The organism is Pseudomonas sp., from assembly GCF_040514055.1.
Lineage (GTDB): Bacteria > Pseudomonadota > Gammaproteobacteria > Pseudomonadales > Pseudomonadaceae > Aquipseudomonas.
Map to the genome: position 1 here is coordinate 1 of NZ_JBEVDL010000070.1, position 56721 is coordinate 56721.

Annotated in this window: 48 protein-coding genes and 1 pseudogene (1 of these 49 only partly in view); 21 read left to right on the forward strand and 28 right to left on the reverse strand. The window is 64.0% G+C overall.

Translation table 11 applies throughout. From position 1 onward, the window contains the following. A pseudogene (locus ABWY06_RS18205) lies at positions 1-87 on the reverse strand (polysaccharide lyase family 7 protein); the annotation flags it as partial. A gap of 587 nt (positions 88-674) precedes the next feature. On the opposite strand from ABWY06_RS18205, the gene ABWY06_RS18210 reads away from it, so the two are divergent. From ABWY06_RS18210 to ABWY06_RS18220, 3 genes are all read left to right on the forward strand, one after another. After that, positions 675-1184 (forward strand): M48 metallopeptidase family protein, encoded by a 510-nt coding sequence (locus tag ABWY06_RS18210; RefSeq protein ID WP_353926992.1) that lies wholly within the window; start codon positions 675-677, stop codon positions 1182-1184. A gap of 177 nt (positions 1185-1361) precedes the next feature. After that, entirely contained in the window at positions 1362-1655 is a 294-nt protein-coding gene (locus tag ABWY06_RS18215; protein ID WP_353926993.1) for a DUF3509 domain-containing protein, read from the forward strand. A 50-nt stretch (positions 1656-1705) separates the two neighbouring features. Next, entirely contained in the window at positions 1706-2185 is a 480-nt protein-coding gene (locus ABWY06_RS18220; protein WP_353926994.1) for a hemerythrin domain-containing protein, read from the forward strand. 282 nt (positions 2186-2467) lie between these two features. Here the strand turns inward: ABWY06_RS18220 and ABWY06_RS18225 are convergent, their stop codons facing one another. Further along, positions 2468-4090: a M28 family metallopeptidase gene (locus ABWY06_RS18225; protein ID WP_353926995.1), complete on the reverse strand. Its 1623-nt coding sequence runs from the start codon at positions 4088-4090 to the stop codon at positions 2468-2470. Between the two features lie 339 nt (positions 4091-4429). Here ABWY06_RS18225 and ABWY06_RS18230 point away from each other — a divergent pair, with 339 nt between their 5' ends. Next, entirely contained in the window at positions 4430-5197 is a 768-nt protein-coding gene (locus ABWY06_RS18230) for a substrate-binding periplasmic protein (protein ID WP_353926996.1), read from the forward strand. Positions 5198-5224: 27 nt separating this feature from the next. Here ABWY06_RS18230 and ABWY06_RS18235 read toward each other — a convergent pair whose 3' ends face one another. After that, entirely contained in the window at positions 5225-5716 is a 492-nt protein-coding gene (locus ABWY06_RS18235; RefSeq protein ID WP_353926997.1) for a GreA/GreB family elongation factor, read from the reverse strand. A gap of 175 nt (positions 5717-5891) precedes the next feature. Between ABWY06_RS18235 and ABWY06_RS18240 the strand changes: the two genes are divergently transcribed. Together ABWY06_RS18240 and ABWY06_RS18245 are read left to right on the forward strand one after the other, a co-directional pair. Next, complete coding sequence (locus tag ABWY06_RS18240; protein ID WP_353926998.1) at positions 5892-6488, forward strand: LemA family protein; 597 nt, start codon at positions 5892-5894, stop codon at positions 6486-6488. A 21-nt stretch (positions 6489-6509) separates the two neighbouring features. Then, entirely contained in the window at positions 6510-8519 is a 2010-nt protein-coding gene (locus ABWY06_RS18245; RefSeq protein WP_353926999.1) for a M48 family metallopeptidase, read from the forward strand. 47 nt (positions 8520-8566) lie between these two features. Here ABWY06_RS18245 and ABWY06_RS18250 read toward each other — a convergent pair whose 3' ends face one another. The 3 genes from ABWY06_RS18250 to ABWY06_RS18260 all read right to left on the reverse strand — a co-directional run bounded on the left by ABWY06_RS18250 (position 8567) and on the right by ABWY06_RS18260 (position 11487). Further along, a complete protein-coding gene (locus ABWY06_RS18250) occupies positions 8567-10003 on the reverse strand; it encodes a LasA N-terminal domain-containing protein (RefSeq protein ID WP_353927000.1) in 1437 nt (478 codons plus the stop codon). A gap of 234 nt (positions 10004-10237) precedes the next feature. Beyond that, positions 10238-10876, reverse strand: coding sequence for a hypothetical protein (locus tag ABWY06_RS18255; protein ID WP_353927001.1), 639 nt, complete (start codon positions 10874-10876; stop codon positions 10238-10240). 302 nt (positions 10877-11178) lie between these two features. Further along, entirely contained in the window at positions 11179-11487 is a 309-nt protein-coding gene (locus ABWY06_RS18260; RefSeq protein WP_353927002.1) for a LasR-specific antiactivator QslA, read from the reverse strand. Positions 11488-11736: 249 nt separating this feature from the next. Between ABWY06_RS18260 and ABWY06_RS18265 the strand changes: the two genes are divergently transcribed. The 4 genes from ABWY06_RS18265 (at position 11737) to ABWY06_RS18280 (ending at position 16117) form a co-directional block, all read left to right on the forward strand. Continuing rightward, the gene (locus ABWY06_RS18265; protein WP_353927003.1) at positions 11737-12057 is read left to right on the forward strand and encodes a helix-turn-helix domain-containing protein; all 321 of its coding nucleotides are present in this window, start codon (positions 11737-11739) and stop codon (positions 12055-12057) included. 328 nt (positions 12058-12385) lie between these two features. Then, a complete protein-coding gene (locus tag ABWY06_RS18270) occupies positions 12386-13123 on the forward strand; it encodes a substrate-binding periplasmic protein (protein ID WP_353927004.1) in 738 nt (245 codons plus the stop codon). 447 nt (positions 13124-13570) lie between these two features. Next, on the forward strand, positions 13571-14965 hold the full coding sequence (locus ABWY06_RS18275; RefSeq protein WP_353927005.1) for a mannan-binding lectin: 1395 nt from the start codon (positions 13571-13573) through the stop codon (positions 14963-14965). Positions 14966-15139: 174 nt separating this feature from the next. Beyond that, complete coding sequence (locus tag ABWY06_RS18280) at positions 15140-16117, forward strand: lipin/Ned1/Smp2 family protein (RefSeq protein ID WP_353927006.1); 978 nt, start codon at positions 15140-15142, stop codon at positions 16115-16117. A 7-nt stretch (positions 16118-16124) separates the two neighbouring features. On the opposite strand, the gene yccS is transcribed toward ABWY06_RS18280, so the two are convergent. Both yccS and ABWY06_RS18290 read right to left on the reverse strand, forming a co-directional pair. Further along, positions 16125-18305, reverse strand: a complete 2181-nt coding sequence (yccS, locus tag ABWY06_RS18285; protein WP_353927007.1) for a YccS family putative transporter — start codon at positions 18303-18305, stop codon at positions 16125-16127. A 77-nt stretch (positions 18306-18382) separates the two neighbouring features. Further along, entirely contained in the window at positions 18383-18751 is a 369-nt protein-coding gene (locus tag ABWY06_RS18290) for a MerR family transcriptional regulator (protein ID WP_353927008.1), read from the reverse strand. 98 nt (positions 18752-18849) lie between these two features. Here ABWY06_RS18290 and ABWY06_RS18295 point away from each other — a divergent pair, with 98 nt between their 5' ends. Further along, the gene (locus tag ABWY06_RS18295; protein WP_353927009.1) at positions 18850-19923 is read left to right on the forward strand and encodes a hypothetical protein; all 1074 of its coding nucleotides are present in this window, start codon (positions 18850-18852) and stop codon (positions 19921-19923) included. 127 nt (positions 19924-20050) lie between these two features. After that, entirely contained in the window at positions 20051-20809 is a 759-nt protein-coding gene (locus tag ABWY06_RS18300; protein ID WP_353927039.1) for a substrate-binding periplasmic protein, read from the forward strand. 31 nt (positions 20810-20840) lie between these two features. Here ABWY06_RS18300 and ABWY06_RS18305 read toward each other — a convergent pair whose 3' ends face one another. Continuing rightward, the gene (locus ABWY06_RS18305; protein ID WP_353927010.1) at positions 20841-22025 is read right to left on the reverse strand and encodes a BaiN/RdsA family NAD(P)/FAD-dependent oxidoreductase; all 1185 of its coding nucleotides are present in this window, start codon (positions 22023-22025) and stop codon (positions 20841-20843) included. Between the two features lie 168 nt (positions 22026-22193). On the opposite strand from ABWY06_RS18305, the gene ABWY06_RS18310 reads away from it, so the two are divergent. Next, the gene (locus ABWY06_RS18310) at positions 22194-22922 is read left to right on the forward strand and encodes a substrate-binding periplasmic protein (RefSeq protein ID WP_353927011.1); all 729 of its coding nucleotides are present in this window, start codon (positions 22194-22196) and stop codon (positions 22920-22922) included. A 29-nt stretch (positions 22923-22951) separates the two neighbouring features. On the opposite strand, the gene ABWY06_RS18315 is transcribed toward ABWY06_RS18310, so the two are convergent. The 5 genes from ABWY06_RS18315 to ABWY06_RS18335 all read right to left on the reverse strand — a co-directional run bounded on the left by ABWY06_RS18315 (position 22952) and on the right by ABWY06_RS18335 (position 29405). After that, on the reverse strand, positions 22952-24205 hold the full coding sequence (locus ABWY06_RS18315) for a diguanylate cyclase (protein WP_353927012.1): 1254 nt from the start codon (positions 24203-24205) through the stop codon (positions 22952-22954). Between the two features lie 138 nt (positions 24206-24343). Beyond that, on the reverse strand, positions 24344-25723 hold the full coding sequence (gene dbpA, locus ABWY06_RS18320) for an ATP-dependent RNA helicase DbpA (RefSeq protein ID WP_353927013.1): 1380 nt from the start codon (positions 25721-25723) through the stop codon (positions 24344-24346). Positions 25724-25813: 90 nt separating this feature from the next. Continuing rightward, on the reverse strand, positions 25814-26554 hold the full coding sequence (locus ABWY06_RS18325) for a hypothetical protein (RefSeq protein ID WP_353927014.1): 741 nt from the start codon (positions 26552-26554) through the stop codon (positions 25814-25816). 68 nt (positions 26555-26622) lie between these two features. Next, positions 26623-27963 (reverse strand): TldD/PmbA family protein, encoded by a 1341-nt coding sequence (locus ABWY06_RS18330; protein ID WP_353927015.1) that lies wholly within the window; start codon positions 27961-27963, stop codon positions 26623-26625. Next, the gene (locus tag ABWY06_RS18335) at positions 27963-29405 is read right to left on the reverse strand and encodes a TldD/PmbA family protein (RefSeq protein ID WP_353927016.1); all 1443 of its coding nucleotides are present in this window, start codon (positions 29403-29405) and stop codon (positions 27963-27965) included. Before ABWY06_RS18335 ends, ABWY06_RS18330 begins: the two co-directional genes overlap by 1 nt. 265 nt (positions 29406-29670) lie before the next feature. Between ABWY06_RS18335 and ABWY06_RS18340 the strand changes: the two genes are divergently transcribed. Beyond that, positions 29671-31830, forward strand: a complete 2160-nt coding sequence (locus ABWY06_RS18340; RefSeq protein WP_353927017.1) for an AAA family ATPase — start codon at positions 29671-29673, stop codon at positions 31828-31830. 162 nt (positions 31831-31992) lie between these two features. Here ABWY06_RS18340 and betA read toward each other — a convergent pair whose 3' ends face one another. The 8 genes from betA to choX (ABWY06_RS18380) all read right to left on the reverse strand — a co-directional run bounded on the left by betA (position 31993) and on the right by choX (ABWY06_RS18380) (position 41722). Continuing rightward, a complete protein-coding gene (betA, locus tag ABWY06_RS18345; RefSeq protein ID WP_353927018.1) occupies positions 31993-33669 on the reverse strand; it encodes a choline dehydrogenase in 1677 nt (558 codons plus the stop codon). Between the two features lie 108 nt (positions 33670-33777). Beyond that, on the reverse strand, positions 33778-35250 hold the full coding sequence (gene betB / locus ABWY06_RS18350) for a betaine-aldehyde dehydrogenase (protein WP_353927019.1): 1473 nt from the start codon (positions 35248-35250) through the stop codon (positions 33778-33780). Between the two features lie 47 nt (positions 35251-35297). Continuing rightward, on the reverse strand, positions 35298-35891 hold the full coding sequence (gene betI, locus ABWY06_RS18355; RefSeq protein ID WP_353927020.1) for a transcriptional regulator BetI: 594 nt from the start codon (positions 35889-35891) through the stop codon (positions 35298-35300). A 138-nt stretch (positions 35892-36029) separates the two neighbouring features. Next, complete coding sequence (gene choV, locus ABWY06_RS18360) at positions 36030-37256, reverse strand: choline ABC transporter ATP-binding protein (protein WP_353927021.1); 1227 nt, start codon at positions 37254-37256, stop codon at positions 36030-36032. Beyond that, a complete protein-coding gene (gene choW / locus ABWY06_RS18365) occupies positions 37253-38104 on the reverse strand; it encodes a choline ABC transporter permease subunit (RefSeq protein WP_353927022.1) in 852 nt (283 codons plus the stop codon). The genes choV and choW overlap by 4 nt, the downstream gene beginning before the upstream one ends. A gap of 89 nt (positions 38105-38193) precedes the next feature. After that, complete coding sequence (locus ABWY06_RS18370) at positions 38194-39132, reverse strand: choline ABC transporter substrate-binding protein (RefSeq protein ID WP_353927023.1); 939 nt, start codon at positions 39130-39132, stop codon at positions 38194-38196. Between the two features lie 611 nt (positions 39133-39743). After that, a complete protein-coding gene (choX, locus tag ABWY06_RS18375) occupies positions 39744-40682 on the reverse strand; it encodes a choline ABC transporter substrate-binding protein (protein WP_353927024.1) in 939 nt (312 codons plus the stop codon). Positions 40683-40792: 110 nt separating this feature from the next. After that, positions 40793-41722, reverse strand: a complete 930-nt coding sequence (choX, locus tag ABWY06_RS18380) for a choline ABC transporter substrate-binding protein (protein ID WP_353927025.1) — start codon at positions 41720-41722, stop codon at positions 40793-40795. A 339-nt stretch (positions 41723-42061) separates the two neighbouring features. Here choX (ABWY06_RS18380) and ABWY06_RS18385 point away from each other — a divergent pair, with 339 nt between their 5' ends. After that, entirely contained in the window at positions 42062-43438 is a 1377-nt protein-coding gene (locus ABWY06_RS18385) for an L-serine ammonia-lyase (protein WP_353927026.1), read from the forward strand. Positions 43439-43853: 415 nt separating this feature from the next. Further along, the gene (gene gbdR / locus ABWY06_RS18390; RefSeq protein WP_353927027.1) at positions 43854-44951 is read left to right on the forward strand and encodes a choline metabolism transcriptional regulator GbdR; all 1098 of its coding nucleotides are present in this window, start codon (positions 43854-43856) and stop codon (positions 44949-44951) included. A gap of 572 nt (positions 44952-45523) precedes the next feature. On the opposite strand, the gene gbca is transcribed toward gbdR, so the two are convergent. Next, positions 45524-46816 carry a glycine betaine monooxygenase oxygenase subunit gene (gene gbca, locus ABWY06_RS18395; RefSeq protein ID WP_353927028.1) on the reverse strand — a complete coding sequence of 431 codons (1293 nt, stop codon included), beginning with the start codon at positions 46814-46816 and terminating at the stop codon, positions 45524-45526. A 338-nt stretch (positions 46817-47154) separates the two neighbouring features. On the opposite strand from gbca, the gene gbcB reads away from it, so the two are divergent. Then, entirely contained in the window at positions 47155-48255 is a 1101-nt protein-coding gene (gene gbcB / locus ABWY06_RS18400; protein ID WP_353927029.1) for a glycine betaine monooxygenase reductase subunit, read from the forward strand. A 100-nt stretch (positions 48256-48355) separates the two neighbouring features. On the opposite strand, the gene ABWY06_RS18405 is transcribed toward gbcB, so the two are convergent. Next, positions 48356-49081: a substrate-binding periplasmic protein gene (locus ABWY06_RS18405; RefSeq protein WP_353927030.1), complete on the reverse strand. Its 726-nt coding sequence runs from the start codon at positions 49079-49081 to the stop codon at positions 48356-48358. Positions 49082-49413: 332 nt separating this feature from the next. Here ABWY06_RS18405 and ABWY06_RS18410 point away from each other — a divergent pair, with 332 nt between their 5' ends. Continuing rightward, a complete protein-coding gene (locus ABWY06_RS18410; protein WP_353927031.1) occupies positions 49414-50406 on the forward strand; it encodes an MBL fold metallo-hydrolase in 993 nt (330 codons plus the stop codon). 18 nt (positions 50407-50424) lie between these two features. Here ABWY06_RS18410 and ABWY06_RS18415 read toward each other — a convergent pair whose 3' ends face one another. Continuing rightward, positions 50425-52425, reverse strand: coding sequence for a neutral/alkaline ceramidase (locus ABWY06_RS18415; protein ID WP_353927032.1), 2001 nt, complete (start codon positions 52423-52425; stop codon positions 50425-50427). A 484-nt stretch (positions 52426-52909) separates the two neighbouring features. Between ABWY06_RS18415 and ABWY06_RS18420 the strand changes: the two genes are divergently transcribed. Next, positions 52910-54397: a M4 family metallopeptidase gene (locus ABWY06_RS18420; protein WP_353927033.1), complete on the forward strand. Its 1488-nt coding sequence runs from the start codon at positions 52910-52912 to the stop codon at positions 54395-54397. Between the two features lie 123 nt (positions 54398-54520). Here the strand turns inward: ABWY06_RS18420 and ABWY06_RS18425 are convergent, their stop codons facing one another. Both ABWY06_RS18425 and ABWY06_RS18430 read right to left on the reverse strand, forming a co-directional pair. Continuing rightward, positions 54521-55297 (reverse strand): substrate-binding periplasmic protein, encoded by a 777-nt coding sequence (locus tag ABWY06_RS18425; RefSeq protein ID WP_353927034.1) that lies wholly within the window; start codon positions 55295-55297, stop codon positions 54521-54523. Between the two features lie 122 nt (positions 55298-55419). Further along, complete coding sequence (locus ABWY06_RS18430) at positions 55420-55773, reverse strand: MmcQ/YjbR family DNA-binding protein (RefSeq protein WP_353927035.1); 354 nt, start codon at positions 55771-55773, stop codon at positions 55420-55422. Positions 55774-55956: 183 nt separating this feature from the next. Here ABWY06_RS18430 and ABWY06_RS18435 point away from each other — a divergent pair, with 183 nt between their 5' ends. Further along, positions 55957-56187: a hypothetical protein gene (locus ABWY06_RS18435; protein WP_353927036.1), complete on the forward strand. Its 231-nt coding sequence runs from the start codon at positions 55957-55959 to the stop codon at positions 56185-56187. Beyond that, positions 56184-56480 carry a cell division protein ZapA gene (locus ABWY06_RS18440; protein WP_353927037.1) on the forward strand — a complete coding sequence of 99 codons (297 nt, stop codon included), beginning with the start codon at positions 56184-56186 and terminating at the stop codon, positions 56478-56480. Before ABWY06_RS18435 ends, ABWY06_RS18440 begins: the two co-directional genes overlap by 4 nt. 18 nt (positions 56481-56498) lie before the next feature. On the opposite strand, the gene ABWY06_RS18445 is transcribed toward ABWY06_RS18440, so the two are convergent. After that, positions 56499-56721: the 3' end of a threonine aldolase family protein gene (locus tag ABWY06_RS18445; protein ID WP_353927038.1), read on the reverse strand. 821 nt of this gene lie beyond the right edge of the window; 223 of the gene's 1044 nt are visible here — the last part of the coding sequence; its start codon lies beyond the right edge, outside the window; the stop codon is at positions 56499-56501.

The window sequence follows — 56721 nt, forward strand, 5'->3', positions numbered from 1 at the left end:
AAATCCACCCACCAGGACCGGGGTTTCGATGGTAGTGGCGGGGATGCCGACAGGGATGTTCAGGTTCCAGGTAGCAAGATCGATCATGAGTGACTCCACGACAAACGAGGGGTGCTTCAGTCGGCTCACATCTCATCCGGGAGTCAGTAGCGATTTACTCGGCATTCCAGCCAGTGACAGGCAACTCAAAGCAAGCGGGTTAAAAGCTCCGGGGTCCGCTGCATAGCGGCTCTGGGCGCTTTTATAGCGAAAGGCTTACAAAGATGTAAGCGTTTTTCGACGACTTGCTGGCGTCAAAAACCCGTTTATTTGAGCAAATTAAGGCCAGTTGCTAGTATTTGATGTTTTTTTGCTAGTACGCTTTCGAAGAAAAAAACCAACAGCAAAGCGGGTAAGACGATTTATTGGCGTCATTTAATTATCTTTTTTCTGAATTTGGATGCATCGATACGCGGTTGATGCTGGCCAGGGTTCCGACCAATGGTTGTCTATATCGGTGTTTAGGTGTGGGGTGAGCGGTCGGAGCTGCCTCTCGAGGTAGGAATAAAACAACATATTGCCGTGAGTTTCTGCCAAGCCTGGCTCCAGGGGCTGCCGCATAGGTCGTCCTGCGGCCTGCTGATTCGGTACACTGGGGTTCTGCGTTTCTCCTTCTGCAAGGACCCTGTTGCGGCATGACTCCCCTTAAATACCTGCAGGCGTACCCCTCCGCCCTTCAGGAGCAGGTGCGCCAACTGATCGCGCAGCAGCGGTTGGGCGACTACCTGCAGCAGCGTTATCCGCACCGTCATGGGGTGCAAAGCGACAAGGCCCTGTATGCCTACACCCTGGCGCTCAAGCAGGCGCACCTGAAAAACGCGCCCGCCATCGACAAGGTGCTGTACGACAATCGCCTGGACCTCACCCATCGCGCATTGGGGCTGCATACCGCCATCTCGCGTGTACAGGGTGGCAAGCTCAAGGCGAAAAAGGAGATTCGTGTGGCCGCGTTGTTCAAGGACGCGGCGCCCGAGTTCCTCAAGATGATCGTGGTTCACGAGCTGGCGCACCTGAAGGAGCAGGACCACAACAAAGCCTTCTATCAACTGTGCGAGTACATGCTGCCGGGCTACGGCCAGTTGGAGTTCGACCTGCGGGTGTACCTGACTTGGCGCGATCTGCCGGTTTTGCCGACGCCCGTTTAACGCACTGCCCGGCAAAGGGCAAAATGCATGACGACACTGGGGCGGGTCATGCAATGTGCATGGGGTGCTTGGCTGGACTTTGCATTAAGTCATTGTAAATTAAAGATTATTTAAGTTTATTGGCTTGGCATAAGGACTGCATCCAAGGGATCAATACCGATCACTCTGGAGCCGTACATGAACCTCGTCCTTGAAGCCAACCTGGCCTTTTCTGCCGCCTTCCCCGATTTCGACATCGCCACCCAGATCCGTCCGGATGGCGGGCTGCTGCTGACCCTGCACGCGGGTGATCGCATTATTGCCAAGCGCTCCTTGCCGTTCGGTCAGTTCAACAGCCCGCTGCAGCTGGAGTGGCAGATCAGTGCGATTCGCCGGGATCTGGCGCTGGACGCCGCGATGGCCCCCGCTGTAGTGGCCTTACAAAGCCATTCGCGCGGGACCGTCCGTTATGCCGCCGCAGGCGCCCAGTAAGTCGTACGCCTGCGGGGGCTGGTTGCCAGTCGCCGTTGCCGAGGGTTGAAATGGATGTGATCGACTTGTTGGAACGGGACCATGTGCGTATCCGCAGCCTGCTCGCCCGCTTGCGAGGCGCGGGTGCGCGCGCACTGAAAACCCGTGTTGAGCTGCTGGATCGGCTGGCCCTGGAGCTGGCTATCCACAGCTGCCTGGAGGAGGAGCTGCTGTACCCGCTACTGTGCGTCCAGGGCGGTGACGAGGAGGTCGCGGGTTACCTCGACGATCGGGAAGAGCATCGCGCCTTGAACAGCTTGCTGCTGCCGGACCTGCAAGCCACGGATCCGTCGAGCAGTCGCTTCGCCGGGCGCCTGAAAGTGCTGCAGGCCATGATCGAGCAGTTGATCGAGCGTGAGCAAAGCGAATTGCTTCCCCGTGCGCAAAAGCACCTCGGCAAGGTTCGTTTGCAACTGCTGGGGCGGCAGATGGAGCATCTGCGCAGTTCACTGAAGTGCGGGTTGCTGGACATGGCCAACCAAGCGGCATAACGGGTCCCTGGCTTAGCCTTTCGCGGGCCACGGCCACTCAATTTTCGCACCTTTCCTGTGGCCAGCCCTGGCGCGGTTGCGGGTGCTGCGGTGCTGCGGTGCGCGGGCTGCGCCATCTGAGGCTTGGACACCCGGCGATGCCGGCGAAAGGGCGAAATGCAGGCGGCGCGCCCCGCGCTTGGGTTCGTCAGCACGGGCGGAGTTTATGAACTGCAAAAAAAACCGGGGTCAGGCGATAAGCCTGACCCCGGTCGTGACACACGACTTTTACTGGGTTGGGTATTACTTGATCCAGTGTTTACCCCAGTGGGTGATGTCGTAGGCCTGTGCGGCCCGAGCGGATTTCTGCCCGGAGCCTGCTTCAGCCTTGCCTGCAGCGATCTCGTCATCGATCACTTTGGTCGACAGGGACAGCCAGCTGGTGACATAGGCCATGGCATCACCGTTGATTTCCAGGGCTTTCTGGTCGATGTTGCTCAGGTTGTCGCAGCTCTGGTGGTAGCACGGGTCGAAAGCGATCCCTGCCTTGCCGCCATACTTGGTCGCCTGCTCTTCGGACATCAGCACTTCAGCGCCGGTGAACAGGCCGCCGAAAGCGATGCCGTCGGTGAAGAACTGTGCGTAGTCGGAGCGGAAGGTGATCTCGTCGCCTTCGGACGGTAGCGCCCGTTTGCCGTAGTACTTCTCGAACAGCTTCTCGGTCGCGGCCGAGCCGGGTGGCCCTTTCAAGCCGAACTGCGAACCGTCACCGTCATAGACGAACAGGGCGAAGTTGGGTGAGGCGATCATGTCGAAGTTCAGGTAGACCTTGATCTTGGCCTTCTCTTCGGGCGTCAGGCTCTTCACGTAGTGGGTCGAACCAACCAGGCCGGATTCCTCGGCGCCCCACCAGGCAAAACGGACCTTGTTATGGGGCAGTGCCTTGCTCATTTGCAGGGCCAGTTCCAGGTTGGCGGCACTGCCCGAACCGTTGTCGTTGATGCCGGCGCCTTCGAACACCGAGTCCAGGTGGGAGCCGACCATGACCACGTTGTTCGGGTTGCCGCGGCGAGTCTCGGCGATCACGTTGTAGGTCTGGGTTTTCTTGCGCTCAACGTCCGTCACCACGCGCAGTTGCAAACCTTCGGTGGTGGCCCAGGCGGCACCGTTGTCGTAGGTGGCGAATACGGCCGGAATGCCGCCTTCGTAACCATCGCCCAAGGTGGCGTTGAGCAGCCCCTTGCGGTCCTCGGTATTGCCCTGGTTGAACACCACTACGCCGACGGCGCCAGCGGCGGCGGCGTTTTCGACCTTCTGCTCGAAACCGCAAGTGCCGCGCTGGATCAGCGCAATGGCGCCGGCCGGGAAGGCGGCGAAGTCTTCGGCTTCGCAGCCGCTGTCCGAGACATTGTCCGGGCCCAGGTGCACGTCGACTGCCACCACCGGTGCGGTCACGTCACCGGCTTCGGTCTGCGACAGGTAGGTGAAGTCCTTTTCCCATTCGTAGCTGACAGGGGCCGGCAGGGTCGCCTGCAGGGTGCCTGGGCCTTTGGGGTAGTAGGCGGTAAACGGGAACGCCTGCAGGCTCACGGTGTAGCCCGCCCGCTCCAGAGTTGCCTTGATGTAGTCAACCGAGGCTTGATAGCCCGGCATGCCTGCCGCGCGGGTGCCGCTGTTGGCAATCGCGATCTCGTTCAGTTTCTTCAGGTGTTTCATCACCTTGCCGGATTGCATGCAGCGCGGCAGTCCGAGCGGGGTGCTGTTCAGAACGCCCAACTGGCATTCGAACGGCAGGGGTTTGGCGTAACTCCAAAACTCGTTGAGCAGATCGCTTTCCGGAGAGGCAAGAGTCGCGGTGGACAATGCCAGGGCGACCGCACTCACAGCGAGCTGCAGTTTTCTTGGTTTTCTGAGGGGATAAGGCATGCTCTCTCCAATCCTTAATGGAGGTTACGGTTGGCGACGAGGTTTGTGACCACGGCGCCACTAGTCCTTTACTGCATCGATCGGACACGGGACGAGCCTAGTCAATAATTCTGCTGAGCTTGCACGAGTGTTCCATTTTGCGATGTTGCGCAAACTTTGCGGTTTTTTATCGGTCTTTTTAAATTAATTGACGCGACCCATGGATCGAATGGCACCAGGGGTTGTCTGATCGGCCCTTGTTATCTACGCAAGGCAGAAAGGCGTCGTAAAGGCGTAAAGGCGGCAGTTGTCGGGTTTTAGGCAGATAATCAGTGTGCTTATCCCTATAAGGCGCTGCTGATGCCCTTCCTCTGTTTGCGTCCGTGGTTGTTCTGCCTCGGCTATGGCCTGTTCAGCCTGTTCAGCCTGTCAGCGGGGGCGGCTGACTGGCGGGTGGTCGGCAGCCAGTTTCCCGGCATTTTCGAACGTGATGCGCGCGGCGACTTCCAAGGACTGGCGCCGCTGGTGCTGCGCACGGTGGCGCATGAGTTGGGCCACCAAGTGCATTTCGAACTGTATCCCTGGGCCCGGGCGCAGCGCATGGTCGAGTGGGGATTGGCCGATATCCTGATCGGGCCCTATCGCAACCCGGTCCGTGAAGCGCAATTCGTGTTTTCCGAACAGCCCTTTTATGAGGACCGCATTGTGCTGTACGCCCGGGTGGGCCATGCCGCGCGCTGGGCCGGACGGTACGAGCAGTTGCGTGGCCAGCGCGTGGCGGTGGTGCGTGGTTGGGCATACGGTGCGCGATTCGAGCAAGAGCGCCCGTTGCTGCAATTGATCACGGTGGAGACCGTCGAGAACGGCCTGAAGATGCTGCATCTGGGGCGTGTCGACATGCTTTTGAGCAACGAACGCAACACCCGGCCGGTGCTCGAGGCGCTCGAGCTGAGCACGGCGCTGGAGCAGCTGCAGCCGGTGCTGGATCGTCAGCAGGGGTATTTTGCCTTCGCCAAGGGTGCCAAAACCGAACAGCTGCGCAGTGAATTCAACCGGGTATTCAATCGAATGGTGGTCGATGGCAGCCTGGCGCGCCTGGCAAAACCCCTCGCGGTAACACTGCCCTGAGACGTGCTCGTGCGTCGGCGCGTGAGCTCAGCAGACCTGCACTATCTCGAACCTCTGTTGCAGTCGATTGATCGTCAGCTCGAGCTCATCGCCCAGTTGCTTGCCGAGCAATCGTTGTCCCAGGGGCGAGCGCGGGGTGATGACGGTCACCTGCTGGGGAGGCTGGCCAACCCGCACGCCGGCGCCATCAGGGCCGAGGAACAACCATTGGCGAATGCCCTGGGTATCGCTGAGCGACACCAGGGCGCCAAGCTGGATTCCGCGCTTGGCTTCGAAGGGGCGCAGGACCAGCTGCTGAAAGGCACGGTGCGCCTGGCGCAGCTCCTCGACGCGACGGGCCTGGCCGGTCGCCAGGTAGGAGGCTTCCAGGCCCAGGGTGTCGTACTTGTTCTCGGCGATGTTTTCCTCATGGGTGGCGGCCTCGTAGGCGGTCTGCGCGGCGCGTTGCAGCAGCTGCAGGTCGGCGTCCAGTTGCGCGAGGATGGCCTGGCGTAGCTGATTTTTATCGGGGAAAGTCATGCCGGGACCAGGCTCCGTGAGAAAGGCAGGGGCCACCTGCCGTGCTCGGCTGCAGGGGCGCAACCGCTGCGCGGCGGGAGAATAAGGTACTCGAGCAGCCGTGCGTGAAAAGTCCGGCGATTATGGCGTTTCTTGTTTAAGATCGCGCTTTTATCCGCGAAGCGAGGGCTGGGCCATGGCAGTATCGACGATAGTCACTCTGGTGGTGCTGGCGGCCATGGTGTTTTACATCATCAGCCTCTACAACCGTCTGGTTGCATTGCGCAATCGTTTCCAGAATGCCTTTGCGCAGATCGAAGTTCAGCTCAAACGCCGGTATGACCTGATCCCCAACCTGGTGGAAACCGCCAAGGGGTACCTGAAACACGAGCGCGAAACCCTGGAGGCCGTCATCACCGCACGCAATACCGCCCTGGCGGGACTGCAAGCGGCGGCGGCCGCCCCCGGAAGCGCAGCGGCAATGCAACAACTGGCCGGCGCGGAAGGCGCATTGAGTGGCGCCATGGGGCGCCTCAGCGTGGTGATGGAGGCTTACCCGGACCTCAAGGCGTCGGCCAATATGCTGCAGGTGGGCGAAGAGCTGACCAGTACCGAGAACAAATTGGCCTTTGCCCGCCAGGCGTTCAATGACGCGGTCATGGATTACAACAGCTTCAAGCAGAGTTTCCCGGCGGTGGTGCTGGCGGGTAGCTTCGGCCATGCCAAGGACGCCACACTGCTGGAGTTCGCCGACAGCCCGGTGATGCAGGACGCGCCCAAGGTTGCGTTTTAACTGCAAGGCGGATGGGGCACGATGAATTTTTTCGAGCAACAGGACCGCGCCAAACGCAGCAGTAGCTATTTGCTGTTGTTGTTTCTGCTAGCGGTCTGCAGTCTGATCGCGCTCACCACGTTGGCCGTGACCTTGGCGCTACCGTTTATCAGTGGCGGCGCGGACGCCCCGTTGCGCGCAGATGTGCCCTTGGTCGGCGCGATCGCCTTGGTGGTCACGGCGGTGGTGCTGCTGGGCAGCCTGTACAAGAGCCGGCAACTGCGTACTGGTGGCCGGGTCGTGGCCGAGTTGCTCGGCGGGCGCTTGCTCAACCTGGGCCCGCAGGACGCCGACGAGAAAAAGATCGTCAATGTGGTGGAGGAGATGGCCATTGCCTCCGGCACGCCGGTGCCGCCGGTGTACCTGCTCGAGGATGAGGCGATCAATGCCTTTGCCGCCGGGCTCACCCCCCAGGATGCGGTGATCGGCATCACGCGCGGCTGCATCCGGCAGCTGTCACGGGACGAACTGCAGGGCGTGGTGGCCCACGAGTTCAGTCATATCTTCCACGGCGACATGCGCTTGAACACCCGTTTGGTCGCCTTGCTGCACGGTATCCTGGTGATAGGTCTGATCGGCGAGATGGTTCTGCGCGGCGCCAGCCAGCGCAGCTCTGGCTCCAGCTCGAGTTCGTCGAAAAAGGACAATTCCGCGCTGGTGTTCCTGGCGTTAGGCGCGGGGCTGATGCTGATCGGTTATGCGGGTACCTTTTTCGGCAACTGGATCAAGGCCGCGGTCAGCCGTCAGCGCGAATTTCTCGCCGATGCCTCGGCGGTGCGCTTTACCCGTAACCCGGACGGTATAGCCGGTGCGTTAAAAAAGATCGGCGCCCATGCCGCCGGCAGCGAGCTGCAGGCGGTGCAGGCCGCGCAATTTAGCCATATGTTCTTTGGCCAGGGCATAGCGGTCACGTTTGGCTCCATGGCGGCCACCCACCCACCGTTGGAGGAACGGATTCGTCGCGTCGACCCCGGTTGGGATGGGCAGTTCGTGCCGGATGGGCGGACGGTCGCTCCGCCAGCCCGCGTGGCACCGGCCGGGCCCGCACAGGCCCTGGACGAAACCCTGGGTGGCCTGATCGGGGCAGGGCTGGCTGCGCTGACCCACACACCTTATCAGACGGCCGAGCGGCCCCCCGCCAGTACGCGCCAAGGGGCACTGGACGCCATAGAGGCCATTGGCACTCCTGGCCACGCGCATCTGCAGCACGCGCGGCAGGTCCTCGATGGGCTGGACGAGGTGCTCAGTGACGCCGCCCGTTCGCCGTTCAGCGCCCGGGCGCTGGCCTACGGTCTGTTGCTGAGCCGTGACCCGGATGTGCGCGATCGGCAGCTGGCGTTGTTGCGCGAACAGGCGGCGGATGCTTTCGTCGCCTTGGATGGACTGCTGGAGCGGCTGCTGCGCTTGCTCGCCACGCAACGCCTGCCACTGATCGATCTGGTCTTGCCCGCGCTCAAGCAACTGTCCGTGGCCCAGCATGATCAATTTATCGCCGGGCTGGTGGCACTGATCCGCGCCGATCGGGAAATCAGCCTGATGGAGTGGGCGCTGTACCGTATCCTGCTGCACAACCTGCGGGATCCACAGCCGACCACGGCGCGTTTCGAGCTGCAGCAGCTACCGGGCGAGACCGCCTTGCTGGTGTCGGCCTTGGCCTACGCCGGACATGCCAGCGACGAACAGGCCGATGCGGCGTTCCTGGTCGCCGCGTCGCAATTGCCGTTCGCGGCCCTGCAGTTGGTGGCCGTGACCACCCTGAGCATTGCAGCGCTGGATAAAGCCCTGGACAAACTCAGCCAACTCAAGCCGCTGCACAAGCCGCGCCTGTTGAAGGCACTGGCACGCTGCATCGAGCACGACCAGCAGATCAGGGTCGATGAGGCGGAGTTGTTCCGTGCCATTGCCGACAGCCTGGACTGCCCGATGCCCCCGCTGTTGCTGAGCCCGCAGCATCCGTCGACCCACTATCAGCCCGTCACCGTCCCTTCCTGAGTGCCAGCCCGTGCGGGGCGATGCTGTCACGCACCGCCCCGGGTCGGTCACTGTCCGCTGCTGTCAAACGTCAGGTCCTGGGTGCGGCGGGCGGTGCGGTAACCCGCCTGCAGCCTGATGCCCTGGTAATTGCCGAAGGCATGCAACAACACATACCAGGTCCCCGCGACCGGTGCGGCATAGCGGCAGGACTCGTCCTGGCTGGTGCTGTAAGGGCGGCAGTCATAACGGCTGAGGTTCGGTTGCTCGCCGCGCAGTACGTGCATATCGGCATCACCGCTGCCGCCGGCGATACTGAAATACAGCTCGGTGGCGTCGGCCGGTACCTGCAGCCGGTAATAGGTGAACGTGCCCTGACTGGCGGCGAGGTTGGACAGGGCCTGGCCGTTGTTCAACAGCAATGGCTCGGGCAGGCCGGTGCCGGGGTTGGGCAGGCGATTGCCGACGCAGAATTTCTGCCCCGCACGCAGCAGCCAGAAGTAGCTGCAATCGCTGTCGTAGCTGTCGCGCCCGGTGTGCACCTTGTAGCCGGACAGCAGGACGTCGTTCAGGTGATGGAAGCTGCCCTCGCGCTTGAGGCTGAAGTGTTGGTGCGGGCCCGTCGAGTGACCGCCGTTGCACAGGGCCTGGTTGCGATTGCCGGCATAGTTGGCCAGGCGCTGATTTTTCACCACCTGCTGGTTGGTTTGGATCTGTACATTGTCCAGGTGGTAATAGGTGGTGGACCAGCCGCCGGGGTGGATTACCTCCACCGAGCAGGACGAGTGACGCACCGCCCGGCCTTCTGCGGCGGCGACCACCCATTTGTTGCGGGTGTCCGACCCCCAGCCGCCGCCATTGTTCAGGTCCAGAGACGCCTGCGGGAATGTCCCGCTGCCAGTATTGGTGTGGCTGCCGCCGAAGTACCAGGCCTCACCCGCGGGGAACGGCAACTGCAACAGGTCGGCCGGCGGCAGTGCCGCGGCGGTTAGCCGGGTCGCCCGCGGTAAGGTGTCCTGGGGGAACAGGCGTCGGTAGGTGGCGGTGAAGTTCGTCGCGCTGATGGTGTTCGGCAGCAGCTCGAGCAGCGCCCGCGAGTCGGGCGCCTGCCGTTTCAGCTCCCGGTCCCGGTAGTAGGTGCTGGCCAGGCGGGTCGCCACCTCCTGGACCTGCTCGGCGAAGGGCGCCGGCGCCGACAGCGGACCAAAAGGTTGTTGCTGGGCGTAACGCGAGGCGTTGCTGACGCCGCTGCTCTGCAGTTCGATCAGGGCGAGCAGCACTTTGGGACTGATGCTGCTGTAGCCAGCCCAATGGCTGAGCACCTCGCTCTGGTCTTCCAAGTGCGGTGCGTGGTCGTGCAGGTACTGCTTGAGGTCGAAGTGCAGCATCTCGTCGTAGGAATAGATCAGCGCCGGTTCGACGCCTGTTTCGGGTTCTGTTGCCCATACTGCCGGGCCCAGCAGTACCGCGGTGATTGCCACCATTACTCTGCCTGTGCTGCTCATCTCGACTCCTTACTAAGATGGACACGCCAGCGCGCCGCGCGCGGCATAAAAACCGGCGTTGGGGGGGGCGCTCAGGGAATTCAGCAGGAGGAGGTCGGTGCGGAGTGCTTCGCCTCGCGAGAGGCACATCGAGCTGTCTTCCTTGACCGTCTTGCGAGTCTAGTGCCCCTTGGATCTGTTATGGCGGCGGCTGACGAGAGGTGTGTGAGCGATAGGGGGCTGAGGAGGTCGCGCTCAGCGTGCACGCAGGGGGGCCAGGGACTCGATAAACGGCGGTGGCTCGGAAGCATTCCTATCCTCCTCGTCGCCGGTGAGCGACATCAGCGTCCCGTGACCCCCGTCGACTATCGTGAAGGGGACGCCGACAGTGCAGCAGTAGTGGCCGGAGTCAAACGACAACCCGAAATCTCCCTCGCCTGTCAGTGCGCGGTAACCGTGCAGGTCGCTTATCGCGAGTTTTTCCGTTCCCCCATTGGACCAAGTCTTGCCGTCGCGCGTCAGCGTCAGCCCATAGAGGTCGTTCAGGCCCATCAGGAAGGACAAGTCATGTTGGTCCCGATCGATTTGGCCAGGCTGAAACGCCAGTAATACGCGGCGGGCGGGATGGCTGGTGAGTGTCTCGTCGTTCCATGCCTCCACCGAAACAGCCCATTGAGGGAGCGGGCCGTCGCTGTAGCGCAGCACTCTCTGGCTGTTGCAGTTGCCGTCGAAAGCGGACTCTTCGATGCGCCACTTGCCCGTGTCATTGAAGGAAAAGCCGCACATTTCCTGCGGCACCGGATGGAGAGTGACCTGCTTAAGACGCGTTTCTGCTGCCGTGGGCGGGCCAGCAATTACACAGAAGGCGAACCCAATGACCAGGCGGCGTTTCATGAATGTTCCATCGACTTCGGGATTATCACCAAAGCCGGCAGTATATAGCTGTCTCTGCTGCAGGTGCGTCGCCCTTGCCGTCCAGTCAGCGCACAGGCCAATGGTCCATCCCGTGTACGGCGAGGCCGGGTAGCTCGGGGCACCACCGTCAACTGGGAAACATGAAAACCGCCCCTTTTTGCGCGAGCGAATGTTCGGCACGAGCCGTTCGTGTCACGGCGGTGATCCGGACCGGAAAATAGGCTCAGGCCTGCTGTGTGGGAAAAAAACCGGCCGCGGCGGCAGCCGGAAAGCGGGAAGGATCAGGGCCGGTTGGCCGCCTCGGGCAGGTGTTGGCTTAGCAGGGTCGAGGTCCGGGGCACGTTGCTCAGGCGCTGTTGCAGGCGGGTCAGAAAGCCCACTTCGAAGGCCATCTGCTCAGTGTGGCTGAGCTGTTTTTCTCGCCCCAGGATCAACGTCATCCACAAGTAGGTTGAACGATCGCTGGCCAGCCAGCGGTCGGCGCAGGCAACGGCATAATCGATGCTCGGCTGACAGTTTTCCTGCCACATCAGTTCGAGACCGGGATGATCATCGGCGGCAGGGATGGTGATGCGATAGCCCCTACGCATGGTGCACCCGCGGGGAGGCCGTCAGGGGGAGGGCAAGGCAGTCCTTTGACATAAATAATGCTCCTGGTACCGCGTCGACTCCGGACACGAAAACCCACAGCGCTGGCTGCCATGACCGCTCTATGTCCGTCGACTCGTGGTGCTGCGCCTGAGCGCGGCACTCCAAACGTAGCCAGCTACGAACATCGTAGTATCTGTCCTGCAATTGCACAACGATTCTCGTAGGTCTTTCAGGCTCAGGGACATGTCATGGCGAGTAATCAGGTTTGGGCGCGCCGATTGAGAGCGGCGCGCGAAGCCAAAGGCCTCTCGCAGAAGCAGCTTGGCATTGAAGCCGGGCTCGACCCATCGGTCGCCAGCACCCGCATCAATCGCTACGAAATGGGCGTACACCGTGCAGACCAGCCGATTACCCAGAAGGTCGCCGAGGTGCTCAACATACCGGTGGCGTACCTTTACGCCGATTACGATGGGCTGGCCGAGCTGATCCTCACGTTCGAGCGGGCCACGGCCGAACAGAAGGCCTATTTGCTGGAAGTGGCCGCGCGAATACGGGCCGGCAGCCAATAGCGGCAATGCGTCTGTGCCGCTGGCATGCTGGCAGCTCCGCCCGGTGCGTGATGCAGCATCCGGGCGATGGCTGCGGGCTCCGTCAGTGCTCAGTGTCACGGGGGCGTCCTATGGGTTTATGGGGTTAAGGCCTGTGCGTCAGGTCGGTGGAAAGGCATAAATGTGGCCGATGATCGCTGTGACGCCTTGCGTCACTATCGTCGCGCCGGGTTTTCGTCTAAAACTAGAGTCAGTTTGCTAAGAACACTTTGCTATTAAAGTAAATTGCAAGCGAATCGACGCTACGGTAGCGGGACCTTGTCGGCCCGCGCGCATCTGGATTCTGTGCATGGGCTGTGTAGCGCGCGTCTGGCTGTTGGGGCTGCTACTGTTTTTGGCCAATGGCGCCTGGGCGGAGCGCCTGCGCCTGGTCGCGGACCTCTGGCCGCCCTTCAGTGATCAGGCCCTGCTCAACGGTGGTCTGGCCACGGACCTGGTCCGCACGGCGCTGGCCCGCGCCGGCTACACCACGGAATACGCCCAGGTGCCTTGGGCCCGCGCGTTGCACGGCGTGGAAATCGGCAGCTACGACGTGCTGATCAATGCCTGGTTCAGCGAAGAGCGAACCCGTATCGGGCAATTTTCCTCGCCCTACCTGACCAATCGGATTCGCCTGCTCAAGCGCAAGAACACTTTGATCGACTTCAACAGCCTGGCCGATCTGCGGCCTTTCGAAATCGCCGTGGTGCGCAATTACGCCTACGACCCCGGCTTCGACAACGACACTCAGTTGCGCAAGGTGCCGGTGGCCAGCTTCGGCAGTGCCGCGCGCATGCTGCACGCCGGGCGGGTGAGCCTGACCCTGGAGGATGAGTACGTCGCGCGTTACTACCTCAGTCGCGAGACGCCACAGGTACGTGAGGACCTGGAGTTCCTGCCCAAGGCGCTGAGCGAAAACGGCCTGCATATCCTGGTCAGCCATGTGCACCCCGGCCATCGTAAGATCGTCGAAGGTTTCAACAGGGCGTTGCAGGAGATGAAAGCCGATGGCAGCTATGCCGCCATGCTGAAAACCCACGGATTTTGACCCGGGGTCGCTGACAGGCGCTGTATGGCTCGGCTTGCCAAGCGTTCGATCCTCTTCTAGCGTGAAGCCAGCAGTGGCGTCGCCGGGTCCCGACCCGCACGAGGCCCTCCCAGCGCCGCTCCCCGGCGTTCCCTCGAGTTGCAGCGTGTCGCTCCGGTGCCCGGGTCGACGCCCGTCGCGTAGGACGTTCGTGGCCATGGATCAGCCTTCCCTTCGCGCTACCCACTTTTCTGTTTCTCGTCGCAGGCCTTGCGGTGCGGCTTGCGCGTGGGAGTGGCCGGCGCTGACGCCGGGCCATGCGGGTCCATGTCCCAACGCACGGGAGAAGTTGTGATGCCGCCTCAGTTAGCGCCTTAAAGCCATAGATGTTGAATACGGGATGCTGTCGCTATTGCCCCCTGCGCGCCTGCCCGCGGCAAGCGTGTATGGCCTCATGGAGAAATCGAGATGGTTAGACTACGTAAGTCCGCCCAGTCCCTTCTGCTGTTGTCCCTGTCCTTGCTGGCGTTGTTCGCGCCCCCCGCGCTGGCCGGTGTGCCGGCGACCTGCAATGCTGACGCGAGCTGGGTCAGCGCGCCCAACCCACCCGGCGAGGTGCCTGACGGCGCCAATGCCAATTTTTGCAGCTTTTACCAATTTTCCTGGCAGTGGTTTCTCGACCTGGTCAGTCCCTCGTCAAGCGATGCCAGCCTGCGTAATTTCCAGGTCGCGGCCAATTACCCGATCCTGCAAGCCACCGGCAGCGATTCCTGCGCGGCGAATGCGCCGACCGAAGTGATGTTCGTGCGCACGGAAAAAACCAAGGACGCCAGCACCCCCTTCACCGTGCCGGAGCGCACCGGCCAGGCGGGCGGCGGCGACACCATTTTCGACCAGAGCAAGAACGTGGTGTTCTACGACATCCGGTTCAGCCGCAACCTGTGCAACGTCGGGGCCATTCAATCCGCGCCGAATTTCCCGGGTGGCACCACGGAGCTGAAGTCGGCCTGGCGCATCATCAGCGAGGCGCAGAAACCCAGTTATTTCTGGATCGAGGCCAATATCGATGGTGTGCCCGGCGATGAGCTGCTGGGCATGATCGGCTTCCATGTGGTGATCGCCACGCCGTTGCATCCCGAATTCATCTGGGCGACCTTCGAGCACCGCAGCAATGTGCCGGACTGCAGCGCGCCGCAGGCGGCCCCGGCCAGCGGCTGGTCCTTCACCAGCGCCAGCTGCGCCGGGCAATTGCCCACCCAGGCGCCAAGTTGCAACTTCAACGTGGCGGCGCCGAGCTCCTCGCTGACCGGCACGCCCAGCGAGATCTGCCGGATCAACCATGACGGCAGCAATCCAAGCGATCACAAGGGCGTCGAAAATATCGCCATCATCGACAACCTCAACACCCAGGTGCAGGGTTTCCTGGCCGCGCTTCCCGCCGACAACCCCATGTCCGTGTGGCAGAACTATATGAACGTCGGCGCCATCTGGGAGAACGACATCACCCAACCTTCCTCCAATATCAGCAACCAGCGCGGCTCCATGCGCCTGGCCAACTCGGTGATGGAAACCACTTTCCAGAACATCAACCTGCAGTCCTCCTTCGTCTCCAACTGCTTCGGCTGCCACAACTACGAAGTGACCCAGAGCAACACCCTGCCCAGTGCCGGCCTCAGCCATATCTTCGACGATGTGATGCAGGGCCAGTGCAAGGCCACCGATGTGCAGGCCGGGCCGATCTGGAACAATACCGACGCACAACAGAAGTGCGTGCAGACCTGTAAAGGCAAGGGCGGTTGGAACGGTAACTGGACCACCACCGTGCCTGGCCAGATGTCGGTCTGTGGCTGTTGCGGCGGCTGAACCACGACGCCTGCCGTACAAGCCAAGCCCCGGTGTGCGGCAGTGCACACCGGGGCCTGCTCCCACCTTTCGATCGGTCACACAGCCGTAATGCCTGTTCAGGATACTCCCGGGCTGCGCCTGATGCCCTGAAGCCACGGCGCTAAAAACAACCATAAAAATACGGAGCCTTCCATGACCCCGAGTAAATTCCTGCTCGCCTTGGGCCTGGGCCTGAGCTGCACCGCCCAGGCGGCCATCTGTCCCGACTACCAGACGCCACAGCAGGCGCCCAGTGCGCCGCTGCCGGCGAAAAAAGCCTTTAAACACTTTGGCAGCACGGTATTGGCCGGTCTCTACCAGCCCTGGCACATGGTGCATGACGCCCTGGTTGCCGAAGGGCAGTTCATCTATCTGGTGGGCAAGTTCGACTATGACGCGCTGTTGCACAAGGACCTGGAGGACGAGAGGGTGCATGTCTACCTCTTTGGTACCGGCATGCAGAGCTGGGAATACCTGGGCAGCCGCGTGACCGACAGCGATGGCAAGATCGCGCTGACCTTGCCGCCGCGTCCGGCCGGCGATTACCGCGTGCGCATGGTGGTCGAAGGCGATCGTTCCACGGTGGACGGTTGGGTGACGGTGGCCGAACGCGGGCGCGAAACCGTCCTGTTCGATGTCGATGGCACCCTGACGATCAACGATTTCGAGGCCTATGCCGACTATATCGGGGTCAAGACCGCGGCCGCCTATTACTACGCGCCACAGACGGTGCGGGCCTACCAGGACAAGGGTTACCAGATCGTCTACCTGACCGCGCGGCCCTATTGGGTCACCCGTGACGGCCGGGAGTGGTTCGGCAAGCAGAACCTGCCCGCCTGGCACTACCGCAGCAACCCGTACGGCGACGGGCCTATTCCGCCCAACACCGTCGAGCACAAGAGCAACTATGTGCGTTACCTGCGCGATACCGTTGGCCTGAATATCGTGCGCGCCTATGGCAACGCCACCACCGATATCGAGGCCTATGCCAACGGCGGGATCGCCAAGGCCAACACCTGGATCATTGGCGAACACGCGGGCAAGGAGGGCACTCAGGCGCTCAGTGGCGACTACGCACGGCACTACAGCACGGTGGTGCAAAACACCCCGTTGGCGGCGTGCAAGCGCTAGCGGCGGATCAGCGGCTGGCGGCCTTCAGCACATGGGCGGCCAGCGTGCGCAGTGGGCCGAGCTGGCGACAGATCAGTGCCAGTTCGGTGCGTACCAGGCGCTGGCGGTCGTCCATCTCCTCCGTGTGCTGCTCCAGTTGTGCCGCCAGCTGCTCTTCAGCATCGCTGTGGATCGCCAGTGGCCGTTGTGCGGCCAGGCTCGCTGCCACCTGCTCGAGGCTGTCGGCCAGTTGCGCCGCCGCCTGGCTCAGTGGCTGCGCGTCGGCCGCGGCCGGCAAGGGCTCGCCGCGGTGCGCGCCGAGCGCCGACAGGTAACTGAGCAGGGTGTGCGACAACACCAGGAAACGAAAGCCGATATCCGCGTCCTTGCGAAAGTGCCCCGGTTCCATAAGCATATTGGCCAGGGTGCTGGACAAGGCCGCATCGGCGTTGTGGGCATTGCGCCGGGCCAATCGATAGGCCAGGTCATCGCGTTTGCCGCTGCGATATTGCTCCAGGATCTGGCGCAGGTACTGGCTGTTGCAGCTCAGCGTATTGGCCAGCTCCACGTGCAGGCGCCGGCCCTGCCAATCCGGCAGGATCAGAAACACCGCCAGACCGGCGATCAGACTGCCCACCAGGGTGTCGAACAGGCGTGGCCAGATTAACCCGTAGCCATCACCGACCTGGTTGAAGCAGAACAGCACCATCAGGGTAATCGCCGCGCTGGCCAGGGTGTAGCGACTGGCGCGGGTGGCGAAGAATCCGACGCCCGCCGCGACGGCGATCAGGGCTTGCAGGCGGGGGTCGGGGAACAGGTCGAACAGCGCCCAGCCGGCCAGTAGCCCGAGCAGCGTGCCGCCGATGCGCTGCAGCAGCTTGCGCCGCGTGGCACCGTAGTTGGGTTGGCAGACGAATACCGTGGTCAGCAAAATCCAGTAACCCTGGGTCGGGTGGATCCAGTGCAGCACCCCGTAGCCGGCGGCCAGCGCCACGGCCAGGCGCAAGGCATGGCGAAACAGCAACGAGCGCGGCGTCAGTTGCAGGCGCAGGCGCCCCAGCATGTCGGCCAGCGAGCGCGGTGTGCGATCCAGCAGGCTGCTGTCCTGGGCCTCGGCCAGGGCGTCGGGGTTGCTGGCGGCGGCCAGCAGGCGATCCAGCGCCCCCAGGTTGCTGGCCAGCGCGTTGAGGGCCCGCAACAAGCCGCGCCAGGCCGGATTGCCCTGGATGCGCAGGTGCTCGAGGGCGGCGTGCAGGTCCTCCAGGGCCTCGCCGCACAGGGCACGGTAGGCGAACGGCTGGCGCAGTTCGACGGCCTCGGCGAGGCGCTGGCAGGCTTCGCCCTGCAGGCACAGCAGACGCTGGCAGCGAAACAGCACGTCGCTGTGAAAAAAAGCGTCCGCCAGCTCGTTGTAGGGCGAATGGGAGGAGCTGGCGCGCTCGTGAATGTCCTGGGCCAGGAAATACAGTTTCAGGTAGCGACTGACCTGAGGTCCTGGGCGTCCGCTACCGACCCGGTGCAGGATGATTTCCTTGGTGGCATTCAGGGCGGCGACCAAGCGGCCATTTTGTTGCGCCAGGGCCAGGCGCCGGCCCTCGACATCCAGCTCGCGCACAGGCTCGAACAAGGCGGCCTTGAGGCTCAGGTAGTGCGCCAGTTCGCGGAACAGCCGCGCCAGGCCGTGTTGCACCGGCTGGTTGGCGAACAACGCGTGCCAGAGTACCGACAGCGCCCCATACCAGGCCGCACCGAGGATCAGCAGCAGCGCCTCGCGGCCCAGGTACAGGCTGTCACCGCCGCGCTGGTCGACGCCAATCATGCTGTAGATCGAGAGGATCAGGGTGGCCGCGCCGATGGTCGCGTAACGCTCGCCGAGGGCACCCAGCATGGTCAGGGCAAAACTGGCGAGCGCCAGGCAGACGACAAACAGCCAGGGGTAGGGGAACAACAGTTCCACGCTGGCGGCCGCCACGCTGAAGCAGCCGAGGGTCACCAGCAAGGCGACCAGGCGGCCTTGCCAGCTGTCGTCGGTTTCGGCCAGGGCGCTGGCGATGATGCCGAGGAACAACGGAATCAGCAGTTGCATGCTGCCCTGCCACCAGCACAGCAGCAGGCTGCCGCTCATGGCGATCAGCACGCGCAGGCTGTAGCTGAACTTGTCCAGCGCCCATAAACGACGCAGGGATTGATTGAAGCGGCTGCTGGACATCGGGACCTTAGGGGCGGGACGGTAAGGGGCGATCATAGGCCGCGTCGCTGAAAGTTAGCGCGTTGGAGCCGCGTTCGTCACTCCGGGCTGGGCTGGCATTGGGTGCTCAGGGTTTCCTCGCCGAGCTGCGCCAGCACCTCGGCGCGCAGTTGCTGCAAGGCCTCCAGGCGGGCATCGATGACCCAGAGCTTTTCCAGCAGCAGCGTGGCGATCGCCGGACTCGGGCCGCTGCAGCTGCGCAAGGCGGGCAGGTGCCGGTGGATTTCCGCAAGGCTGAAACCCAGCTGCTGGGCGGTGCGGATGTAACCGAGCAGCTCGACGGTCGCCGCCGCGTACTGGCGGTAGCCGTTGTCGCTGCGAGTAGAGTCGATCAGCCCGCGTTGTTCGTAGAACCTCAGGGTGTCGCGGCTCAGCCCTGTGGCTGTCGCCAATGCGCCAATCCGCATGCTGTCGCCTCGTAAAGACTTGACCTTGGAGCTTACTCCAGGCTTTAGGCTGCTGTCTTCCCAAAGGGCAGCCGGTCACGGCGTAGAAGAGGACATCGATGAAGCAATCTGAGCCGTTGTTGATCGCCGGCGCCACCGGCATGGTCGGGCACCAACTGGTGCGCCTGTTGCGCCAGGCGCACCCGGATTTGCCGTTGCTACTGGCCAGCCGTACGCTGGCCAAGGCCGAACAGCTGGCCCTGGAGGTGGGGCATGCCCAGGCCGTGCGCATGGACGTCGCCCAGGACCGACCCTTGGCAGGCATCCGGCCACGCGCCGTGGTAGCCCTGGTCAACGATCCCGGCGATCGGCTGTTGCGTGATGCCTTGCAGGCCGGCAGTGCCTACCTGGACATCACCCGCTGGACGGCCCTGTTACCCTCCGCGCTCGAGCTGGTCCGTGTAGCAGCTCCCCGCCCGGTGCTGCTGGCCTCGGGGTGGATGGCCGGGCTGGTCAGTACCCTGGCGCTGCTGGCGACGCAGTCGCTGAGCCAGGTGGAGCGCATTGACCTGAGTGTGCTCTACGGCCTCAACGATCGCTCGGGGCCGGATTCGGTGGAGTACATGGCGCGCCTGACGACGCCTTTCGAGGTTCGGGAGGACGGTCAGTCGCTGCGGTGCAAGCCATACAGCGACCCGCGCTCGGTACGTTTTCCCGGTGGCAGGCAGGCGCGTGCCTATCGCTTCGACAGCCCGGATACGCTGATCCTGCCGGCCGCGACCGGTGCGCGCAGTGTATCGGCGCGCATCGCCTTCGATGACCGCCTGAGCATGCCGCTGCTGATCGCGCTGAGCCGCTCGGGCCTGTGGGACCTGTTCAGCGCTCCACGCTTTCGTCGGCTGCGTCACGCCATACTGCACAACCCTGGTACGGGCGCCGCCCATGAGTTCGTGTTGCAGCTGCAGGGACTCGATCGCCACGGCAAGCCTCTGAGCCAGTCAATCGAGGTGCAGGACCCGTTGGGCCAGACTCACTTGACCGCAGTGGGGGCCTTGCTGCAAGTGGAACGCCTGCTCGGCTTGGACGGTGCCGCCCCGCCGGTGGCGGGAGAGCATTACCCGAGCAGCGCCCGGACGCTGCCGAGCCTGCTGCAGCGTTTACGCGAACAGGGCGTGGTGGTCAGCCATCGCTGAGCGGGGCAGGGGACCGTTTCTTTCGGCAACCTGGCCGTGCGCCATTATCGGGGACTGGCTACGCTTGGTGGGAGGCGGTGCTCCGCCTGCGAACGAGGGCATCGCGGTGCTACGCAGTCGGTTGTGGATGGGGGTCTTGGCAAGCCTGTGCTGCTGGTTGGCCGCGCAGGCCGGGCCCTTGCGGTTGTACACCGAAGAATATCCCCCCCTCAATTTCAGCCGTGACGGTCAGGCGGACGGTTTCTCCACCGAAGTGGTACGCGAGATTTTGCGGGGCACCGGACAACAGGCGCAAATCCTGGTGGTGCCTTGGGCGAGGGGGTACCGGCAGGCGCAAACACAGCCCGACACCGGCCTGTTCGTCACCATGCGCACCCGCGAGCGTGAACGGCTGTTCCAATGGGTCGGGCCCTTGACGGTCAATACCACCAGTTTCTACGCACTCAAGGGGTCCGCGTTGCGCCTGGCACACCTGGACGATGCTCGTGATGCCGGTGATATCGCGGTACCGCGGGATTGGTACAGCCATCAACTGCTCGAAGCCGAGGCCTTTACCAACCTCTACCCGGTGGCCGACCCCGAGCAGATGGTGCGCATGCTCAAACTGGGGCGGGTCCGGCTGATCGCGGTGGATGACCTGAGCCTGCCGGCGCTGCTGGCGTCCGGTGGGCTGCGGCCGGAGGATGTGCAACTGCTGTTGACCTTCGTGCGCACCCACTCTTATATCGCCTTCTCCCCGCAGACGGACGGGCGCCTGATCGAGCGCTGGCAAGCCGAGCTGGACCGGATGAAGGCCGATGGTCGTTTCGCGGTCATTTACCAGCGCTGGCTGCCTGGGCATGAGTTGCCGGGAGCCGGCGGCATCGGCGAGCAATTGCGGCGCTAAGCGCGTGGGCCGGATCGTTCAGTGCAGCGGCTCAGACGTACTGCGCGGCGGCGTAACCCGAGGCCCAGGCCCACTGGAAGTTGAAGCCGCCCAGGTGGCCGGTGACGTCCAGCACTTCGCCGATAAAATACAGGCCGGGTGACTTCAGCGACTCCAGGGTCTTGGACGACACCTCGCCGGTATCGACCCCGCCCAGGGTCACTTCCGCGGTACGGTAGCCCTCGGTCCCGGCCGGGACCAGTCGCCAGCACGCCAGTCGTTCGGCGATGCTCCTGAGTTCACCCGGGCTGTACTGCTTCATCGGTTTACTGTCGAACCATTGATCGGCCAGCAGGCCGGCCATCTTCTTGGTGAACAGTTCGGCCAGCAGGGTACGCAATTCGCTGTTCGGGCGTTCGGCCTGCTGTTGGAGGAACCAGGCGGGCAGGTCCAGGTGGGGCAGCAGGTTGATTTCGATTTCGTCGCCCGGTTGCCAGAACGAGGAAATCTGCAGGATCGCCGGTCCACTCAACCCGCGGTGGGTGAACAGGATGTTTTCGCGAAAGCTTTGCCCGTTGCAGCTGACCAGGCAATCCTCCACCGAGGTTCCCGACAGCTCGCCGCACAGCGCCTTGAGGGCCGGGTCGGTGAGGGTGAAGGGCACCAGTCCGGCGCGGGTCGGCAGTACCTGATGACCGAACTGTCGGGCGATCTGGTAGCCAAAGCCGCTGGCGCCCAAGGTCGGAATCGACAGCCCGCCGGTGGCGATCACCAGCGAGGCGCAGCTGACCGGCCCGGCGCTGCTGTGCAGGCGATAGCCGCTGTCGGTCTTGTCCACCTGACTGACGGTGGTGTCGAGCCGCAGGCTGACCCCCGCCGCGTCACACTCGGCCAGGAGCAGGCCGAGGATATCGCTGGACTTGTTATCGCAGAACAGTTGGCCGAGTTTCTTCTCGTGATAGGGCACCCCGTGTTTGCCCACCAGGGCGATGAAGTCCCACTGGCTGTAACGGGCCAAGGCCGACTTGCAGAAGTGCGGGTTGTTCGAGAGGAAATTGGCTGGTTCGGTATAGAGGTTGGTGAAATTGCAACGCCCACCGCCGGACATCAGGATCTTCTTGCCGGCCTTGTTGGCATGGTCCAGCAGCAGCACCTGGCGGCCGCGTGCGGCGGCGCTGAGGGCACACATCAGCCCGGCGGCGCCGGCCCCTATGATCACGACATCGGTAACGGTCACGCACTGCTCCTCTGGGCCATTCGGCGGCTGGGCGAAGGTTCGGCCGGCGCGTATCTTACCCGAAAGGATGTCGGCGCCGCGTATGGCCGGGCGCGTTATGGCCAAGGTCGCTCTGCCTGGCCGATTGCCGGCTAAACTGCGGGGATTCCACTGGGAGGCGGGGCTGCCATGTACCTCGGGTTTATCGTGCTGCTGTGGTTCGCGTTGTGCGGCGGCATCGCCGCCCAGCCGCTACGGCTGGTGGCCGACAGCTGGCCGCCCTTCACCGACCAACGTCTGCTGAACAACGGATTCGCGACCGACCTGGTGAGCACGGCCCTGCGCCGCGCCGGCTATACCGTCGAGTACGCCCAGGTACCCTGGGCACGCGCGACGCGCGGCTTGCAGACGGCCGACTACGACATCGTGATCGCGGCCTGGTACAGCCCGGAGCGCGCGCGTTATGGCCAGTTCTCCAACCCTTATCTGATCAACCGGGTACGGTTTATTCAGCGCCGTGGCGGCGTCCTGAGCTTCAACGAGCTCGCCGACCTGCACGGTTATCGGATTGCCGCGGTACGCGGCTATGAATACTCGCCCGAATTCGATCGCGACACTTTATTGCAGAAAGTGGAGGTGCCGGGTTTCGTGGTGGGCGCGCGCATGGTGCATGCCCGCCGGCTGGATCTGGCCGTGGAGGACGAGTATGTGGCGCGTTATCACCTGGCCCGCGAACTGCTGGATATCCGTGACGAGCTGGTATTCCTGCCGCTGCCGTTGAGTGAAAACCCCCTGCATATCCTGGTGCGCCGTAGCCACCCCCAGCACGCCGAAATTATCGCGGCCTTCAACCGGGCGGTCGACCAGATGAACGCCGATGGCACCTACGCGGCGCTGTTCAAACGCCACGGTCTCTAGCGCCTGGGGCCCTTTACGCAACAACGCGATCAACAGGCCCTGGTGGCGTCGTAGGCGACGGTGCACCCGCGGCCCTGGTGTTTGGCCTGGTACAGGCGGGTATCGGCTTGGTGCAGCAGGCTCTCCAGGTCCTCGGGCGGGCCATGGTAGAGACCGGCGCTGAAACTCAGCGGCGGCGCGCCGACCGCGTATTTGAGCTGTGCGCAGGCGGCGCGCAAGCGCTCCAGGATCTCCACCAGCGCGCCGCTGTCCAGGCTGCTGACCAGGGCGAATTCCTCGCCACCCAGGCGCCCGAGCAGCGCATCCGGCAACGCCGCCTGAAAAGCCCGGGCGAATCCGGCCAGGGCGAGGTCGCCGCTGGCGTGCCCGTACTGGTCGTTAATCGACTTGAACAGGTCCAGGTCGAGCATCGCCACGCTGAGCGGCTGCGCGTTGCGCAGGGCCAGGCGGAATTGCGCAATACCCTGTTCATAGAACGCGCGTCGGTTGTACAGGCCGGTCAGGGAATCGAATTGCGCGGCCTGTTTCAAGGCGCGTACCAGGTCGCGGCGTTCCAGGGTGGACATCACCCGGCAATTCAGTTCCTCGGGGCAGAACGGCTTGCGCAGGAAATCGTCGGCGCCGTGTTTGATAAACATCGCGCTCAGCGAGCCCTTGGTGTCGGCGGACAGGCCGAGGATGATCAGGTCGTGGCGTTTCATTTGCTGGCGCAGCACCTTGACCAGTTCGAAGCCGCTCAGCCCGGGCATGCTGTGATCCACCAGCAGCAGGTCGATGTCCGGTTGTTCCTGCAGCAGCCGTAGCGCCTCGTTGCCGTCGCGGGCTTCGAGCACCTGGTACAGGTGCGGGGTCAGGACCCGGTGAATAAAGTGCCGGGTGGCGTCCGAGTCCTCGGCCACCAGGATCTTCACCTGGCAGTTGCTTTCCAGCCGATGGATCAGGCGGAAGGCGTATTCGTAGGAGTGCTGGCTTTCCTTGAGCACATAGTCCACCACCCCCTTGAGCAGCAGTTCGTCACGCCGCTGTTCGTTGTAGGAGCCGCTCAAGACGATGCACGGGACGCGGTAGCGCAGCACCAGGTCGACGACCTCGCCATTGGGCGCGTCGGGCAGGTTGAGGTCGACCAGAGCGGCGAAAAACAAGCCGGCCGAGGTGTCCAGCATCAGTTCGGCTTCCGCCAGCGACGCGCAAAACACCGGTTGCAACTCCGGCTCCTGGCGAAACAGGTGCTCGAGTATCTTCAACACCAGTGGACTGTCTTCCACCACCAGAATATTGCGCACGGTCTACTCCGCGTAAAGCCTGCCGGCGCCGGTCAGGCGATTGCCGCTTGTTCCTGCAAGGCTAGGCGCGGGGCGCGACTTCCAGGAATACCCAGTGCTGAGCTTAACAGGTGCCCAGCCACTGTTCAGCTCTCCAGCTCAGAGCAGGCGAACACGCAGACTGCGGCCCTTGATTTTGCCCTCGTTGAGTCGCTTGAGGGCCAGGCTGGCGACGCTGCGCTCGACCGCCACATAGGCCTGGAAATCGAAAATGGCGATCTTGCCCACCTGGGTGCCGGGGATGCCGGCATCGCCGGTGAGGGCGCCGAGGATATCGCCAGGCCGCACCTTGTCCTTGCGGCCGCCGGCGATGCACAGGGTCACCATCGGCGGCTGCAGGGCGGCGCCCGTCTGGGCCTTGAGGCTGTTCAGCGGGTGCCAGTTCAGCGGGCCTTTTTGCAACACCTCGATGGCTTGGGCACGATGGGCTTCAGGGGGCGCCACCAGACTCATGGCCATGCCTTTTTCGCCGGCACGGCCGGTACGGCCGACCCGGTGGATGTGGATTTCGGAGTCACGCGCCAGCTCGACGTTGATCACCATGTCCAGGGCGTCGATATCCAGGCCGCGGGCGGCCACGTCGGTGGCCACCAGCACCGACAGGCTGCGGTTGGCGAACATCGCCAGCACCTGATCACGGTCGCGCTGCTCCAGATCGCCATTGAGGGCCATGGCCGAGATGCCGTTGGCCCCCAGGTGCTCCACCAGCTCCTGGCACTGCTGCTTGGTAAAGCAGAAGGCCACGCAGGATTCCGGGCGGAAACAGGCCAGCAGGCGTACCACCGCGTCCATCCGCTCTTCCGGGGCGATCTCGTAGAACCGCTGCTCGATCTGGCTGTTGCCATGCATCGACTCGGCGCGCACCTGTTGCGGGTCGCGCATAAAGGCGGCGCTGAGTTGTTTGATCCCGGCCGGGTAGGTGGCCGAGAACAACAGCGTCTGGCGCTTGCTGGGGGTCTGGCCGATGATCTCGGCGATCGAGTCGTAAAAGCCCATGTCGAGCATGCGGTCGGCCTCGTCGAGCACCAGGGTATTCAACCCATCGAGCTTCAGGGTGCCCTTGCTCAGGTGCTGCTGGATGCGGCCCGGTGTTCCGACGATGATCTGCGCGCCGTGTTCGAGGGAACCGATCTGTGGGCCAAAGGGCACGCCGCCGCACAGGGTCAGCACCTTGATATTGTCGGCGCCGCGGGCCAGTCGACGGATTTCCTTGGCCACCTGGTCGGCCAACTCGCGGGTCGGACAGAGCACCAGGGCCTGGCAGCCGAAGTAACGGGGGTTCAGCGGGTTAAGCAGGCCGATGCCAAATGCCGCAGTCTTGCCACTGCCGGTCTTGGCCTGGGCGATCAGGTCCATGCCCTTGAGGATGACCGGCAGGCTTTGCGCCTGAACCGCGGTCATTTCCGTGTAACCGAGGGACTCCAGGTTCGCCAGCATGGCGGCGGACAGGGGCAGTGAATTAAAAGCGGTATGGGTCACGGGGACGGGCCTGCAAAAAAACCAAAATGTCGCGCAGTGTATCAGGCATGACGCCCCGGGCGGGCGGCGGCTGCCGGCCGGTGTCAGGCTTCAGGCTTCAGGCTGCTGATTTCCGTTGCCTGGCCGTCCTTTCCACAGCAGGTAGGCACCCCACAGCAGGCTGGCGAACATGACCAGGCGGCCCAGGTACAGGCAGGCGCGGGCCAGGCCCTGGTCGTAGGCCAGTAAACCGGTTTCGCCCAGCAGGTACTCCCAGTCATGAAAGCCATAGGGCGACGAGTGGCCGAAGTTGCCGCCCAACAGGGGCAGCTGGCCGGCCCGGGCATCGGCCATGTAAGGCGCGATGTCCAGCAGGTTCTGCCCGGTCCACCACAGGCACAGGCTGGCGGCGAAGGTGTCGCGGTTGTGCCGCAGCAGCGCGACCGCGCACACGACAGGCATCAGCAGCTGACCCAGGGTACCGCCCAGGGAACCGATGAATTTCCCGAAAAAGCCGAACAGCACATGGCCGGCTTCATGGAACACCAGGTCAACGTTGTGCAGAAACCCCGGCGAGTTGGCCAGGCTGTCGATATCGCGCAGCAGATAACTGCCACCCCACAGCACGAATAACGCCCAGAGCAGCGCGCGGCCATGCCAGAAGCCGGCACGCGCGGGTGGTGGGGTCAGCAGGCAACGCCACATGCGACGCCAGCGGCTGTCCTCCGCATGCTCCACGCCGCTGCTCGCCTGGCGTTCCATAAACAGCCGGTACTTGGCGAAGATGATGCCGCAGTGGGGGCATTCCAGGCTGTGCGGCGGGCAGGCCTGCTGGCATTTGGGGCATTGCATCGGTACCGTCCTCGACCTTTCGCGGCCTGGGGCGGCGCCAGGCCGCTGTGGCCGCTTCGAGCCCATGCTTACAACGTCAGGATCAGGCCGCTGAGCAAGGCCCCGGGCAACCGGCTCGAGCTCAATTGGCGCTCATGGTAGGTGCTGGTGGACAGGCTCAGTTCGGTTTCGCGGGTCAGCCCTTCGAGCTCGCTGCCGAGCATGCGGTAGAGGCTGTCATCGAAACGCATGCTGTTGACCGGCCCCTGGATCTGCCCGTTTTCCACCCAAAAGGTGGCGAAGCGGGTCATGCCGGTCATGCGCGCGGCCGGCTGATCGGAGTAGTTGAGGTACCAGAGGTTGCCGATATACAGCCCTGTTCCTAGGCGCCGCAAGATGGCGTCTTGCTCCAGTGTACCGCCGGCCATGACCAGGGCCAGGGGCGTCTCCCAGGGGCTGGCACCATTGGCGGCTAGCCCGTATTCGGCGGCGCTGCGTGAGCTGGCCAGCGTCGCCCCGGGTCGCCCTGCGTCGATCAGGCACAGCTCATGGCGTGGATAACCCTCGCTGGAAAAGCCAGGGCTCATGGCACCGTCGACCCGTTCGTGCAGGCTCAGCAGGGGGCTGAGTTGCGCATCGCCGCTATGCAGGCGCTGCAACGGAGAGTGTTTGTCGGCCAGGGCCTGAGCGGAAAAGCCGCCCCAGGCCAGCAACTCGAGGATTTCCTGCAGGGCCGCTGGCGCCAGATAGGCACGGTAGGTGCCAGGCGCCCGGGTCCGCGGCGGCAGCCCGAGCAGGTTCAGTTGCTCGCGCGCCAGGGCAAAGCGCCGGGCGAACACCTCAGGCTGCCAGGTCTGGCCCGCGTATTGGGCTTTGACTGCCTGTCCCTCGGCGCGGAACAGGCTCCAGTCAAAATTGAAGCTGCTCGCCAGGTGCCAGCCGAACGCCCCGGTCGAGCTGGCGAAGCCGCGGCTGATCGGGCCTGCGGCATAAAAACCGACCAGGTCCAGGCCGCTGGCGGCCTGTTCGATCTGCTGCACCACCGCGGCGCTGTCGGGCAGTGACGCCCGTTGTTCGACGCAGCTCTGCCAGGACTGTTGATTGAGCAGCAGGTAGGGGTCTGGCGTCAGCAGCGGCAGGCTTTGGCGCAGTTGCAGCAAGGCCTCTTCGAGGCGCTGCAGGTCCAGCTGCGGCTCGCCGCTCAGGGTAATCTGCAGGTCGGCATGGCGCCCGTGCTCGATCAGCTTGAGGCTGAGGCTGGCTTGCTGCACCTGTCCGGCCTGGCGCACGCGGCCCTGGTTGAAGCGGATGAATTCGGAGGTTTCGCCGCTGTAACCGAGGGTAAAACCTTCGTCGCCTTGCAGTTGACGACGCAAGTGTTCGATCAAGCATTCGAAGTGCTGCTGTTCGGATCGCGAAGCGAGGGTCATCAGGCGGCGCCTCCGAAGACGTCGATGGCAGTGAACACGCAGGCCGGTGAAGCGTGGCCGACCCGCGCCGCCTGGTTCGGTTCGCCCTTGCCGCAATTGGGCGTGCCCATCACCTGGCGGGTGCTGCTGTCGCCCACCGCGCTGAGGTTGCGCCAGAAGTGCGCGGAAACGCCGCGGTAATTCGGGTTTTTCACCACCCCGCGCAGCTCGCCCTGTTCAATCAATTGGCCCCATTCGCAGCCGAACTGGAATTTGTTGCGGGCATCGTCGATGGACCAGGAGCGGTTGCTGGCCATCAGGATACCGCTTTCAATACCCTCGATCAGCTCTGTCAGCGTGCGGTTGCCCGGCTCGACATTGAGGTTGGCCATGCGGTCGATGGGGGCGCGGTTCCAGTTGCACGCGCGGCTGGCCGCCACACCGTCCAGGCCACTGCGGAACTGCGACAGCGCACCGCCCAGGGGCCGCAGCAACAAGCCGTCGCGGATCAGAAATTCGCGCTGGGCCGGGCTGCCATCGTCGTCGTGGCTGTAGCTGGCCAACTCCTCGGGCACCAGCGGGTCGAAGGTCACGTTGAGCAGCGTCGAGCCGTACTGCAGGGTACCGAAGTCGTGCGCGGTGACGAAGCTGGTCCCGGCGTAGTTGCGCTCGTCGCCCAGGATGCGGTCCAGTTCCAGGGGGTGACCGATGGATTCGTGGATCTGCAGGATCATCTGGTCGGGCATCAGCAGCAGGTCCCTTTGGCCGCTGGGGGTGTTCGGTGCCAGCAGCAGCTGCAGGGCCTGGTCGGCCACTTGCGGTGCCGCGCCGATCAGGCCCAGACGCTCGAGTAGCTGGCCGTCGCCTTGCTGGCACAGGTGCGCGCCACCGAGGTTGCGGGTCTGGCTGTCCTGGCCGTCATAGGCGGTGACGCCCAGGTGGGGGTAGACAAAGCGTTGGCCATGCAGCTGTTCGGCGCCGGCGCTGTTCAGGTACAGCTGTTCGAGGACCGTCACCTCGAGTCCGGCGTGCCAGTTGACCAGGCGCGGGTCCGTCGGCACTGCCGCCGATTCGGCGCCGAGCAAGGCATAACAGTCAGCCAGCGAGGGAAACGCCTGTTCGAAACCGGGCGACAGGTAGTGCCCGCGGCCCGTGGCGACGGGCAGGTCAGCCAGGTCCAGCAAGGCCCAGGGCGCCAGTTGCCGTGCCTGGGTCTCGGCGCGCGACAGGGCAGCTTGCAGGCCGGCCAGGGACAGGTCGCTGGTGGCGGCATAGGCCTCGACGCCGGCGACCCGCACACAGAGCATGGCCCCTTCATCGCGGCTGAATCGCGGCGGCTCGGCGATGTGCTTGCGGACCGCCAGGCGCTGGTGGTCCTGGCGCACATAACGCAGCGACCAGTGTTCAGCGGTGCAGTGCAGTGCAGAAAAATGCCGTTTTACAGCGGCGAACGCATCGAACATAAGCGGTCCCAGTGGCGCGGGGCGTGATCCCCATAGACGGGCATGATTGCCGAACCGCGCGACCACCACAAGCGCTCCGCGTGGCGCGAGGCTACTCGTCTCGTTGGGTGCTGGTGTTCACCGGTCGCTGTGCTAGACCTAGTGAATCGTTCGTGTCGTAGGCCCGTTTCCGCGTCCCGCACTGCCCTCGGTCGCCCGTTCCTTTTTGCTCGTGCCGCCAGCCGTCGAACACCCTGTTGGTGTACCCGATCTGGGAGGTAAGGCCATGGACCTGTGTGCGATCTGTCACCAGCGCCCGGCGGTAACACGGGTCGAACTGGTGCAGAACGGCCAGCGGCGGCACATGGCCTTGTGCGAGCTGCATTATCGACGCGTGCTGCACCTGCACAACCAGCCTCCCCCGGTCGGGTTCGAGCCGCCCGCGCGGCGCGGCGGAGCCGCCTGCGGCACGCCCTGGCTGGATCAATTCAGCCGTGACCTCAGCCTGCTGGCCCGGCAGGGACAGCTCGATCCGCTGGTCGGCCGCGAGGCGGAATTGCAGGTCATGCTGGAGGTGCTCGCCCGACGGCGCAAACCCAATCCCCTGCTGATCGGCGAACCCGGGGTCGGCAAGACAGCCTTGGTCGAGGGGCTGGCCCAGCGGTTATTGCGGGCTGACGTACCGCCGCTGTTGAGTGGCAAGCGGCTGGTGGAGTTGAACCTGACCAGCCTGCTGGCGGGTGCGCATTTTCGCGGCGAGTTCGAGCGGCGTTTGCAGCGGTTGCTGCTTGAGGTCTCGGCGCAGCGCGATCAACTGATCCTGTTTATCGACGAGGTGCATATTATCGTCGGTGCCGGGGGCAGCGGCGCCGGTGGGCTCGACCTGGGCAATGGCTTGAAGCCGGTGCTGGCCCGCGGCGAGCTGAGCCTGATCGGCGCCACCACGCTGGATGACTACCGTAGGTACCTGGAGAAGGACCTGGCCCTGGCCCGACGCTTCCAGCCGGTTCAGGTGCCCGAACCCACGCCGAAGCAGACCCTCGGCATCCTGCGAGGGCTGCGTGCGGGGCTCGAACGCCATCATCGGGTAGCGATCAGCGACCCGGCGTTGAGCGCGGCGATCACGCTGGCGGTCCGTTACATCGGCCAGCGCTTCCTGCCGGACAAGGCCATCGACCTGCTCGACCAGGCCGCCGCGCGGGTCAGCATCGCTTGCGGCAAGGGCATCCCCCCGCCGCCGACCGACGCCGGGCAGCAGATCGAGCTGGGCCTGAGCGCCGCTTCACCCCGTGAAGCGGCCCTGGTGGTGCGCGAGTGCCCGGCCGGCTATGCAGTGCAGGTGCCGCCTGCCAGCGCGCGCGTGGGCCGCGAGGATATCGCCGGCGTGGTCAGCCGATTGACCGGAATCCCCTTGGCCGAGCTGGGCCGTCCCGAACGCGAGCGCTTGCTGCACTTGGAGCGCCGCCTGCACCGGCGGGTAATCGGCCAGGAAGCGGCGGTCAGGCGTGTCTGTGATGCCATTCGGCTGGCGCGCACCGGGTTGCACACCGGCAGCCAGCCGATCGCCAGCCTGTTGTTCGTGGGCCCCTCCGGGGTTGGCAAGACCGAGCTGGCCAAGGCACTGGCTGAGCTGTTGTTCGGCAGCGAGGAGGCGTTGATCCGCCTGGATATGAGTGAATACCAGGAGCCGCATACGGTCTCGCGCCTGATCGGGGCCCCTCCAGGCTATGTCGGCCATGACGAAGCCGGACAACTGACCGAACGGGTGCGCCGCCAGCCCTACTGCCTGATCCTGCTGGATGAGCTGGACAAGGCCCATGGCGATGTCAGCCAGCTGCTATTGCCGGTATTGGATGCCGGTCGACTGACCGACGCCCAGGGCCGACGGGTGGACTTCAGCCAGACGCTGATCATCGCCACCAGCAACCTCGGCGGCACGGCCCTTCCAGGGGCGAGCGGTCCGGAGGACCTGATGCATCAGCTGCGACAGCACTTTCGCCCGGAGTTTATCAATCGCCTGGACCAGGTGGTGGTGTTCGAGCCGCTGACGCTGCGTCAGCTGCAGGCCATCACCCGCCTGCAGCTGCAGCGCCTGAAAAACCGGGTGCTCAAGCAGGGGGTCGAGCTGCTGGTGGACAATCAGCTGATTCGTCATCTGGCTGCACAGGCGCAGGGACCGCTGGCCGGTGCCCGCGAGTTGAAACGGCAGATTCGCCAGGCGCTGGAGATACCCTTGGCGCAATGGTTGCTCCAGGAGGACGCGGATCGTCCACGGCGGCTGCGTTTTTCCTATGACGCACGGCAGGACCTGGTGCAGTGTGTGGAGATGGGCGCCGGCAGCGGACCGGCCTTGCCCAGCCCGCTGCCGCGACTGCCCGCGGGCATCCGGTCTCCGGGCAGTCGCCGGCTGCTGCCGAATGACACCTGGCCGGCCCCGGACACCTGAGCCCGGCCCCCAGGCCCAGTGGACACTATCCGCACAGCCGCGCCGAACCTGGTTTTGAAACCAGACTCGGCATGAAACGGGCCATCGGGAGCGTCAGACCGGACCACGAATAATCCCTTCTTCGCGGCAACGCGCCTCGCGAGGGTTAATGTCCACAGGCGCTTAGCGCAGTGGCGCACCGCGCACCGGGGCACCGCCGGCCACGTAGTAATCGGCCTGACTGCGCGGCAAGGGTGCCCGCCCGCGGATACGGTCGGCAATCTTCTCGGCGATCATGATGGTCGGCGCATTGAGGTTGCCGGTGGTGATCAACGGCATGATCGAGGCGTCCACCACCCGCAACCCCTGCAGGCCATGCACCCGTCCCTGACCATCGACCACGGCCAAGGCGTCCTCGCCCATCTTGCAGGAGCAGGAGGGGTGGTAGGCCGTTTCGGCATGTTCGCGAACAAAGGCGTCCAGCTCGGCATCGCTGTTCACTCCGGCGCCGGGGCTCAGTTCCTTGCCGCGGTAGGGGTCCAGCGCCGGTTGCGCCATGATCTCGCGGGTGATGCGGATGCCATCGCGGAACTCCTGCCAGTCCTGTTCGGTGGCCATGTAGTTGAACAGGATACTCGGGTCCTGGCGCGGATCCCTGGAGCGCAGTTCGATGCGGCCGCGGCTGGGCGAGCGCATGGAGCCGACGTGGGCCTGGAAGCTGTGGCCGTTGTAGGCGTTGCTGCCGTTGTAGCTGACCGCGACGGGCAGGAAGTGGTACTGGATGTTCGGCCATTCGAATTCCGGCCGGGAGCGGATAAAACCGCCGGCCTCGAACTGGTTGCTGGCACCGACGCCGCTGCCGAGAAACAGCCACTGGGCGCCAATCGGCGGTTGATTCCACCATTTGAGCGCGGGGTACAACGACACCGGTTTGACGCACTCGAACTGCAGGTACATTTCCAGATGGTCCTGCAGGTTCTGGCCGACCCCGGGCAGGTCGTGCACCAGCGGAATCTGCAGCCGCTCCAGCAATGCCGCCGGGCCGACGCCCGAGCGCTGCAGGATCTGCGGCGAGGCAATCGCGCCGCCACAGAGCAGCACCTCGCGGCGTGCCTTTACCGTGAGCGGCTGCGTGGCCTTGCCCGGCAGGTAGGCCACGCCCGTGGCGCGTTTGCCTTCGAACAGAATCCGGTCGGTCAGGGCATGGGTGATGATATGCAGGTTCGGCCGGCTACGGGCCTGGTCCAGGTAGCCGCGGGCGGTGCTGGAGCGCCGGCCCTGGGGCGTCACGGTACGGTCCATGGGGCCGAAGCCTTCCTGCTGGTAGCCGTTGAGGTCTTCGGTGCGCGGGTAACCGGCCTGCACCCCGGCCTCGACCATGGCGTGGAACAGCGGGTTATTGCCGGCCTTGGGGGTGGTCACGCAGACCGGGCCATCGCCACCGTGGTAATCGTTGGCGCCGCTGTCGCGGCTTTCCGCCTTGCGAAAATACGGCAGGCAGTCCAGGTAGCTCCAGTCCTCGAGGCCCGGCAGTTTGGCCCAGCCGTCATAATCCAGGGCATTGCCACGGATGTAGCACATGCCGTTGATCAGGGACGAGCCGCCCAGGCCCTTGCCGCGTCCGCACTCCATCCGGCGGTTGTCCATGTGCGGTTCCGGATCGGTCAGGTAGGCCCAGTTGTAACGCCGTCCCTGCAGCGGGAACGCCAGTGCCGCCGGCATCTGGGTGCGGAAATCCAGGCGATAGTCCGGCCCGCCGGCTTCCAGCAGCAGCACGCTGACCTCGGCATCCTCGCTCAGGCGCGCGGCCAGGGTGTTCCCGGCCGAACCGGCGCCGATGATGATGTAGTCGAATTCCATGGGGCATCCTTAAGAGGAAAGCGGTAAGCAACAAGCGGCAAGCTAAAGCCAAAACCGCTCTGCTGTTGCAGCTTGCAGCTGCTTTTCTTGCTGCTTGCGGCTGCGTCTCTAAAACACCGAGTTGTAGTCGCCCAACTCGACCTGCACCGATTTGATCCGGGTGTACTGGGTCAGGGTCACCAGGCCGTTTTCGCGGCCGACCCCGGACTGCTTGTAACCCCCCACCGGCATTTCCGCCGGCGACTCGCCCCAGGTATTGATCCAGCAGATACCGGCTTCCAACTGGTGGATCACCCGATGCGCGCGATTGAGGTCCTGGGTCACGACCCCGGCCGCCAGGCCGAACTCGCTGTCGTTGGCGCGGCGGATGACTTCGGCCTCGTCGTCGTAGACCAGGATGCTCATGACCGGGCCGAAGATTTCCTCGCGCACTATGGTCATGTCGTCCCGGCAGTCGCTGAACACGGTGGGCGCCACGTAGGCGCCCTGGGCGAACGCGCCGTCGATGACCCGCTCGCCGCCACAGAGCAGGCGGGCACCCTCGGCCTTGCCCTGGGCGATGTACTTCAACACGCTGTCCATATGGGCGAAGCTGACCAGCGGGCCGAAGTTGGTCTGCGCGTCGGTCGGGTCGCCCAGGCGGATGCGCTGGACGCGCTCGAGTACCTTGGCTTCGAAGCGCGCCTGCAAGGCGCGCGGTATAAAGACCCGGGTGCCATTGGTGCAGACCTGGCCGGAGCTGTAGAAGTTGGCCATGACCGCGATATCCGCGGCGCGGTTGAGGTTAGCGTCCTCGAAAATGATCAACGGCGATTTGCCGCCCAGCTCCATGGTGACGTCCTTCAGCGAGGAGCTGGAGGCGCTGGCCATGACTTTCTTGCCGGTGTCGGTGCCGCCGGTAAAGGAGATTTTCTCGATACGCGGGTGTTCGGTCAGCCAGGTGCCAACCTCGCGGCCGCTGCCGGTGACCACGTTGAACACGCCATCGGGCAGGCCGGCGGCGCTGTAGATCTCGGCCAGCTTCAAGGTGGTCAACGAGGTGACTTCGCTGGGTTTGAAGATCATGGCGTTGCCGGCGGCCAGGGCCGGGGCGGATTTCCACAGGGCGATCTGGATCGGGTAGTTCCAGGCACCGATACCGGCCACCACCCCCAGCGGCTCGCGGCGGGTATAGACAAAGGCCGTCTCGCGCAGCGGGATTTGCTCGCCCTCGATGGCCGGCACCAGGCCGGCGTAGTACTCCAGTACATCGGCGCCGGTGACGATGTCGACATAGCGGGTTTCCGACAGCGGCTTGCCGGTGTCCAGGGTTTCCAGCTCGGCCAGCTCGTCGTTGCGCTCGCGCAGGATGTCCACCGCCTTGCGCAGGATGCGCGAGCGCTGCATGGCGGTCATCGCTGCCCAGACTTTCTGCCCCTGCTCGGCGCTGACCACGGCCCGCTCGACATCGGCCTGGGAGGCGCGCTGCACCCGGGCGAGGACTTCCCCGGTGGCCGGATTGATCGACTCGAAGTGCTCGCCGCTGGTGGCATCCACGTAGGCGCCATGGATGTAGAGTTTTTGCAGTTCGAAGCGAGGCATATGGTCTCCAGAGTCTAGGGGGGGCGCGGTCTTGACGGGGCGCGGGGTCAGCCGGTCGGTTTGGCCAGCTGCAGGTCCAGGTAGTTGTAGGCGATGTCCAGTGCTTGCTGGGTGTCGAAGGCCGGGCCGGACAGCGCGCCGCGCAGCCACAGGCCATCGATCAGGGCGGCCAGGCCACGTGCGGCGTTACGTGCCGCGGCCTGGGGCAGCAGGCGCTGCAGTTCGCAGCACAGGTTGGAATACAGGCGGTGGTCGTTGATCCGTTGCAGGCGGCGCAGGGCCGGTTGATGCATGCTGACAGCCCAGAACGCCAGCCAGGTCTTCACCGCCGGGCCATTGACCTGGGTGTCATCGAAGTTGCCGGCGATGATGGCGCGCAAGTGCGCGCGCGGGCTGTCCTCGGTCAGTGCGGCGCGGCGTTCGCGGACCGCCAGGTTGAGGGCGCTCATCAGGTGGCGCATGGTCGCCTCGAGCAGGCCGTTCTTGTCCCGGAAATAGTGGCTGATGATGCCGTTGGACACCCCGGCCAGGCGGGCGATCAGGGCGATGCTGGCATCGCCCATACCGACCTGGTCGACTGCCTGCAGCGTGGCGTTGATCAGCTGCGAGCGGCGGATGGGTTGCATACCGACTTTGGGCATCAGGCTCTCCGGAGCGCGTGAGACGTCGATAAAGTCTAGGTGTTTTTTATTGAACGAACAATCAATAAAAACGACCGGGCATAGCTGAAAGCGACGTGGGCCGTGGCTTGCGGCCCCCGTCGCCGATTTTCGAACGGTCTAGACCACCTGCGACAGCGGCGCGGCGGCGGGTACCGCGGGTTCGCTTTTTTCCAGGTTCTTGCCGAGCAGGGCGTGGTACAGCTCGCTGTCGCCGAGAATGCCGACCAGTTTGCCCTGGTCCTGCAGCATCAGCTTGTGTCCGGTCTGGTAACGGATCTGCAAGGCATCGCGCATGGCGATACGCGCATCGACCAGGGTCGGCTGGTCCTGTAGCGTCCCTAGCGACTGGCCAGGGGCCCAGGCCTGCACCGACAGTTTTTGCTTGCCCTGGCGCAGTTGGGTGACCGCGCCTTCGGCGTTCAGGCCCATCCAGCAATCGCGGCCCTGGTCGAGGCAGACCTCGCCAGCCGCGGTCTGGCACTGCGCCAGCGGACGCATCAGGCTGGAGCCGCGCAGGACGTTGAGCGGGTTGGTGTGGGCGACGAAAAGGCGCACGTATTCATCGGCGGGGTTGAGCACGATGTCTTCCGGTTTGCCGTGCTGAATGATCCGCCCGTCTTTCATGATGGCGATGCGCGTGCCGATTTTCAGCGCCTCGTCCAGGTCATGGCTGACGAACACGATGGTCTTGTTCAGCCGGCTTTGCAGCTCCAGCAGCTCGTCCTGCAGGCCTTGGCGAATCAGCGGGTCGAGGGCGGAGAAGGGCTCGTCCATCAACAGGATATCGGCGTCCATGGCCAGCGCGCGGGCCAGGCCGACCCGCTGTTGCATGCCGCCGGACAGTGCGTCCGGGCGCTTGTGGCGCCACTGGGTAAGGCCAACCAGCTCAAGCTTGTCGTCGGTGAGCTTTTTCCGCTCGGCGCTGGGGCGGCCCTGCATCTCCAGGCCGAAACTGATGTTCTCCTCCACCGTCAGCCAGGGCATCAGGGCGAACTTCTGGAACACCATGGCGATGCGTTTGGTGCGCATGGCCTTGAGCGTGGCGGCCGAGCAGCTGGCGATGTCGACATTGGCGCCTTCATGCTCGATCAGCAAGCGGCCGCGGCTGACGGTGTTGAGCCCATTGATGCAGCGCAGCAGGCTGGACTTGCCGGAGCCGGAGAGCCCCATCAGCACGCAGATTTCGCCGCGCTCGATCTCCAGGTTGGCCTTTTCAACGCCCACGATCAGGCCGGTCTTCTTGATGATCTGATCCCGCGTGAGGCCTTGATCCAGCAGCGCGAGGGCCTCACGCGGGTACTTGGAGAAGACGACGTCTACGTTCTCGAAACGAATCATGCTCATGCGGCAGTCCTCTGTTTGGCTTCGGGCTGCTTGCAGACCCGGTCGAGAATAATGGCCAGCAGCACGATCGCCAGGCCGGCTTCGAAACCCAGGGCGATATCCGCGGTGTTCAACGCGTTGACCACTGGCTTGCCCAGGCCGTCGGCGCCGACCAGGGCGGCGATCACCACCATCGACAGCGACAGCATGATGCATTGGGTGATGCCCGCCGCGATGCTCGGCATGGCATGGGGCAGCTCGATGCGTGTCAGCAACTGGCGGCGCGAGCAGCCAAAGGCCTTGCCGGCGTCCAGCAGCTCGTGGGGCACGTCGCGGATCCCCAGGTAAGTCAGGCGGATCGGCGCGGCGACGGCGAAGACCACGGTGGAAATCAGTCCGGGCACCACGCCCAAGCCGAACAGGGTCAGGGTCGGGATCAGGTAGACGAAGGTCGGAACCGTCTGCATCAGGTCGAGGACCGGCTGCATCACGGTGTAGAAGGTGGGCTTGTGCGCCGCATAGATCCCCAGCGGTACGCCTATCAGCACGCAGACCAGGGTGGCGAACAGCACCTGGGCCAGGGTTTCCATGGTTTCCTGCCAGTACCCCAGGTTGAGGATCAGCAGGAAGGACAGGACGCAAAACAGGGTCAGGCCCCATTTGCGCTGGATCAATTGGGTCAGCAGGCCGAACAGGCCGATCAGCGCCAGCGGGTTGAACCAGGTCAGGCCGAAGGTTACGCCATGGATCATCAGCTCCAGGCCATCGGCAAAGGCGTCGAAATAATCGGCACCGTGCTGGGTCAGCCATTCGACGAAGTCGGCGATGACCTGCCCGAGGGGTATTTTGTGATCAGTCAGTATGCTCATGGACATCCACACGCAGGAGGGAAACGGTAAGGCACGGCGGTGCCGGGCCATCCCCGAGCGCCCTGGGCGGCGCTCGGGGGCGGGCGGTTCTACTGCGCCAACTTGGCTTTAGCGACTTCCAGGGCTGGTTTGCCATCGCGGCTGGTCACGCCGGCCAGCCAGGCATCGAGCGCCTGGGGATTGGCCTTGATCCAGGCCGCGGCCGCTTCAGCCGGCTTCTTGTTGCCGTTGAGCACCGCGTCCATCAGCGAGTTTTCCATGTCCAGGGTGAACACCAGGTTGGTCAGCAGCTTGCCGACGTTGGCGCATTCCTGCACGTAGCCCTTGCGGACGTTGGTGTAGATGGTGGCGCCGCCCAGGTTGGGGCCGAAGACGTCATCCCCGCCTTCCAGGTAGTGCATCTTGAAACGGCTGTTCATCGGGTGCGGTTCCCAGCCGAGGAACACCACCCACTGGTCGCGCCGTTCGGCCCGTTGCACCTGGGACAGCATGCCCGCCTCGCTGGACTCGACCACCTTGAACTTGCCCAGGTCGAACAGGTTCTTGTCGATCATGCCCTGGATCAGGCGGTTGCCGTCGTTGCCCGGCTCGATGCCGTAGATCTTGCCGTCCAGCTTGTCGGCGAACTTGGCGATGTCGGCGAAGGTTTTCAGGCCCGCCTGGTAGGCCGCGTCCGATACGGCCAGGGTGTATTTGGCCCCTTCCAGGTTGGCCCGTACGGTTTCCACGCTGCCCTTGTCGCGGTACGCCTTGATGTCGTTTTCCATGGTCGGCATCCAGTTGCCGAGGAAGACGTCGATGTCCTTGTTCTCCAGCGACTTGTAGGTCACCGGCACGGAAATCAGGTTGGTTTTGGCGGTGTAACCCAGGGACTCGAGCACCGCGCTGGTGACCGCGGTGGTGACGGTGATGTCCGTCCAGCCGACGTCGGCGAAACGGACCGTGCTACAGGACTCCGGCTCCGCCGCCTGCGCCAGCAGGGGCAAGCTCAGGGACGCGGCCAAGAGCAATGATGTGCAACCTTTCATGGGCGGACTCCTCTTCGGTTTTTATCGGCAGGGCTCGATGGAGCGCAGGTGCCGTTTTTTCTAATGTGCGGGCATGCGGGTCATCGACTGCGCACTTCACCATCACCCAGCCTAGCGGTCGAGTCGAGCCCGATCATGGAACAGGCCAAAACAAACGCCTACAGGGGGGGTCGTATCCAGTGCAGCCGGCGTCGTATCCAGCATGGGTGGTGTCGCAGATGACGATTTCGCACGCGCTTGGAGGGTCCGCGAGGCCCGCATGCCCATCCAAAGATGGGCCACGGGACGAGCACCGGACGATGCGCCTTGGGCCTGTTGACACTGGCCACGCGCGCCGCGTTGCCGAGAAGAATGGCCCCAGGCCAGGGGCGGGACATCGGCACCCCTCCAGCGTGGCGGTGCACCCTGTGGGACGCGCTCTTGCGCCGGAGGGGGCGGATTACAGGGATCGGCCTACCCCGGCTTCGGCCAGAGGGCGGGCCTCCTACCAGAGGGGGGAGGGCATGATCATCCCTAGGCACGTCGCGCAGTAGCGTCTGGGCCCCTTTGGCGTGCAACCCCTGTGCATCGTATCAACAGGCCCGAGCCGGTCGGGCGTGCGTCAGGCCGGTTCAGAGGCCGAGTTTGGCCTTGACCGCTTCCAGCCCGGGTTGGCCGTCGTAGGTGGTCACACCGGCCAGCCAGCCATCGAGGACCTGGGGATTGGCCTTGAGCCAGGCCTTGGCGGCTTGGCGGCGGTTGACGTGTTCATTGAGCACGGCATCCATCAGCTGGTTTTCCATCTCGACGTTGAATACCAGGTTGCCGAGAAACTGCCCGACATTCGGGCACTCGCGGGCATAACCGGCACGTACGGTGGTGTAGACGGTGGCGCCGCCGAAATTGGGGCCGAAGAACTCGTCGCCGCCATCGAGGTAATGCATCTTCACCCGGTTGTTCATCGGATGGGGCGCCCAGCCGAGGAAAACGATCCACTTGTTCAGGTGCTGGGCGCGCAGCACGTGGGCCAGCATGCCCTGCTCGCTGGATTCGACGACCTGGAACTTGCCCAGGCCGAAGCTGTTCTTGGCGATCATGTCGGTCAGCAGCTTGTTGCCGTCGTTGCCCGGCTCGATGCCATAGAGTTTGCTGTCGAACTGGTCGGCGTGCTTGGCCAGGTCGGCGAAGGTGCGTACCCCGGCCTCGTAGGCCGGTGCCGTGACGGCCAGGGTGTATTTGGCGCCTTGCAGGTTGACCCCCAGGCTGTCGATGCTGTTGTTGGCCAGGTAGGGCTTGAGGTCGTTTTCCTGGGCCGGCATCCAGTTACCGAGGAAGATATCGAGCTTGCCCTCGCTCAACTCCTTGTAGGTCGCCGGCACCGACAGGCGCTTGGCCTTGGTCACGTAGCCCAGGGCGCCGAGAACGATACGGGTGGTGGCGGTGGTCATGGTGATATCGGTCCAGCCGACATCGGAGAAGTGCACCAGCTTGCAGCTTTGCGGTTCCGCGGCGCGGGCCAGGCCCGGCAAACTCAGGCAGAGAGATAAACAGGCGACGGCAAAGCCTTTCATGCGTGGTACTCCTTGGGGATCATGGGCTTGGATCGCTCAGCCAGGTTGCCCGAGCGGGGTGGGACACGCCAGCCGGGCGGCGGATCCGCCGCCGCCCTGCCGGTCGCGGGTTACTGCAGCCCCAGCGACGCTTTCACCGCGTCGAGGCCGGGTTGTCCATCGCGCGTCTTGACCCCGGCAAGCCAGGCGTCCAGCACCTGCGGGTGGGTCTTGAGCCAGGCTTTGGCCGCGCGACGTGGGGTTTCCTGTTGATTCTGCACGGCGTCCATCAACACGTTTTCCATCTCCAGGCTGAACTCCAGGTTCTGCAGCAGTTGGCCGACGTTGCTGCACTCCTTGGCGTAGCCAACGCGGGTGTTGGTGTAGACGGTGGAAGAACCGTATTCGGGGCCGAAGATGTCGTCACCGCCTTCGAGGTAGCGCAGTTTCATGCGGGTGTTCATCGGGTGCGGTTCCCAGCCCAGAAACACCCGCCATTGCTTGAGGTGCATGGCACGGCCGACATTGGCCAGCATGTGTTTTTCGTTGCTTTCGATCAGTTTGAACTTGCCCAGGCCAAAGGTATTCTCGGCGATCATCTTGGCGATGCGCTTGTTGCCGCTGCCCGGGTGGATCCCCTGGATCTCCCCGTTCAGCTCGGTACTGTACTTGGCGATGTCGGCGAAGCTGTGCAGCCCGGCGTCGTAGACGTAATCGGGCACCGCCAGGGTGTATTTGGCCCCCAGCAGGTTGGCGCGCAGGGTTTCGCTGCGGCTGCCATCCGGCGACGGTTGGCTGCCGGCCGGCACCCAGTTACCGAGGAACACATCAAGGGTATTGTCCTTCAGGGCCGCGTAGGTTTCCTGGGAGGTGCGCTGAGTGGCCTGGGTGGTGTAGCCCAGGGAGGACAACAGAAAGCGGGTGACCGCGTTGGTCACGGCGATATCCGCCCAGCCGATGTCACCGAAACGCACCAGCTTGCAACTGTCGGGTTCCGCGGCCGTGGCCAGCAGAGGGGTGCTGAGGCACAGCGTCAAACAGAAAGAGGTTATGCCTTTCATGGGGGATCCTTAAAACAAGAGAATGCGTCGGCGCGACGCGCATGTCGGGTTCGGCTGTGCATGCAGCGCGCCAGTGCCGCGATGATGGAACAGGCTGAGCGCTGCGCCTACCGATCAGGTCGCATTTGAGGTCTGACAGGTCGTATCCAGCATGGCGCAGCGCGTTCGAGTCATTTTAGCTGGCTCCAGCCTGGACCGGGACGACGCTTGTAAGCATGGACAAGTCGGTGTGGGGCCCCGCCGCGCCGCGACAAAGGCCGAAGATGGGCCATCGCCGGTCCGGGTATGCCGGACCCTGTCAGCGGGGGCTTGTCGCCCCCGCCCACCCGCGGAGCAACCATGGCCATCAGCGTGTTCGACCTGTTCAAGATCGGTATCGGACCTTCCAGTTCGCACACGGTGGGGCCAATGCGGGCCGCGGGCTTGTTCGTCGAGGCCCTGCGCACTGCCGGGCTGTTGTCGCAGGTGCGGCGGGTCGAGGTGCGCCTCTATGGTTCGCTGTCGGCCACCGGGGTCGGCCATGGCAGTGACAACGCCGTGCTGATGGGGCTGATGGGGGAATGGCCCGACAGCATCGATCCGGCGTCGATCGCGTCGCGTATCGCCGACCTGCGGGCCAGCGCCAGCCTGGTGTTGGGCGGCGAAGTCGAGGTGCCGTTCGACTGGGCGCGGGACCTGCTGATGCTGGAAGAAAACCTGCCGTACCACCCCAATGCCATGACCCTGATCGCCGAAGGCACCCGCGGTGAACTGCACCAGGACACCTATTACTCCATTGGCGGCGGTTTTGTGGTCGATGCGGCCCAGGCGGCCAGCGGTGCCTTGGATCAGGACAATACGCAGCTGCCCTACGAGTTTTCCAGCGCCGCCGAGTTGCTCGAACTGTGCCGGGTCCACGGCTTGCGGGTGTCGCAACTGATGATGGCCAACGAAAAGGCCTGGCGCAGCGAAAGCGAAATCCGCCAGGGCCTGATGCGCCTCTGGCAGGCCATGCGCGACTGCGTGGACAACGGCCTGCGCCACGAGGGCATCCTGCCCGGCGGGCTCAACGTCAAGCGGCGTGCAGCCAAGCTGCACCGCAGCCTGCAGGAACTGGGCAAACCCAATGTGATCGGCTCGACCCTTAGTGGCATGGAGTGGGTCAACCTGTTCGCCCTGGCGGTCAATGAGGAAAATGCCGCCGGTGGGCGCATGGTCACCGCACCGACCAACGGTGCCGCCGGCATCATTCCGGCGGTGCTGCATTATTTCGTGCGGTTCAGCCCGGCGGTGACCGAAGCCGACGTCACCGATTATTTCCTGGCCGCGGCGGCGATCGGTATCTTGTGCAAGAAAAACGCCTCGATCTCCGGTGCCGAAGTCGGCTGCCAGGGCGAGGTCGGGTCGGCCTGCGCCATGGCGGCGGCGGGGCTGGCGGAGATCCTCGGGGCCACGCCCGGGCAGTTGGAGAACGCCGCCGAAATCGGTCTGGAACACAACCTGGGTTTGACCTGCGACCCGGTCGGCGGCCTGGTCCAGGTACCCTGTATCGAGCGCAATGCGATCGCTGCCGTCAAGGCGATCAACGCCGCGCAAATGGCCATGCGCGGCGACGGCGAACACTTCATCTCCCTCGATCGGGTGATCCGCACCATGCGCGACACCGGCGCCGACATGCACGACAAATACAAGGAAACCTCCCGCGGCGGCCTGGCGGTCAGCGCCATCGAGTGCTGATCGCGTTGCGCGATTTGTGTTCCTGTCTGCCGGCCGCGCCATTTTTTGGCGCAGTCGCCGTCATCCTGGCGCGATCTTTCAGCGGTACGCCGCGCCTGGGGTGACAGTCGTTTCTTCGGCGCCGCCGGCATCCCGGTAAAGTGCTACCAAAGTGCTCAGTGGGGGCTGCAGGCCTTGAGCTAGACAGGCTTGAGCAGTTAACCCGGTCCCTCGCCGCCGCGCCGGCTAGACGCATTGCGGCGTCGTTTTTAGGTTTTATTGAATAACTGTTCAATCTCGGCATGGCATTTGCGTTGTGCTCTGCCAAGTGCCGGGCAGTGGGCGTCGTGACGCACCTGGCAAAAATTATAAAAAGATCAAAAAACAAGAGCCTCGCCTGAGGCCAGCCATAGCTGCTTTGCGTGAGGAGATAGCGATGTCACCGTTCAATGCCGGAACCCAAACCCGTGCCCCGCAATCCATCGGCTTTTTGCTGCTGGACAATTTCACCCTGATTTCCCTGGCCTCGGCGGTCGAGCCGCTGCGCATGGCCAATCAGCTGTCCGGTCGTGAGCTGTACCGCTGGACCACCCTGACCCTCGACGGCGGTCAGGTCTGGGCCAGCGACGGGCTGCAGATCACCCCGGACTCGTCGGCGGCCAACGCCCCCGCGCTGGACATGGTGATCGTCTGCGGTGGCATCGGTATCCAGCGCAGTGTCACCCGCGAACACGTCAGCTGGCTGCAGGGCCAGGCGCGGCAATCGCGCAAGCTCGGCGCGGTCTGTACTGGCAGCTGGGCCCTGGCGTGCGCCGGCCTGCTCGACGGCTTCGATTGCAGCGTACACTGGGAGTGCCTGGCGTCGATGCAGGAGGCCTTTCCACGGGTCGTGATGAGCACGCGCTTGTTCACCCTGGACCGCAACCGCTTCACCAGCTCGGGCGGTACCGCGCCGCTGGACATGATGCTGCACGTGATTTCCCGCGAGCATGGTCGTGAACTGTCGGCAGCCATTTCCGAGATGTTCGTGTATGAACGTATCCGCAACGAGCAGGATCACCAGCGGGTGCCGCTCAAGCATATGCTGGGCACCAACCAGCCGAAGTTGCAGGAAATCGTCGCGCTGATGGAGGCCAATCTGGAAGAGCCGATCGACCTGGACGAGTTGGCGGTTTATGTCGCGGTGTCGCGGCGCCAGCTGGAGCGGCTGTTCCAGAAGTACCTGCACTGCTCGCCGTCGCGTTATTACCTGAAGCTGCGCCTGGTGCGGGCGCGTCAGTTGCTCAAGCAAACGCCTATGTCGATTATCGAAGTGGCTTCGGTCTGCGGTTTCGTCTCCACGCCGCATTTTTCCAAATGCTACCGCGAATACTTCGGCATTCCGCCGCGCGACGAGCGCATGGGCTCCAACACGTCACAGCAGGTGGCGTTACTGCCCATTCCGCAAACCTTGGTCCTGGCACCGATGTCCGGCGCCCTGACCGCCCTGAGCCAGGCGCGCAACGAGTCGACCTTCGCCAGCGTCAGGCTCTGAGCGGCCGGCAGGGCTGGCGCCTCAGCTAGACCGGCGGCTGTTGCGGTCGCCGTTACCGCCGTATGGCAGGTCTGGTCGCGACTGCGCGGCGGGGTGTTGAAACTCTGCCTCCGTCAGCTTGAACGGGATCCCGTCATTGTTGAACGCCAGGCGCGCCGCGCGCCCCGCGAGACCTTGTCCAGCACGCTGAAGTGATCCAGGCCTTGGGCGGCGATGCAGCGCAGCAGCGGGTTCTGGTTGCGCTGGCAGAGCTCGGCCAGGTCCTGGCTGTTGGCCGGTTGTTCGCGGCCCTCGATCCGGCAGGCGGCGCTGCTGGTCGTCCAGGTAGTCGATGCGTAGGAACAGGTTCGCCGGCGGATCCGGTAACGGCCATGGGGCGCTGGCGTGCTGTGTTATCAGCGCAGTGACGCCTGACCCCGTCTGCCTCAGGGGAGGCTGAGCGTCAACCAGATCCTGTCGGACGGGTGCGCGCCGGCCCTGTTGGGCGCGCACTATAACGCCTGACCGGCAGCCATGCCGAGACCCCTAGGGGCAAGGCCGTCCCCAGGGTGGGGACGGCGGGCGGCGGTTTTTTACTGGCTTTTGATCCCGCGCAGGTAGGCGGCCGGTTCGGCACCCAGGTTGTTCAGCAGGCGCTCGCTGTACCAGTCGACGAAGTTGACCACGCCGAACTCATAGGTCTTCGAGTAGGGCCCCGGCTGGTAGGCCGTGGAGTTGATCCCACGCTGGTTTTCCTCGGCCAGGCGACGGTCCTGGTCGTTGGTGGCGTCCCAGACTTCGCGCATGCGCGCCACGTCGTAGTCCACCCCTTCCACGGCGTCCTTGTGCACCAGCCACTTGGTGGTGACCATGGTTTCCTGGGCGCCCAGGGGCCAGACGGTGAAATTGATGATGTGGTCGCCCATGCAGTGGTTCCACGAATGCGGCAGGTGCAGGATACGCATGGAGCCCAGGTCGGGGTTCTGGATCCGCCCCATGAGTTTCTTGCAGCCCGGCTGGCCGTCCATGGTCATGGACACCGTGCCCTTGAGCAGCGGCATGCGCACGATGCGGTTGCGCAAGCCGAAACTGGCGTGGGCGTAGGGGATCTTTTCCGCGTCCCAGGCGGCGGCCGAGGCCGCCACGTGATCCTTGAAGGCCTGGTCGGCGCGTGGGTCGGTGACGTCGTCCCACTCCAGCAAGGTCTTGAGCAACTCCGGGTGCGAGCCGCTGCAGTGGTAACACTCGCGGTTGTTTTCCAGCACCAGTTTCCAGTTGGCCTTTTCCATCAAGGTGGTCTGCACCGCCACCTTGGTGTTTTCCATGTCGTAGGGTTCCATGTAGTGCGCCAGGGTGGCGAGGAACTCGTCGATGGCCGGCGGGTTTTCCGCCAGGGAAATAAAGATGTAGCCGCCGGCGGTCTTGACGTTCACCGGTTTCAGGCCGTACTGCTTCATGTCGAAGTCGGCGCCCATCTCGGTGCCGGCGAACAGCAGGCGGCCGTCCAGTTCGTAGGTCCACTGGTGGTAGTGGCAGACCAGCTTGGCGACCTTGCCCTTGTCGCTGGTGCACAGCCGCGAACCGCGATGGCGGCAGACGTTGTGGAAGGCATGCACCACGCCTTCGGCGCCGCGGATGATGATGATCGGGTTCTTGCCGATCTGCAGGGTCAGGTAATTACCCTTGGCCGGGATCTCGCAGGTCATGCCGGCGATCAGCCATTCCTTGTGGAAAATCTCCTGCATGTCGATATCGAACAGGCGCTCGTCGCTGTAGAACGGCTGCGGCAACGAAAAGGTGCGCTCGCGGTTTTGCAGCATGTCGGCGGTGGCCTTGCGTGCAGGCTCCAGCGGATCGCCCAAACTCAGGGTTGTAGTGACGTCCATCGGTTAAATCCTCAGGGCCGCAGGCGGCGGCCGGTGAAAGTGGCGGATACGGTTGCAACGCAAGGCGGGCGCGGTCGCTCGACAGCGCTGGTGCCGGAGCTGATGATGGCGTCGGGGCAAGACTGCCCCGAGGGTCCGGCTTGGAGCGAGTGTGGCGGCCGGCGCGTGTACGGCCTTATCCCTGGGCGACATGGCCGAATCCGTTCCCGACGCCCCAGGGCTGATGGTACGGGGCCGGTCGCGATAAGCATGTGGATGTCGCAGATAGGTAAGTGGTCACCCAGGGCCTTGCGCAAACTCCCTGGCAAGCAGGCCGGCATTCGGCCGTGGAGATGAGTATGTCCAGCAACTTTCTGAATCCGGTCAACACCCAGACCTGGGCCAACGGCCGCCACCTGGTGCGCTGCGTCAAGGTGATCCAGGAAACCTGGGACGTGCGGACCTTCTGTTTCATGGCCGACCAGCCGATCATGTTCTTCTTCAAGCCGGGGCAGTTTGTGACCCTGGAGCTGGAGATCGAGGGGCAGCCGATCATGCGCTCCTACACCATCTCCAGCTCGCCTTCGGTGCCCTACAGCTTTTCCCTGACCATCAAGCGGGTGCCCGGCGGCAAAGTGTCCAACTGGCTGCACGATAACCTCAAGGAAGGCGACGAGCTGGCTGTGCATGGCCCGGTCGGGCTGTTCAATGCCATGGACTTCCCCAACGACAAGGTGCTCTACCTCAGCGGTGGTGTCGGTATCACTCCGGTGATGTCCATGGCACGCTGGTTTTTCGACACCAATGGTGCGGTCGACATGGTCTTTGTGCACAGTGCGCGCTCGCCCAAGGATGTGATCTATCACCGCGAGCTGGAACATATGGCGTCGCGGATCAACAACTTCAGCCTGCATATCATCTGCGAAAAGCATGGGCTGGGCGAAGCCTGGGCCGGCTATCGGGGTTACCTGAATCAGCTGATGCTCGAGTTGATCGCGCCGGACTTTATGGCGCGGGAGATTTTTTGCTGCGGCCCGACCCCCTATATGACCGCGGTCAAGCGGCTGCTGGAACAGAACGGTTTCGACATGCGCCGTTACCACGAGGAGTCCTTCGGCGCCACGCCGCCCGAGGCCCGCGCCGATGCCATCGAGCATGCCGAGCAGGCCGCGGACGCGCCAGTGCTGGATGCGGCCGACCTCTACCAAGTCGAGTTCAGCAGCACCGGCAAGAGCATCCGCGTGGCCCCGGGCGAGACGGTGCACGCCGCGGCGGCCAAGCTCGGGCTGCATATCCCCAAGGCCTGCGGCATGGGCATTTGCGGCACCTGCAAGGTGATGAAGACCGCCGGCGAGGTGGACATGGAACACAACGGCGGTATCACCGACGACGACCTGGCCGAGGGGTATATCCTCTCGTGCTGCAGTGTGCCCAAGGGCGATGTCTGCATTGATTTCTAGCCTCGGCCTACGGGGAACGCCCAGCGCCTAACCGCGTTGCGGGGCCCGGGCGTCGTGCCAGTCGATCGCTGCTAACGCAGGCATGGCGGGCCGGGCAGATCTACTCCTTCAGGTATTTGTCGTGGATCGCCTGGTAGCGCCCGCTCTGTTTGAGCTGTTGCAGTCCCACATTGAAATCGTCGCGCACCTGTTGGTTGCGAAACACCGGGCGGTAATCGTTCGGCTCAAGTTGCACGAAACGATGCTCCTCGACCGGCCGCAAGCTGTAGCCGCGGTGGTTTTTCAGGCGCAGGCTGTAATAGCGGAAAATGCTGCGGTCGCTGAGCACCACGTCATGGCGTTCCTTCTCCAGGGCCAGCACCTGGGTCTCCTGATCGGCTTGCTCATGGTAATTGCCGGCGGCGATGACGGGCGCCAGCCATAGCGGATAGCGCTTGGAGGCGCCCTGAAACGCGATGACCCGCAGACCGGCGAGGTCGGCAGGGGTGCGGATTTGCAGGTGGCGGGCCTGCAGCGTGACGAACACATTGTCATAAAACACCGCTGGATCGCCGTAATGCGCGCCATAGGGCGTCAGGTCCTGGCCCAAGTCGGTCATTGCGGCGTCCACCTCGCCATTGATAAAGGACAACGGCACCCGGGCAAAGGGGTAAAAGCGCGGTGCCAACCGATGACCGCGGTAGGCCAACGCCTCGCCGATCACCTCCAGCTCGATGCCGGAACGGGTTTCCGGGAAACAGAACGGTGGGATTTTCTCGCCAAAGGCCATCAGCACCTCACTGGCGTGCAGCTCGCTGGCGAAGAGAGTCAGAAGAAGCGCTACCACCCGACACCGCATTGGGAATCCTTTAGTGCAGGGCTTCACGGCAAACGGCCAAGCCTGTCGCTACCCTAGCAAAAAGTGCAGGGAATCAGGGATGTTTGCGACCGGTTGTTCGAGCCCGCGGCGGCGCCGGTAAGGGGGCACAAGCCAGTGTCCCGCTCGCTCAGAGCTCAATCCCTTATCAACACAGGGCTTGCGGCCAATCTGCCGCGACCTGGCGATCGCCTGGCCCGGCTGGAATAGCCCCGGGGCGAGGGACGTGGTCCTCCAGCCCTAGGGTCGGCAGACAATGCGTTGCTTGCGCCGCACACTGGCGAATTTGCAGGGGAGTTATCATGGCAACACGTCTGCTGATGCTGGTCTTGCTGCTGTTGGCGGGCTGTGCGCAAAACCCGGCACAGCTGCCCTTGTTCCAGGCGACTGAGCGGAGTTCGCCGAGCCTGCAATACCTGGGCGTGGGCGGCTATTTGCTGCGCTGGCAAGGCGAAGCCCTGTTGTTCGCCCCCTCGTTCAGCAACCCGGCGACCCTGGGTTTGCCACCGCTGCCGGTGCAAGCCGATCCGGCCACGATCGACCGCCTGATGCCGCCGGCCGCGGACGTCAGCATGCTGCTGGTCGGCCATGCCCACTACGATCACCTGCTCGACGTGCCCCATGTGCTGCTGCGGCACACGCCCAAGGCCAAGGTCTATGGTTCGAAAACCATGGGCCATATCCTCGCGGCGGCGATCCCGCGTGAACGTATCGTCGATGCCGAGGCCCTGATGGCGGACGGATCGCGCCCCGGCCGATGGTGGTTTTCACCCAACCGGCGCGTCCGCGCCATGGCCATTCGCAGCGAGCATGCGCCACACCTGTGGGGCCTGAAATTTCTCGGGGGTGAGTACCAGGCCGACCTGGCCGAGTTGCCCCGTTCGGTCATGGGCTGGCGGGAAGGCCAGACCCTGGCCTGGCTGGTGGATCTGCTCGATGAACGGGGCGAGGTGCGTTATCGCCTGCACTACCAGGATGCCGCCAGCACCCCGCCGCTGGGGCTGCCACCGCAGCTGCCGGACGGTAGGGCAGTGGATGTGGCGATCCTCTGTGCCGGCGCCTGGGACCAGGTTCCGGCGTACCCGCGGGTGCTGCTCGACCGGCTGCGGCCACGCCTGGCGGTGGTCGGGCATTGGGAAGATTTTTTCGGCAACGACCCACGCCAACCCGAGGGCCTGCGGCTGCAGGACCTGCGGGGTCTGTTGGCAGTGACCCGGGCCCACCTGCCTGAAGGCGGCGAGCTCAGGCTGCCGGTGCCCTTTGCCCAGATCCCCTTGCCGGCGCCCTTGCCCTGAGCTTGCCCCTGGGCTCGGTCATTCGACGACGAAACTGCGACTGACCGCGCTATAGGGGTGCAGGGCGAAGGTGAAGGGCGCCTTGCGCGTGCCACTGTGCGTCAGGCGATAGGTGCCGGCGGTTGCGCTGGCGTCGATGTCCCATTCGACGGTGGCCTGTGACGTGCCCCAAAAACCGTCGATGCGTTTCCAGCGAAAACGCGTGGACCAGTCGTTGTCGTTGGCGACGGTCAGCCATTGGCCATTCACCAGGCGCTGCACCTCGAGAAAGCTGCCCATGGTGCGCAGGTCATTTTTCGGGTGGCCGGCCCAGAACACCGCCTGGGCGGTTTGCCCGCGGCCGTAGCGCAGCGCCGGCTGGCTCACCGGGTCGCCGATCTTCTTGAACACCGGCGGCTGGTCGTGCACCACGCCGGTCTGCAAGGTCATCTGCTGGTCCTTGAGGTCGCGCGGGCGCGGTTCGTCGGTGCGCGGCAGCGGTTCGCCGCTGGCCAGGCTGACCGCCTGCTCGTGCAGCGCCTGGCGATAGGCGGCCAGGGTCCAGGGTCCGAAATGGGTGGAGCCGCCCTCGTAATGGCCCAGGCGGTACTCTTCGTGGGTGGTGACGTAACCGGCGTAGGCGTTGCTGTAGCCGGCCACCACCAGATGACGCAGGCCGGTGCCGGGCACGCTGGCCACCGTGGCGCGCAGGCGGCGCCCGGCCATGATGGTGAACTCACCCGGCACCGCCAGCAGCCCCAGTTGGCCGACGCGCAGGATCGACACCGGCAACACTTCCGGTGACCAGGGATAGGGCTTGAAATTGCCCTGGGCCAGCAGCAAGCCGCGTGGCTGGTGGCAGGCTTTCTGTTCGTCGGTCGGGGCGGTCAGCACCGCGGTCAGGGCCTGCCAGAAGAGGTTGCCCTGCAACTGGCCTTCCTTGAAAAAATCCAGGCCACGGCCGTCCTCGGTGCCAGCGGCAAAGCCGTAGCCCAGCGCCGCGGTACAGGTGCGGTGGGTCTGGCCGTCCTCGGTGAAGGCACCCGTGACCGTCTGGGCACTCAGGTCATAGTACTTGTGGCGGTAGTTGATCGGTCCGCTGAGCGGCTCGCTGGCCTGGTCGAAAAGTTGCCGGGCCAGGTCGTGCTGCCGTTGCCCGATCATGCGCACGCTCTGTTCCGGTGTGTCGCCGGGGCCGGTGCCGTCGAGTCGCAGGTTGGGGGTCATATCGCCGGCATTGCTTTGGGCAAAGGCGGCGACAAAGGCGTTTTCGTCATAGCGGTTGCCCACTTCCTGTTTTTCGAACAGGTACTCGGCATAACCCTTGTTGTCGCCAGAGAGCAGGGTATTGGTGTTGGGCAACGACACCCCGTGGGTGGCGAACCAACTGATCATGCCCACCGCTTGGCCATTCTTGACCAGTTTGAGCACGGTCATTTCCGGATCGGTATCCGGGTACTGGCCCGCGTCGAGGTTGCGGTAGTAAGCCTCCTGGCTGCGGTTGGCGTTGGCGCCCCACAGCTCGCCGCGATTGAACAGGATATGCCCGGGGGCAAGGTCGCGGTGGGCGCGGTCGATGGCAGCGACTATGCCGTTCACCTGGGCGTCGAAGGTTTGCTTGATATAACCCTTGGTGGTGATGTTGTAGAGCGCGTAGTGGGAGTGTCCGCCCGCCGCGGCATGGGTGTGGGTGGCGCTGATCACCAGGTTGCGTTCGTTGTAGAGCATGCCGTAGCGGCGATTGAGCGCCGCGGTCACGCCCTGGGTCACGCCCTGGAAGGTCGCGCCGCTGTCGATGTTGACGAACACCACCCGGTTGCCGGTCGTCGGGTCGGCCACTATGTAGGCCCGCGCCCATTGTCGGTCGTGGATCCCGCTGGCGATCTGGTCCAGGGCGGCATAACCGAACAGGCTCACCTCGGCGGCGGGGCCGGTAATATCATAGATGCCACGGCCGATCAGGTAGTTGTCGGAGTAGGCCAACGCCGGCGCGGGGGGCCAGAGCAGGGCGGCCAGCAGCAGGCAGGGACGGATATTCACGGACGGCTCCTTCTGGTTGTTAACAGGATGGGCGCGGCCTTTGAACAGGGCATTGCGGTGTTGCTTTCCGGGGCAGGCCAGGCCAGATTGAGACTATAGTGCCAAAATATGGGGGTGTCAGTTCTCGACCAATTGGACAGCTTTTAGCCAGGCCTAAAGTTGGGACCTCGGCCTTCGGGTTGACGGCTCAGGCCTGTCCGCCAAGGTCGGTACGCTGCGCTGCAGCACCCGGCTTTGCTGGTGCTGGGCGATTCCTGTCGGCGTTTTTGCGGCGCAATGCCGCGTGCTAGAGCCCGGCGCTGTATGTGACGTTTTTTTGATAAGGAAAAAACTACGTCTATACCTACGCCTTCACGCATAGCCCTGGCGACGCACCATCCTGTGAGCCTGCTGACGTGAGCATGCTTCTGCCCGCTACCCGGCGGCAGGGGCTGTCTCGGAGAGATCCTCCGACTTTACTAGAACAATATGGAGATACATCTCAATGCAGAGGAATTTTGCAGCGCAATCGTTTTTGCTCACCGCTCTCGCCCTTCCCATTTCCGCATTCGCCGCCAGCCTGGTGGACGTCGGCAGTCTGCCGGCCCAGCGCTCGCTCGCCGGTCCCGCGGACTTGCACGCGACCCTGGGGGTCAGTGCCGAAGAGTTGGCCGTCGAACGCCGCGGCAACCTGGACAATGGCGCGGTGATTACCCGTTACCAGCAGTTCTACAACGGGGTGCGGGTCTGGGGCGAAGCCATTACCGAAGTGAAGGCCGCCGGGGCGAAGAACAGCGCGCGCAGCGGACGTTTTGTCGCCGATATCGACAGCGACCTGGTGGCCGGCGCCACCCCGACCCTGTCCGCTGATCAAGCCCTGAGCCAGGCCAAAAGCCTCAAGGCCGCAGGGGTAGAGACGCTCAACGACAAGGCCGAACTGGTGGTCCGGTTGGATGCGCAGAACATCGCGCAATTGGTCTATGTGGTGTCGTTTTTCATTCCCGGCGAGGCGCCCTCGCGTCCTCATGTGATGATCGAAGCCAACAACGGTCAGGTCCTGCAGCAGTGGGAAGGGCTCAACCACGCCGAAGCCACCGGCCCGGGCGGTAACGCCAAGACCGGCGCCTACAGCTACGGTACGGACTACGGCCCCTTGCTGGTGACCAAGGACTGCCGGATGAACAGCGGTGACGTGATCACCGTCGACCTGAAGAACAGCTCGAACAACGCCAGCAAGACGGCGTTCCAGTTCGCCTGCCCGTTCAACGACTACAAGGCGGTCAACGGCGCGTTCTCGCCGCTCAACGATGCCCACTACTTCGGCAACGTGGTGTTCGACATGTACAAAAGCTGGTTTGGCGGCCTGCGGCCGATCAGCCAGAAACTCTATATGAAAGTGCATTACGGCAAGAACTACGAGAACGCCTTCTGGGATGGCGAAGCCATGACCTTTGGCGACGGTGCCAAACGCTTCCACCCGCTGGTGGCTTTGGATGTGGTGTCCCACGAGGTCAGCCACGGTTTTACCGAACAGCACTCGGGCCTGGTGTACGAGGGCGAGTCGGGCGGCATGAATGAAGCCTTCTCGGACATGGCCGGTGAGGCCGCCGAGTATTTCATGAAGCACAAGAACGACTGGAAGGTCGGTTACGACATCTTCAAGGGTGCCGGTTCCCTGCGTTACATGGATGACCCGACCAAGGATGGCAAGTCCATCGGCCATGCCGCCGACTACTACGACGGTATCGACGTGCACCACTCCAGCGGCGTCTACAACAAGGCGTTCTACCTGCTGGCCAAGACCACCGGCTGGAATACCCGCAAGGCGTTCCAGGTGTTCGTCGACGCCAACCGCTTCTACTGGACCGAGACCAGCACCTTCGACAAGGGCGCCTGCGGGGTGATCCAGTCGGCGCAGAACCGCAGCCTGGGTTCGGCCGATGTGGTCGCGGCCTTCAAGCAGGTTGGCGTTACCTGCCCGACCTGGGACTGAAGCACCGCTTGAGCGAGGCAAGGGTCAAGCTCCGGTTTGAGCCTGTATAAGGAAACCCGTCTCCCCGGAGGCGGGTTTTTTTTGCCTCCAACAATGCACACCGGTCATTGGCTGTGGCGCGGATCAACTGGCCGGTGGCGCGAGTTTGTTCTGCAGGATCCGCTGGTAGGGGGGCGACTCGCGCTGGCGGGCGATCTCGTTCCAGAGGCGCTGCGCCAACTCAGGCCTTTCGCGTACCAGGGCTTTCGACAGCATCAGGTAATAGGCCTTGCTTTCCAGCGGTTGTGGCAGTTTTTCCAGCGTCAGGGCCAACTCGGGGTGGGCCTTGAGCACGAAGTCCGCGCGCAGGCTTTGCAGCGCGGCGGCTTGGATACGCTTGCCCTTGAGCATATTGAGCAACGCCAGGGGGTCGCGACTGGTTTCGTCGACTTCGGCACCGTGGCTCAGCAGAAAATCGACGATGGAAAAGCCGCTGAGCGAGCCGATCTTGCCGGAAAGGCCGCTGAAGGCTTCGCCATTCCAGTTCACCGTTGTGCCAGTCCGGCGGTACAACGAGTATGCCGAGGTGTGCAAGCGCCGGCTTTCATCCAGCTGGCCGTTCGGCAGGCTGGGGTAGACGCCCATGGCGAGACGCTCGGTCTTGAAACTGGCGGCGAACGCGCCGTCGTAATGGCCTTGCTCGAGGCCGGCCAGGCAGCGTTTCCACGGCATGGCCTGGCGCTGGATGCGCAGCCCGAGCGCTTGTTCGACCAGGATCAACAACTCCTGGTTAAGACCGCTGCCATCGGTCATCACCCAGGGAAAGGAGTCCTTGTCTTCGTAGCAAAAGGTCAGTGTGGCCGCCTGGCAGAAACTGCCCAGACTCACCAGCAACCACGCGCCGATCCATCTCGACACCATGCAGGACTCCGCAGTGGTAAGCGCGGTTCGTCCTGGATCCGCCAAAGGTTGGCTGCGCCCACGACTGCTGGTGGGCGCTCACCTGGGCAGTATAGGCAGCTGCGGGCCTGCGAGCGCTAGGTCTAGGCCAGCGTGGCCTGGTGCTTTTTACTCAGGCGCTCGACCGCCATGCGGTAGGACCCCTGAATCAGCGCCTGCAGGTCCGGGTCGGGCAGGCTTTGCACGTCCACCACCGTGATCCAATGAAAACGCTGCATATAACGCGCGGGTTTGATACCCGGTTGATCGGTCAGCTCGAGAAAGCGCTCAGGCGTCACGCGAAAACTGAAGCGACCCCGTTCCGGGTCGCTGGTCTTGTAGTAGGCGAATTGGTTGCCGTGCACCTCGAACAACTGGATGTTGCCTGGGCTGGCGACCAAACGCTCGGCGCAGCCTGGCAAGGCGCGGCAGAACTGGCTGACATCGTCGAGGGTCATGGGCAATGGCCTGGCGTGAATTCAGGGACCTTCTATACCACAGCACGGTCGCTGCCGCGTTGGCTGAGGGTGTGAACCGCTCTGGCACGGGGCTTTTTAGGGTCAATGACAACGGAATGTCCTGGTTTCCCCCGGGGCTTTTCTTTATCGTACGCGCCCGTTCAGAACGCTCGAGTGCTCGTCATGTTGGAAACATCCCTGGGTCAATTGGAACAACTGGTCAACGACCTGCTGCAGCAGAACCAGGCACTGCAGGCGGACGCCACGCGACTGGGCGCCGAGCTGGCACAGGTCAAGGAAGAGAACGAGACCCTGCAACTGAGCCTGCTGGAGCAGGAGGAGCAACAAGGCGCCACCGCCGCGCGGATCCAGGCGCTGGTCGAGCGCGCCAGCGGCGTCGCCCGCCCCGCATGAGCGACAGTCCGTCCACGTTGATCAGCATCCTGGGCAACGAATACCGGATCAAACTGGTCGAGGGCCAGGAGCAACTGGTCGGTGCCTCGGCCCGGCTGCTTAATCGCGCCCTGGGCGAGGCGCGCGAGCACTACCCGACATTGAGCGGGGAGCGCTTGCTGGTCATGGCCGCGCTTAACCTGTGCTCGCGCCAGGTGGAGCTGCAGCAACAACACGACGCCCAGTTGCAGCGCTTCGACGCGAAGGTCTGCGCGACCGTCGAGCGACTGACCCAAGCGCTGCGGTCGGCCTGACCCAGCGCGCGGCCAGCCTCAGCTTGCCGCCATCACCTGGCGGATATCGGCGGCCAGTTCGCGCACCCGTTCTTCCTCGGTGTCCCAGGAGCACATAAAGCGCGCGCCGCCGTCACCGATAAAGGTATAGAAGCGCCAGCCGCGGGTGCGCAGGGCTTCCAGGGCGGGCTCCGACATCTGCAGGAACACGCCGTTGGCCTCGACCGGGAACATCAGGCTGACGCCCGGGATATCCCTGACC

Bases quoted from the DNA above. Each gene is read 5' to 3' on its own strand.
- ABWY06_RS18215 (WP_353926993.1), top strand. From the start codon at position 1,362: ATGAACCTCGTCCTTGAAGCCAACCTGGCCTTTTCTGCCGCCTTCCCC.
- choX (WP_353927024.1), bottom strand. From the start codon at position 40,682: ATGAAAGGCTTTGCCGTCGCCTGTTTATCTCTCTGCCTGAGTTTGCCG.
- betB (WP_353927019.1), bottom strand. From the start codon at position 35,250: ATGCCTCGCTTCGAACTGCAAAAACTCTACATCCATGGCGCCTACGTG.
- ABWY06_RS18240 (WP_353926998.1), top strand. From the start codon at position 5,892: ATGGCAGTATCGACGATAGTCACTCTGGTGGTGCTGGCGGCCATGGTG.
- gbca (WP_353927028.1), bottom strand. From the start codon at position 46,816: ATGGACGTCACTACAACCCTGAGTTTGGGCGATCCGCTGGAGCCTGCA.
- choX (WP_353927025.1), bottom strand. From the start codon at position 41,722: ATGAAAGGCATAACCTCTTTCTGTTTGACGCTGTGCCTCAGCACCCCT.
- ABWY06_RS18335 (WP_353927016.1), bottom strand. From the start codon at position 29,405: ATGTTCGATGCGTTCGCCGCTGTAAAACGGCATTTTTCTGCACTGCAC.
- ABWY06_RS18210 (WP_353926992.1), top strand. From the start codon at position 675: ATGACTCCCCTTAAATACCTGCAGGCGTACCCCTCCGCCCTTCAGGAG.
- ABWY06_RS18430 (WP_353927035.1), bottom strand. From the start codon at position 55,773: ATGACCCTCGACGATGTCAGCCAGTTCTGCCGCGCCTTGCCAGGCTGC.
- ABWY06_RS18250 (WP_353927000.1), bottom strand. From the start codon at position 10,003: ATGAGCAGCACAGGCAGAGTAATGGTGGCAATCACCGCGGTACTGCTG.
- ABWY06_RS18260 (WP_353927002.1), bottom strand. From the start codon at position 11,487: ATGCGTAGGGGCTATCGCATCACCATCCCTGCCGCCGATGATCATCCC.
- gbcB (WP_353927029.1), top strand. From the start codon at position 47,155: ATGTCCAGCAACTTTCTGAATCCGGTCAACACCCAGACCTGGGCCAAC.
- ABWY06_RS18300 (WP_353927039.1), top strand. From the start codon at position 20,051: ATGGGGGTCTTGGCAAGCCTGTGCTGCTGGTTGGCCGCGCAGGCCGGG.
- ABWY06_RS18245 (WP_353926999.1), top strand. From the start codon at position 6,510: ATGAATTTTTTCGAGCAACAGGACCGCGCCAAACGCAGCAGTAGCTAT.
- ABWY06_RS18220 (WP_353926994.1), top strand. From the start codon at position 1,706: ATGGATGTGATCGACTTGTTGGAACGGGACCATGTGCGTATCCGCAGC.
- ABWY06_RS18295 (WP_353927009.1), top strand. From the start codon at position 18,850: ATGAAGCAATCTGAGCCGTTGTTGATCGCCGGCGCCACCGGCATGGTC.
- gbdR (WP_353927027.1), top strand. From the start codon at position 43,854: ATGTCACCGTTCAATGCCGGAACCCAAACCCGTGCCCCGCAATCCATC.
- ABWY06_RS18385 (WP_353927026.1), top strand. From the start codon at position 42,062: ATGGCCATCAGCGTGTTCGACCTGTTCAAGATCGGTATCGGACCTTCC.
- ABWY06_RS18275 (WP_353927005.1), top strand. From the start codon at position 13,571: ATGGTTAGACTACGTAAGTCCGCCCAGTCCCTTCTGCTGTTGTCCCTG.
- ABWY06_RS18330 (WP_353927015.1), bottom strand. From the start codon at position 27,963: ATGACCCTCGCTTCGCGATCCGAACAGCAGCACTTCGAATGCTTGATC.
- ABWY06_RS18440 (WP_353927037.1), top strand. From the start codon at position 56,184: ATGAGCGACAGTCCGTCCACGTTGATCAGCATCCTGGGCAACGAATAC.
- ABWY06_RS18310 (WP_353927011.1), top strand. From the start codon at position 22,194: ATGTACCTCGGGTTTATCGTGCTGCTGTGGTTCGCGTTGTGCGGCGGC.
- ABWY06_RS18370 (WP_353927023.1), bottom strand. From the start codon at position 39,132: ATGAAAGGTTGCACATCATTGCTCTTGGCCGCGTCCCTGAGCTTGCCC.
- ABWY06_RS18290 (WP_353927008.1), bottom strand. From the start codon at position 18,751: ATGCGGATTGGCGCATTGGCGACAGCCACAGGGCTGAGCCGCGACACC.
- choV (WP_353927021.1), bottom strand. From the start codon at position 37,256: ATGAGCATGATTCGTTTCGAGAACGTAGACGTCGTCTTCTCCAAGTAC.
- ABWY06_RS18235 (WP_353926997.1), bottom strand. From the start codon at position 5,716: ATGACTTTCCCCGATAAAAATCAGCTACGCCAGGCCATCCTCGCGCAA.
- ABWY06_RS18280 (WP_353927006.1), top strand. From the start codon at position 15,140: ATGACCCCGAGTAAATTCCTGCTCGCCTTGGGCCTGGGCCTGAGCTGC.
- yccS (WP_353927007.1), bottom strand. From the start codon at position 18,305: ATGTCCAGCAGCCGCTTCAATCAATCCCTGCGTCGTTTATGGGCGCTG.
- ABWY06_RS18435 (WP_353927036.1), top strand. From the start codon at position 55,957: ATGTTGGAAACATCCCTGGGTCAATTGGAACAACTGGTCAACGACCTG.
- ABWY06_RS18270 (WP_353927004.1), top strand. From the start codon at position 12,386: ATGGGCTGTGTAGCGCGCGTCTGGCTGTTGGGGCTGCTACTGTTTTTG.
- ABWY06_RS18325 (WP_353927014.1), bottom strand. From the start codon at position 26,554: ATGCAATGCCCCAAATGCCAGCAGGCCTGCCCGCCGCACAGCCTGGAA.
- betA (WP_353927018.1), bottom strand. From the start codon at position 33,669: ATGGAATTCGACTACATCATCATCGGCGCCGGTTCGGCCGGGAACACC.
- ABWY06_RS18420 (WP_353927033.1), top strand. From the start codon at position 52,910: ATGCAGAGGAATTTTGCAGCGCAATCGTTTTTGCTCACCGCTCTCGCC.
- ABWY06_RS18410 (WP_353927031.1), top strand. From the start codon at position 49,414: ATGGCAACACGTCTGCTGATGCTGGTCTTGCTGCTGTTGGCGGGCTGT.
- ABWY06_RS18340 (WP_353927017.1), top strand. From the start codon at position 29,671: ATGGACCTGTGTGCGATCTGTCACCAGCGCCCGGCGGTAACACGGGTC.
- ABWY06_RS18255 (WP_353927001.1), bottom strand. From the start codon at position 10,876: ATGAAACGCCGCCTGGTCATTGGGTTCGCCTTCTGTGTAATTGCTGGC.
- ABWY06_RS18230 (WP_353926996.1), top strand. From the start codon at position 4,430: ATGCCCTTCCTCTGTTTGCGTCCGTGGTTGTTCTGCCTCGGCTATGGC.
- ABWY06_RS18225 (WP_353926995.1), bottom strand. From the start codon at position 4,090: ATGCCTTATCCCCTCAGAAAACCAAGAAAACTGCAGCTCGCTGTGAGT.
- betI (WP_353927020.1), bottom strand. From the start codon at position 35,891: ATGCCCAAAGTCGGTATGCAACCCATCCGCCGCTCGCAGCTGATCAAC.
- ABWY06_RS18265 (WP_353927003.1), top strand. From the start codon at position 11,737: ATGGCGAGTAATCAGGTTTGGGCGCGCCGATTGAGAGCGGCGCGCGAA.
- ABWY06_RS18425 (WP_353927034.1), bottom strand. From the start codon at position 55,297: ATGGTGTCGAGATGGATCGGCGCGTGGTTGCTGGTGAGTCTGGGCAGT.
- choW (WP_353927022.1), bottom strand. From the start codon at position 38,104: ATGAGCATACTGACTGATCACAAAATACCCCTCGGGCAGGTCATCGCC.